The organism is Bacillus timonensis, assembly GCF_004799755.1.
Taxonomy (GTDB): Bacteria; Bacillota; Bacilli; order Bacillales; family Bacillaceae_L; genus Ferdinandcohnia; species Ferdinandcohnia timonensis_A.
In genome coordinates this window covers 1-50,075 of the sequence record NZ_SLUB01000031.1, presented here as the reverse complement: position 1 = coordinate 50,075, position 50,075 = coordinate 1, and the positions used below count along the sequence as shown (strand labels likewise).

The 50,075-nt window shown below is 38.5% G+C and carries 46 protein-coding genes, 1 rRNA gene and 3 pseudogenes; 46 read left to right on the top strand and 4 right to left on the bottom strand.

Translation table 11 applies throughout. The features are described 5' to 3' along the window. Positions 1-106, top strand: a 5S ribosomal RNA gene (gene rrf / locus E1I69_RS15705); the annotation flags it as partial. 753 nt (positions 107-859) lie between these two features. Here rrf and E1I69_RS15700 read toward each other — a convergent pair. Together E1I69_RS15700 and E1I69_RS15695 are read right to left on the bottom strand one after the other, a co-directional pair. Beyond that, positions 860-1,690 carry a hypothetical protein gene (locus tag E1I69_RS15700; RefSeq protein WP_136380512.1) on the bottom strand — a complete coding sequence of 277 codons (831 nt, stop codon included), beginning with the start codon at positions 1,688-1,690 and terminating at the stop codon, positions 860-862. 77 nt (positions 1,691-1,767) lie between these two features. After that, positions 1,768-2,139, bottom strand: coding sequence for a rhodanese-like domain-containing protein (locus E1I69_RS15695; RefSeq protein ID WP_136380511.1), 372 nt, complete (start codon positions 2,137-2,139; stop codon positions 1,768-1,770). 154 nt (positions 2,140-2,293) lie between these two features. Here E1I69_RS15695 and E1I69_RS15690 point away from each other — a divergent pair, with 154 nt between their 5' ends. The 7 genes and pseudogenes from E1I69_RS15690 to E1I69_RS15665 all read left to right on the top strand — a co-directional run bounded on the left by E1I69_RS15690 (position 2,294) and on the right by E1I69_RS15665 (position 8,713). Further along, on the top strand, positions 2,294-3,130 hold the full coding sequence (locus E1I69_RS15690) for a lipoate--protein ligase family protein (RefSeq protein WP_136380510.1): 837 nt from the start codon (positions 2,294-2,296) through the stop codon (positions 3,128-3,130). Positions 3,131-3,471: 341 nt separating this feature from the next. Further along, a pseudogene (locus tag E1I69_RS15685) lies at positions 3,472-4,260 on the top strand (ribonucleotide reductase N-terminal alpha domain-containing protein); the annotation flags it as partial. A 425-nt stretch (positions 4,261-4,685) separates the two neighbouring features. Then, positions 4,686-5,922: pseudogene (locus tag E1I69_RS15680) on the top strand (vitamin B12-dependent ribonucleotide reductase); the annotation flags it as partial. A gap of 648 nt (positions 5,923-6,570) precedes the next feature. Beyond that, entirely contained in the window at positions 6,571-6,849 is a 279-nt protein-coding gene (locus E1I69_RS25015; protein WP_242634613.1) for a hypothetical protein, read from the top strand. Continuing rightward, a complete protein-coding gene (locus E1I69_RS25520) occupies positions 6,837-6,959 on the top strand; it encodes an HNH endonuclease (RefSeq protein WP_431731888.1) in 123 nt (40 codons plus the stop codon). Before E1I69_RS25015 ends, E1I69_RS25520 begins: the two co-directional genes overlap by 13 nt. Positions 6,960-7,051: 92 nt before the next feature. Then, positions 7,052-7,663: pseudogene (locus tag E1I69_RS15670) on the top strand (vitamin B12-dependent ribonucleotide reductase); the annotation flags it as partial. A gap of 165 nt (positions 7,664-7,828) precedes the next feature. Then, complete coding sequence (locus tag E1I69_RS15665; RefSeq protein ID WP_136380506.1) at positions 7,829-8,713, top strand: patatin-like phospholipase family protein; 885 nt, start codon at positions 7,829-7,831, stop codon at positions 8,711-8,713. Positions 8,714-8,769: 56 nt separating this feature from the next. On the opposite strand, the gene E1I69_RS15660 is transcribed toward E1I69_RS15665, so the two are convergent. Then, on the bottom strand, positions 8,770-9,177 hold the full coding sequence (locus E1I69_RS15660) for an SA1362 family protein (protein WP_136380505.1): 408 nt from the start codon (positions 9,175-9,177) through the stop codon (positions 8,770-8,772). Between the two features lie 299 nt (positions 9,178-9,476). Between E1I69_RS15660 and E1I69_RS15655 the strand changes: the two genes are divergently transcribed. The 27 genes from E1I69_RS15655 to E1I69_RS15525 all read left to right on the top strand — a co-directional run bounded on the left by E1I69_RS15655 (position 9,477) and on the right by E1I69_RS15525 (position 33,704). Next, positions 9,477-9,998, top strand: coding sequence for a YqhR family membrane protein (locus E1I69_RS15655; RefSeq protein WP_136380504.1), 522 nt, complete (start codon positions 9,477-9,479; stop codon positions 9,996-9,998). A gap of 93 nt (positions 9,999-10,091) precedes the next feature. Beyond that, positions 10,092-11,153 carry a M24 family metallopeptidase gene (locus E1I69_RS15650; RefSeq protein ID WP_136380503.1) on the top strand — a complete coding sequence of 354 codons (1,062 nt, stop codon included), beginning with the start codon at positions 10,092-10,094 and terminating at the stop codon, positions 11,151-11,153. A gap of 40 nt (positions 11,154-11,193) precedes the next feature. Next, positions 11,194-11,751, top strand: a complete 558-nt coding sequence (gene efp / locus E1I69_RS15645) for an elongation factor P (protein ID WP_136380502.1) — start codon at positions 11,194-11,196, stop codon at positions 11,749-11,751. An 832-nt stretch (positions 11,752-12,583) separates the two neighbouring features. Then, positions 12,584-12,865: a YqhV family protein gene (locus E1I69_RS15640; RefSeq protein WP_116352528.1), complete on the top strand. Its 282-nt coding sequence runs from the start codon at positions 12,584-12,586 to the stop codon at positions 12,863-12,865. Positions 12,866-12,941: 76 nt separating this feature from the next. Next, positions 12,942-13,865: a stage III sporulation protein AA gene (spoIIIAA, locus tag E1I69_RS15635; protein WP_136380501.1), complete on the top strand. Its 924-nt coding sequence runs from the start codon at positions 12,942-12,944 to the stop codon at positions 13,863-13,865. After that, positions 13,866-14,381, top strand: a complete 516-nt coding sequence (spoIIIAB, locus tag E1I69_RS15630; protein WP_136380500.1) for a stage III sporulation protein SpoIIIAB — start codon at positions 13,866-13,868, stop codon at positions 14,379-14,381. Positions 14,382-14,396: 15 nt separating this feature from the next. Then, positions 14,397-14,603, top strand: coding sequence for a stage III sporulation protein AC (spoIIIAC, locus tag E1I69_RS15625; protein ID WP_136380499.1), 207 nt, complete (start codon positions 14,397-14,399; stop codon positions 14,601-14,603). Positions 14,604-14,616: 13 nt separating this feature from the next. Then, positions 14,617-15,006 (top strand): stage III sporulation protein AD, encoded by a 390-nt coding sequence (spoIIIAD, locus tag E1I69_RS15620; RefSeq protein ID WP_083849220.1) that lies wholly within the window; start codon positions 14,617-14,619, stop codon positions 15,004-15,006. A gap of 25 nt (positions 15,007-15,031) precedes the next feature. After that, the gene (spoIIIAE, locus tag E1I69_RS15615; RefSeq protein WP_136380498.1) at positions 15,032-16,228 is read left to right on the top strand and encodes a stage III sporulation protein AE; all 1,197 of its coding nucleotides are present in this window, start codon (positions 15,032-15,034) and stop codon (positions 16,226-16,228) included. A gap of 25 nt (positions 16,229-16,253) precedes the next feature. Next, positions 16,254-16,904 (top strand): stage III sporulation protein AF, encoded by a 651-nt coding sequence (gene spoIIIAF, locus E1I69_RS15610; protein WP_242634614.1) that lies wholly within the window; start codon positions 16,254-16,256, stop codon positions 16,902-16,904. Continuing rightward, positions 16,905-17,576, top strand: coding sequence for a stage III sporulation protein AG (gene spoIIIAG / locus E1I69_RS15605; RefSeq protein WP_136380497.1), 672 nt, complete (start codon positions 16,905-16,907; stop codon positions 17,574-17,576). Position 17,577: 1 nt separating this feature from the next. Further along, the gene (locus E1I69_RS15600) at positions 17,578-18,174 is read left to right on the top strand and encodes a SpoIIIAH-like family protein (RefSeq protein WP_136380496.1); all 597 of its coding nucleotides are present in this window, start codon (positions 17,578-17,580) and stop codon (positions 18,172-18,174) included. A gap of 244 nt (positions 18,175-18,418) precedes the next feature. Further along, positions 18,419-18,925 (top strand): acetyl-CoA carboxylase biotin carboxyl carrier protein, encoded by a 507-nt coding sequence (gene accB / locus E1I69_RS15595; RefSeq protein ID WP_136380495.1) that lies wholly within the window; start codon positions 18,419-18,421, stop codon positions 18,923-18,925. Between the two features lie 93 nt (positions 18,926-19,018). After that, a complete protein-coding gene (accC, locus tag E1I69_RS15590) occupies positions 19,019-20,368 on the top strand; it encodes an acetyl-CoA carboxylase biotin carboxylase subunit (protein ID WP_136380494.1) in 1,350 nt (449 codons plus the stop codon). Between the two features lie 26 nt (positions 20,369-20,394). Beyond that, positions 20,395-20,805 (top strand): Asp23/Gls24 family envelope stress response protein, encoded by a 411-nt coding sequence (locus E1I69_RS15585; protein WP_116352519.1) that lies wholly within the window; start codon positions 20,395-20,397, stop codon positions 20,803-20,805. 326 nt (positions 20,806-21,131) lie between these two features. Then, positions 21,132-21,524, top strand: coding sequence for a transcription antitermination factor NusB (gene nusB / locus E1I69_RS15580; RefSeq protein WP_136380493.1), 393 nt, complete (start codon positions 21,132-21,134; stop codon positions 21,522-21,524). 67 nt (positions 21,525-21,591) lie between these two features. Further along, complete coding sequence (gene folD, locus E1I69_RS15575; RefSeq protein ID WP_136380492.1) at positions 21,592-22,458, top strand: bifunctional methylenetetrahydrofolate dehydrogenase/methenyltetrahydrofolate cyclohydrolase FolD; 867 nt, start codon at positions 21,592-21,594, stop codon at positions 22,456-22,458. Positions 22,459-22,470: 12 nt separating this feature from the next. After that, the gene (gene xseA / locus E1I69_RS15570; protein WP_136380491.1) at positions 22,471-23,817 is read left to right on the top strand and encodes an exodeoxyribonuclease VII large subunit; all 1,347 of its coding nucleotides are present in this window, start codon (positions 22,471-22,473) and stop codon (positions 23,815-23,817) included. Next, positions 23,818-24,051: an exodeoxyribonuclease VII small subunit gene (locus E1I69_RS15565; protein ID WP_116352515.1), complete on the top strand. Its 234-nt coding sequence runs from the start codon at positions 23,818-23,820 to the stop codon at positions 24,049-24,051. A gap of 2 nt (positions 24,052-24,053) precedes the next feature. After that, on the top strand, positions 24,054-24,947 hold the full coding sequence (locus tag E1I69_RS15560) for a polyprenyl synthetase family protein (protein WP_136380490.1): 894 nt from the start codon (positions 24,054-24,056) through the stop codon (positions 24,945-24,947). A 55-nt stretch (positions 24,948-25,002) separates the two neighbouring features. Continuing rightward, on the top strand, positions 25,003-26,892 hold the full coding sequence (gene dxs, locus E1I69_RS15555) for a 1-deoxy-D-xylulose-5-phosphate synthase (protein ID WP_136380489.1): 1,890 nt from the start codon (positions 25,003-25,005) through the stop codon (positions 26,890-26,892). Positions 26,893-26,894: 2 nt separating this feature from the next. Beyond that, entirely contained in the window at positions 26,895-27,725 is an 831-nt protein-coding gene (locus tag E1I69_RS15550; RefSeq protein WP_136380488.1) for a TlyA family RNA methyltransferase, read from the top strand. A gap of 165 nt (positions 27,726-27,890) precedes the next feature. Beyond that, positions 27,891-28,340, top strand: coding sequence for a transcriptional regulator AhrC/ArgR (gene ahrC / locus E1I69_RS15545; RefSeq protein ID WP_116352511.1), 450 nt, complete (start codon positions 27,891-27,893; stop codon positions 28,338-28,340). A 30-nt stretch (positions 28,341-28,370) separates the two neighbouring features. After that, positions 28,371-30,080 carry a DNA repair protein RecN gene (gene recN, locus E1I69_RS15540; RefSeq protein WP_136380487.1) on the top strand — a complete coding sequence of 570 codons (1,710 nt, stop codon included), beginning with the start codon at positions 28,371-28,373 and terminating at the stop codon, positions 30,078-30,080. A gap of 390 nt (positions 30,081-30,470) precedes the next feature. Next, positions 30,471-31,760, top strand: coding sequence for a SpoIVB peptidase (gene spoIVB, locus E1I69_RS15535; protein WP_136380486.1), 1,290 nt, complete (start codon positions 30,471-30,473; stop codon positions 31,758-31,760). 275 nt (positions 31,761-32,035) lie between these two features. Beyond that, the gene (gene spo0A, locus E1I69_RS15530; RefSeq protein ID WP_136380485.1) at positions 32,036-32,830 is read left to right on the top strand and encodes a sporulation transcription factor Spo0A; all 795 of its coding nucleotides are present in this window, start codon (positions 32,036-32,038) and stop codon (positions 32,828-32,830) included. A gap of 145 nt (positions 32,831-32,975) precedes the next feature. Beyond that, the gene (locus E1I69_RS15525) at positions 32,976-33,704 is read left to right on the top strand and encodes a glycerophosphodiester phosphodiesterase (protein WP_136380484.1); all 729 of its coding nucleotides are present in this window, start codon (positions 32,976-32,978) and stop codon (positions 33,702-33,704) included. A gap of 28 nt (positions 33,705-33,732) precedes the next feature. Here E1I69_RS15525 and E1I69_RS15520 read toward each other — a convergent pair whose 3' ends face one another. After that, positions 33,733-33,996, bottom strand: a complete 264-nt coding sequence (locus tag E1I69_RS15520; RefSeq protein WP_136380483.1) for a DUF2627 domain-containing protein — start codon at positions 33,994-33,996, stop codon at positions 33,733-33,735. Positions 33,997-34,170: 174 nt separating this feature from the next. On the opposite strand from E1I69_RS15520, the gene E1I69_RS15515 reads away from it, so the two are divergent. The 11 genes from E1I69_RS15515 (at position 34,171) to meaB (ending at position 49,833) form a co-directional block, all read left to right on the top strand. Next, positions 34,171-35,892 carry a sigma-54 interaction domain-containing protein gene (locus tag E1I69_RS15515; protein WP_136380482.1) on the top strand — a complete coding sequence of 574 codons (1,722 nt, stop codon included), beginning with the start codon at positions 34,171-34,173 and terminating at the stop codon, positions 35,890-35,892. 160 nt (positions 35,893-36,052) lie between these two features. Next, positions 36,053-36,958 carry a phosphate butyryltransferase gene (gene yqiS / locus E1I69_RS15510; protein WP_136380481.1) on the top strand — a complete coding sequence of 302 codons (906 nt, stop codon included), beginning with the start codon at positions 36,053-36,055 and terminating at the stop codon, positions 36,956-36,958. A gap of 35 nt (positions 36,959-36,993) precedes the next feature. After that, positions 36,994-38,091, top strand: a complete 1,098-nt coding sequence (gene bcd, locus E1I69_RS15505) for a branched-chain amino acid dehydrogenase (protein WP_136380480.1) — start codon at positions 36,994-36,996, stop codon at positions 38,089-38,091. A 118-nt stretch (positions 38,092-38,209) separates the two neighbouring features. Next, on the top strand, positions 38,210-39,319 hold the full coding sequence (gene buk / locus E1I69_RS15500; RefSeq protein WP_136380479.1) for a butyrate kinase: 1,110 nt from the start codon (positions 38,210-38,212) through the stop codon (positions 39,317-39,319). 17 nt (positions 39,320-39,336) lie between these two features. Continuing rightward, the gene (gene lpdA / locus E1I69_RS15495) at positions 39,337-40,758 is read left to right on the top strand and encodes a dihydrolipoyl dehydrogenase (protein WP_136380478.1); all 1,422 of its coding nucleotides are present in this window, start codon (positions 39,337-39,339) and stop codon (positions 40,756-40,758) included. A gap of 79 nt (positions 40,759-40,837) precedes the next feature. Beyond that, positions 40,838-41,833: a thiamine pyrophosphate-dependent dehydrogenase E1 component subunit alpha gene (locus E1I69_RS15490; RefSeq protein WP_136380477.1), complete on the top strand. Its 996-nt coding sequence runs from the start codon at positions 40,838-40,840 to the stop codon at positions 41,831-41,833. A 12-nt stretch (positions 41,834-41,845) separates the two neighbouring features. Further along, positions 41,846-42,829, top strand: coding sequence for an alpha-ketoacid dehydrogenase subunit beta (locus tag E1I69_RS15485; protein ID WP_136380476.1), 984 nt, complete (start codon positions 41,846-41,848; stop codon positions 42,827-42,829). Positions 42,830-42,858: 29 nt separating this feature from the next. Then, entirely contained in the window at positions 42,859-44,142 is a 1,284-nt protein-coding gene (locus E1I69_RS15480; RefSeq protein WP_136380475.1) for a dihydrolipoamide acetyltransferase family protein, read from the top strand. A gap of 493 nt (positions 44,143-44,635) precedes the next feature. Next, positions 44,636-46,537 carry a methylmalonyl-CoA mutase family protein gene (locus E1I69_RS15475; protein ID WP_136380474.1) on the top strand — a complete coding sequence of 634 codons (1,902 nt, stop codon included), beginning with the start codon at positions 44,636-44,638 and terminating at the stop codon, positions 46,535-46,537. A gap of 1 nt (position 46,538) precedes the next feature. Beyond that, the gene (gene scpA, locus E1I69_RS15470) at positions 46,539-48,737 is read left to right on the top strand and encodes a methylmalonyl-CoA mutase (RefSeq protein WP_136380473.1); all 2,199 of its coding nucleotides are present in this window, start codon (positions 46,539-46,541) and stop codon (positions 48,735-48,737) included. Next, complete coding sequence (meaB, locus tag E1I69_RS15465; RefSeq protein WP_136380472.1) at positions 48,730-49,833, top strand: methylmalonyl Co-A mutase-associated GTPase MeaB; 1,104 nt, start codon at positions 48,730-48,732, stop codon at positions 49,831-49,833. Before scpA ends, meaB begins: the two co-directional genes overlap by 8 nt. Positions 49,834-50,075 lie beyond the last annotated feature (242 nt).

Sequence of the window (50,075 nt, the reverse complement as noted above, 5' to 3'; positions counted from 1 at the left end):
ATAGCGAAGAGGTCACACCCGTTCCCATACCGAACACGGAAGTTAAGCTCTTCAGCGCCGATGGTAGTTGGGACTTTGTCCCTGTGAGAGTAGGACGTCGCTAGGCACACTAAAGATCAGCCAATATGGTTGGTCTTTTTTTCTATTGTTTTTTGAATGGAATTGTTAGGGGAGTGTAGCTTGCTGAATGTAATGTAAAGTGTGAATTCATTCCCGTTTTGAGATTAAGTTTAAATATAAGGTAACGCTAGACATTACAAAAGCTTTTTAAGATTGTCATTTTCAATAACGGCAAAAATAAGGTAATGATGACCAAGCAAACGTCTTAAAGAGACTCTAAATTATAAAAGATTAGGAAACGCTGATTCAGCAAACGCCATAAGAGGTTAGCATTTGTAAAAAATTAGGAAACGCTGATTAAGCAAACGCCATAAAGAGTTTAGCGTTTGTAAAAAATTAGGAGGCGCTGTTCCAGTAAACGCCATTAAGAGGTTAGAATTTGTAAAAAATTAGGAAACACTGTTCCAGCAAACGCTATAAAGAGGTTCGTGTTTGTAAAAAATTAGGAAATGCTGAACCAGCAAACACCATAAAGAGGTTCGCAATTGTAAAAAATTAGGGGAATCCGATACAGCAAAGATCATAAGAGGTTCACAATTGTAAAAAATTAGGTAATGCCAAACCCACAAACCCTATCATCGGTATATCATCCAATCGAAAAACAATAAATGGTATATCGCAAACAGCGTAAACGGTATATCACTAGAACTCAAAACAATAAATAGAATAACTCTCCATTTGATAGATTACCCCAACTAAATTTCTTCCGGATCTATCCATTCATTTAATGCTTCTTTCCTTAATCAACAATTAGCATAGCCCCAAGTAATGGTAAAAGAAGGGCTACAATCCATAGTGGTAGGAAAAGCTTTCTTGATTTTATTACTTTCTTTGAAGGAAGAATGAATGTATAGATGCTTTTATGTAAACAATTCATCACTGCAAAAATCAGTATGGTCCCGATAAAACTATATAGGAGTGAAACAACATAGTATTCCATTTTTGTGTCAGGAAATGGAATCTCCTTAATTAAAAATCTAAAAATGAGTGAAACCAACGCAATCAAAAATAAGGTTCCGAAGTTTTTTATAAATAGTTTTGGTGACCTTGCAATTGCGTTTCTTACAGTGGTGTCTTCTAGAACAATGATGTATGGGGTTAGGGAGTAAAATAATACAATTAAAATTCCTAAAAGGGCTAACGGCCAAAAAACAGTTGAAAAAGTTAAGAGTATTCCGCTGATGCAGAACTCAATTATCGAAAACCTCACCATTCTATCAAAATAATAAGGGGCTATTTTTAAGATGGAATATGTATTATCAGGTCCTACTAAAAAGCATTTCATGGAGCCGAGGTAGGTGCTGAGCGCATAGCTTTTTAATAGTAGAATGACAATGATGGCTATGCTGGTAAGCAACCAATTTGCTATTAGTCCTTGAAAAGGAAATATAACATCATCTAAAAAGGGGATTCCAAAGGGTGCTGCGTAGCTATTGCTAAAATATAATATACTGAAGCCAGCATATGAAGCTATTGTTCCTATGAATGTTAGAAATACGTTTACGATAAGCGGAATGATGATTAGTCTAGGATGGTAGATGGTATGGTAAAGTCCTTTTGAAATGTTCAAAGTATCACCTCAGTCTATTCTTGCTATATTTTATCATAAACCACACATGAAAAAACCTATTCCCAATATGGAATAGGTTACTTTTTCTTTATTTTACCTGACCACTTTTTAAAACCACCTTGCAGCTGGTAAAGTTCTTTATAGCCTTTTCTACGAAGTAATTGTGCTGCACGGCCACTACGGACAGTGTTTTGGCAGTATAAGTAGACTGGTTTATCAGGTCTGATTTCAGTTAAGCGCATTTTCATTTGTGATAATGGTATATTACGTGCACCTAGAATATGACCTCCGTCAAATTCGTTTGGTTCACGGACATCGATTAGTTGTGCTTTACGATATCCTTCACGAAATTTTTCTTCATTTAAAACAGTAACTATTTTTCTTTGGTAGAAGAATGTGATAACCCCATATGCGATGATTGCACCTAAAACAATTAAAAGTATTTCCAAAATCAATCTACTCCTTTTTCTATCTCTCTTTTCTATTATATTCGTGTGTTTAAAAAGAATCAAAGGAATTCTCTGGAGGTTTTGATTTTGAAAAACAATTTTTGTTCTGATAGACTAAGGAATGGCAAACAATTTTGAACAAAGAGGGTTTCGTATGGAAAAAGAGGTATGGAGATTTATTGATTCTGGCAACTGTTCGCCAGAGTTTAATATGGCTTTAGATGAAGCATTACTTGATTGGAACAGTGAAGGAAAGATTCCACCGACAATTCGTTTTTATGGTTGGAATCCAGCGACACTTTCAATTGGCTATTTTCAAAAAGTAGAAAGAGAAATTGATTTAGATGCTGTGAAAAAATATGGTTTAGGCTTTGTTCGTCGTCCGACAGGCGGAAGAGGAGTTTTACACGATCAGGAGCTTACTTATAGTGTGATTGTGTCAGAGGAACATCCTGAAATGCCTAAAACGGTAACAGAAGCGTACCGCGTTATATCTGAAGGCGTTTTGCAAGGCTTTCGCAAATTAGGCCTTGATGCATATTTTGCTGTTCCAAAGACGGCTGAAGAGCGTGAAGGATTAAAAAACCCACGTTCTGCAGTGTGCTTTGATGCACCTTCTTGGTACGAGCTTGTTGTTGAAGGAAGGAAAGTTGCCGGTAGTTCACAAACAAGACAAAAGGGTGTTATTCTTCAACATGGATCGATCCTACTAGATATAGATGAGGATAAATTATTCGATCTATTTAAATATCCAAGTGAGCGTGTCAAAGAAAGGATGCAGCGCAATTTTAAAAATAAAGCAGTTGCTATAAATGCATTAAGGGAGATTCCAGTTACGATTGAAGAGGCAAAGAAAGCTTTTAAGGAAGGGTTTGAGGAAGGCCTGAATGTAGTGCTTGAGCCATATCAATTGACAAATGAAGAATTGAACTACGTAAATGAAATTGCGGAAAGACGATACAAAACAGATGAATGGAATTTTAAACGATAAACGACTTTTTTTAGTCGTATTTTACTAGGGCAAAACTTGAAATCTTTGGTATATCTGAGTTTCGTCTATATAGGTAAAAAGCAACCGACAAAATTCTTCAAAATAGACGAAAAAATTTAGTTTACCTAGTTTTTCCTCTGTTTTTCTTTATATTTTATACTATTTTCAGTTTGACAAAATAGATTTTCTTTATATGAAAATCAATATGTAGTGGTGTCGAAAATTATTTTAACACTATATATTGATTTTTGTGTTGTTTTTCATATGGATATATGATACTTTAATTTTATCACAATAAAACAATCACAATTGAATTAATAGATTTAAAGGGAGATGTGGGAATGACTGTTGTGCTAGAAAAAATGAATATTAATGTTGAAAGGTTGAACCAGGACATACGCCTTTTTCCTCAAGTCCATCCAATTACAGAGGACATGAAGATTACGCATAAGGGCGTATCTAGGCTAGTAATGCTTGACCGGTATACATTTAAGGATACTGAGAAGCTTACTTTAGCAGAAGGTGACTTTGTTGTTCTAACGATCAAAGAGGATCCAAAGTTTCCTGCACGTGGTTTAGGTTTCATCGTTGACATCGATTGGGAGAAGAAGACAGCCCAGGTACTGGTAGAAGAAGAGTATCGTGGTGTGTTGGATAACCCTGAGGAAGTCGAGACAGGAATTGTGAATCGCTCACTAGATGTTATTGAAAAGCCACTTGAAATTTTCTATGAGCAAATCGCAAAAAGAAATGCCACTGGTCTAGCTTCTGTGGAGAAAACGGAAGAAAAGCGTAAGGAATGGTTTAAAAAGTTTTATCAAGAACTTGTAAGCCTAAACTTCATTCCAGCTGGTCGAGTTCTTTACGGAGCAGGTGCGGATACGGATGTTACGTATTTTAACTGTTACGTAATGCCGTACGTTCAGGACTCTCGCGAAGGGATCTCTGAGCACCGCAAACAAGTCATGGAAATCATGAGTCGTGGTGGCGGTGTAGGAACAAATGGTTCTACATTACGCCCTCGTAACACACTAGCACGCGGTGTAAATGGTAAGTCATCTGGTTCTGTTTCATGGTTAGATGACATTGCGAAATTAACACATCTTGTTGAGCAGGGTGGGTCACGTCGTTAACAGCTCGGCGACGTAATCTCGTGAATTGCTGGAACACCCTAAAGCTTTATCAGCTACAACGTGACTGGCAACAGTGAGCGTGAATGCTTGAAAATGATAAGGATGAAACAATGGGCAATCAGCAGCGAAGAGCCTTTGGAAACAAAGGTTAACGTTCAACGACTATTGAAACTTCCTAAAGTTTCCAATGTACTATCTAAAGTTAGGGGGATTACAATTGGAAGCAATGGAAGGAGTAAACCATATCGTTCGGCGACGTAAATATGGGGCGCGAGACAAAGAGGAATTAATCGAATTAATTGTAAAACTCCATGTGATGATTTAAAGCATAAAAGAGTTGCGTGATATTGGGCAACTATTATATAGACATGGTGATATAAAATTAATTCGAAAGTATGAAAAATTCTTATCTTTGATGATATAGTCTGACCTCATGTGAAAGCATGAGAGGATGGCAGAAATGACCATCCCCCTCAAAAGAGGAGTAACAAATCGGGAGCACAAATGATCATGTTACAATCTGATCACCCTGACATTATTGAATTCATCATCTCAAAAATGCAAAATCCAAGAATACTTCGCTATTTAATGGAAAATACAGAAGATGAAACGATTAAAAAATACGCTCAAGAAAAGCTAAAATTCACTCCATTTACAGAACAGGAAATTCAAATGTACCAGGGTATTGTAAACTATAAACAAATTCCTGGTTATGGTGGGTTTAGTGAGAAAATTATTAAAGATGCTGAGCAAAAATTAGTAACTGGCGGAACTTACAGTGTTCATAATCCTGAATTCCTAACAGGTGCAAATATTTCAGTGTGTATCACAAAAGATTTTATGCAAGCTGTTGAAGAAGACAGAATGTATGAACTCAAATTCCCAGATGTTGAAAGCTACAATGCAGAAGAAATGAAACACTATAATGAAGAATGGCACAAGGTTGGGGACGTACGTGAGTGGGAGAAACTCGGCCACAAAGTACGTGTATACCGTAAGATTAAAGCTAAAGAACTTTGGAACCTAATCAATATTTGTGCAACTTATGCAGCAGAACCAGGAATATTCTTCATCGATAATGCAAACGACATGACTAATGCACAAAGCTATGGTCAAAAAGTCGTTGCAACAAATCCATGTGGTGAGCAACCCCTCGCACCGTACAGTGTATGTAACCTTGCAGCGGTTAACTTAGCTGAAATGGTTGATAAAGAAACAAAAACTGTTAACTTTGAAAAGCTCAAGCAAACAGTTGAAGTAGGAGTAAGAATGCAGGATAACGTAATCGATGCAACTCCATACTTCTTAGAAGCGAATAAAACCCAAGCATTAGGTGAACGACGTGTTGGTCTTGGTGTTATGGGATTACACGATCTTCTTATCTATTGTGAGACAGAATACGGTTCAGAAGAAGGAAATAAGTTAGTTGATGAAGTGTTCGAAACAATCGCAACTACTGCTTATCGAGCATCAATTGAACTAGCAAAAGAAAAAGGAAGCTTCCCATTCTTAGAAGGAAATTCACCAGAGGATGGCAATCGTATCAGAGAAGCGCTCATAAATACTGGATACATGCAAAAAATGCCAGAAGATATTAAAGAAGGAATCAAAGAACACGGAATTCGTAACTCACACTTACTAACCGTTGCTCCTACGGGTAAACAACTTGCCCCCTATATTCGTAAGAATGTAGCGTAAACTTGGCTGTATGCGGGAAACTCTGAGAATCCTTTTGTACTCGTGCGCCAACACATTAAGAGTAAAAATCAAAAGGTGCAGACAATCCGCAGGGAAGGCGTGGCTGCCCCCTCAACGACTACATGCCGAGCAACCAGTGTCAATTACATCTTAGAGTCAAACAAATCTCTAAGAAGGTGTAGTAGATGTTTAAGAAATGTCTTAACTGTAACAAGGATATATATGTTAAGCCAAGCCAATTTGAAAGGAAAAAGTATTGTTCTAGAAAATGTAAAGGTGAATATCAATCTAAAAACCCAATCGCATTTAGCCATTTAAGTAAAAAGAAACTAATTCATTGTGACAATTGTGGAAATGAATTGCAAAGAAAGCCATCTAGTATCTTTGATAAAAATTATTGCAACAAAGAATGTAAATATGAACATCAAAGAAAAATAGGGTCCACAATTAATTAACATCTTGTTAATCAAGTGGAGAAAACTTGTATGGGATGTGGCAAAACTTATAATGTAATTAAATCAAGAGAAAACACTTCTAAGTTTTGTTCAATGAATTGTTTAGGTAAAGCGAATGGGGATAGAGGGAGAATCCAATATAGGAAACGAATTGTTGTTTTCTGTACAAATTGTGGAAAAAAGATTGAAAGAAAACCTTCAATTATTAAAAATTGGAACTTTTGTAATGAAAAATGTATGGCCGAATATTACGAAAGATCCAAGGCATTTTCTGGTTCAAATAGTGCCACTTGGCAGGGTGGCGATATCGATTATTATGGTCCAAACTGGAGAGCCCAACGTAGAAAGGCAAGAAAGAGAGACAATTTTACTTGTCAGGATTGTGGGAGAACAGAGTTACAACTTGGACACGAGCTTTCAATTCATCACATAATTCCATTTCGTGAATTCGATGGGGATTGGAAATCTGCTAACAAACTTTCAAATTTGGTAAGCTTATGTGAATATCCATGTCATCGAAAGAGACATAGTAAAAAGAATTAGCTGGTTGGTGATATAGTCTGACCCATATGGCGACATATGGAGTGGGTAATAATAGTCCCACCCTCTATTGAAAATAGAGAGTAACAAACGTGAGCACAGGAACAATGGTTGGCGTCTCAACAGGTTTAGAACCTTACTTCTCATTCTCCTATTTCAGAAGTGGACGCTTAGGTAAGTTTATTGAAGTAAAAGCAGATATTGTTCAAGAATATCTAGAGCAACACCCAGAAGCAGATCCAAACAACCTTCCAAAGTGGTTCGTTTCTGCAATGGAACTTTCACCAGAAGCGCATGCTGACGTACAATGTGTCATCCAGCGCTGGATTGACAGCTCCATCAGTAAAACTGTTAACGCACCGAAAGGCTATACAGTATCACAAGTAGAAGCTGTATACGAGCGCCTATACAAAGGCGGAGCAAAAGGTGGTACAGTTTACGTTGATGGAAGCCGCGACGCTCAAGTTCTTACATTAAAAGCTGAAGAGAATACTTTTGAAGATACAGAAGTGACAACTCAAGAAGAAGAAAAACCAAAAAGCCGTGTCGTACTCATGGATACAATCATTGACTTACGTCAAACAGATGTAACAATTGGTTCAGAAGTGGGTGACACTTGCCCAGTTTGTCGTCAAGGGACAGTCGAAGACCTTGGTGGATGTAACACATGCACAAACTGTGGTGCACAACTTAAATGTGGATTGTAATTCTAAACATGAAGAGGGAATCAAATCGATTCCTTCTTTTTTTATGCTCCAAAATATTCATTCGTACTAAATCCCTAGCATTGTGATTAAAAATGTATAAAGGCATTGCTTTAACATTTCAGCAGAACGCCCTTGCTTAAATAGTGGGGGATGGGGAGGGGTTCTATGTTAATCGATGGCGTTTTTTCGGGTGGGGGTATTAAAGGATTTGCGTTAATTGGCGCATACCAAGCAATCGAAGAAAGAGGATTAGCCTTTAAAAGAATGGCCGGAACTAGTGCAGGTTCCCTCATTGCCGCCTTAATCGCAGCGGGATACACAAGTAGTGAGATTATTGATCTTATGGAAGAATTAGACCTCGGTGACTTTTTAGATCAACGAAAAGCCCTTTTACCTACACCCTTAGCTAAATGGCTTCTTTTATATTGGCGGCTTGGCTTATATAAAGGCGATATGTTAGAGAAATGGATCTATCAAAAACTCCGCGCAAAGGGTGTTGTCACCTTTCAAAACCTCCCTCCTGGCCGTTTAAGGATTATTGCTTCCGACTTAACCAATGGGAGAATCATTGTGTTACCTGATGACTTAGAGCGCTATGGCATCCATCCAGCATCTTTTCCGGTAGCAAAAGCGGTTCGGATGAGCTGCAGCCTGCCTTACTTTTTTGAGCCAGTCCGGTTAAAAGATTATCAAGGTAATACAATCGTTGTGGATGGCGGGGTATTATCAAACTTTCCTATCTGGCTGTTTGATGAGGAAAAAATGCTGAAAAAACGACCTGTCCTCGGAATCAAGCTAAGTGGGAACAGCCAGCAGCAAAAACAAAATAAAATTCATAATGCCATCGATATGTTTGGAGCCCTTTTCGAAACCATGAAAAATGCCCATGATGCACGGTATATTTCACGTCGACATGAAAAGAATATCATTTTTATCCCGATTGAAAGCGGGTTGACGACAGAATTTGGACTAACGGATGAAAAAAAGCAAGAGCTTATTCAGCAAGGTAAAACCCGTGCCGAATCTTTTTTACGAACGTGGAGTTATTAACTGAATAAATAAAAGAAGAATCAAAAAAACTTTATTCAGTCTGTGCTGAATAAAGCCTAAAATAGTGCTCGGTTCTTCTTTTTTCCCTTTTTTCCTTCAATTACAGTTAGGTGGGTTGGGTTTGTTTTTCGCTTTTTATGAATAGGCGATACAGTCGATCGTTTTGTAGCGGCTGTCGTATGTTTCTTATTACCCATTCCCAACGTTTGGGACTTTCTCTGACTTCCAGATTTAAATCGCTTTCTTGATTGTTTAGCTGCGCGTAAATAAGCGGAATGTTCTTTTCCTCCCATTCGTCGACTAATCACAAATTTATATAGTAGATAGATTATTCCTATGAATAGGAAAATCATGCCTGCTTGCACGAGTAATGAACCTGGACGAGTGAAAAGAGTGTAGACAAATCCAAGTGCACCTAATCCTAGTAAAATCATTACGACTATATTTGATTTACGACGATTCATGAGATACACCTCCTGAAAACTATCCTTATATTGTATTAAAAATCAATAACGTTGTTGCTCGTATATTTCATTTAATGAATAGATATTTTTCAAAAAATAAGTACTTCTTCTATATATATTCTACAAGATATGCTAATAAACCTCTATGTTAACGACATCATTTATTAAGAAAATGTATAAATTATTCATAAACATTTACTATTGTACCCAGCAATTTCCATTGCTACACATTTTTCCATGAATTTTTTCAAATAGATAAAAAAGGTTATGGACATACTACCGAATGGAGGTGTTGACCTGTGGTAGATGCTGAAAAAAAGAATCCGGAACTTGAACAAAACAAACATGATGGTGAAATGTCTTTAATCGGTAAGGTTGTTGTTATAGGTTTGTTCGGAGGCATTTTTTGGAGTTTGCTGTCCTATTTTACGTATGTTTTTCATTTTACTGAACTGAGCCCTAATCTTATCCTAAAGCCATGGATCCTTGGTGATTGGAAAAATCATATGTTAGGTCAGTTTATTGGGATTTTGGTGATTGGTCTTATCTCAATCGGTGTAGCACTTTTATATTATGCTTTTCTAAAAAAATTTCAGTCCATGTGGGTCGGTGCCATATTTGGCATTGTCTTATGGCTTATTGTTTTTTATGTGTTTAATCCGATCTTTCCGGATATTAAAACCGTTGCAGAACTAGAGCGTAATACAGTTATTACTACTATATGCTTTTATATTCTATATGGTGTCTTTATTGGATACTCGATTTCATTTGAGGAAAATGAAATGAGGGGCGAAAGACACGCGGTCTCAACAAATGAGTAGGTGAATGAGGGGAAATTATGATAGAATGTTCTTGTTCGAACATTCTATTTTTAAGGGAGTTTTATGTATTAGAGTACTTAGGGGGAAAACTAGATGAGTAAATTAGAAAAATTGCGCGAAAGTTTTTCTGGCTTTGGAATCGATGGGTTAGTAGTTACGAATAGCTACAACAGACGTTACATAACAAATTTCACCGGTACAGCTGGAGTTGCACTCATTTCTGAAAATGCAGCCGTATTTATTACAGATTTTCGCTATGTCGAGCAAGCCAATGAACAAATAAAGGAATTTGAAATTGTTCAACATTCGGGTCCAATCATTGAAGAGGTTGCAAAACAAGCTGAAAAAATGGGAATCAAAAAGCTTGGATTTGAGCAAGAAGACCTTTCTTATGCGACATTTACAGCATACGACACAGAAGTGAAAGCTGAACTTGTCCCGGTTTCAGGTGCAATTGAAAAGTTACGCTTGATTAAGACAGAGTCAGAGATTAAGATATTAAAGGAAGCTGCGGAGATAGCTGACGCCGCCTTTACACATATCTTAGATGTCATTCGTCCTGGTCTTACAGAAATTGAAGTTTCCACTGAGTTAGAATTCTTTATGCGTAAGCAGGGAGCTACTTCATCTTCATTCGACACAATTGTTGCATCCGGTTATCGCTCTGCCTTACCACATGGCGTAGCAAGCGACAAAGTGATTGAGAAAGGTGATTTTGTCACTCTTGATTATGGTGCCTATTATAAAGGATATTGCTCAGATATCACACGTACCGTTGCTGTTGGGACTCCTAGCAATGAATTAAAAAACATATATGATGTAGTTTTAGAAGCTCAACTTCGTGGTATGGCAGGAATCAAGGCTGGCATTACAGGAAAAGAAGCTGATGCTCTAACCCGTGATTACATTGCAGAAAAAGGCTATGGTGAATTCTTTGGTCATTCTACTGGACACGGATTAGGTATGGAAGTTCATGAGCAACCAGGACTATCATTCAGATCGGAAAATGTACTTGAGCCTGGAATGATTGTAACCTGTGAACCAGGAATTTACATAGCAGGACTTGGTGGCGTGAGAATTGAAGATGATCTTGTTGTTAGAAAAGACGGCAACGAAACTCTTACGTTCTCTAAAAAGGAATTAATTATTCTATAGGCAAAAGTTTTGTCGGAATTGGATTAGGAGGAAATAGTATATGATTTCAGTTAACGATTTTCGTACAGGTTTAACAATTGAGGTAGACGGTGGAATCTGGAGAGTAATGGATTTCCAACACGTTAAGCCTGGTAAAGGAGCTGCGTTCGTACGTTCAAAGCTTCGTAACCTTCGTACAGGTGCAGTTCAAGAAAAAACATTCCGTGCTGGTGAAAAAGTAGCCAAAGCGCAAATCGAAAACCGCAGAATGCAGTATTTATATGCGAATGGTGATTCACATGTATTCATGGACAATGAATCCTATGAGCAAATCGAATTACCAGCATCTGCAATTGAGTATGAATTAAAGTTCTTGAAAGAAAATATGGAAGTTCACATTATGATGTTCCAAAGTGAAACACTTGGAGTCGAGCTCCCAAATACTGTTGAGCTTAAGGTTGTTGAAACAGAGCCTGGTATCAAAGGAGATACAGCTTCTGGCGGTTCTAAACCTGCAACTCTTGAAACAGGATTAATCGTACAAGTTCCTTTCTTCATTAATGAAGGCGATGTGCTAATCATCAACACAACTGAAGGATCTTACATTTCACGTGCGTAATCAATATTGAGGTTTTTTTAGGACTCACCATTTTTGGTGGGTTCTTTTTTTTGATTGCAAATACAAAAAGAGGTTTGTATATGGATAAAATTAGGGGAATCTAAACCCGTAAACACTAAAAAGAGTTTCGCAAATAGAAAAAAACAGGAGAATGCCGACCTGCAAACATAAGAAAGAGGTTCGTATATGGATAAATTTAGGAGAATACAAACCCGTAAACACTAAAAAGAGTTTCGCAAATAGAAAAAATCAGGAGAATGCCGACCTGCAAACATAAGAAAGAGGTTCGTAAATGGATAATATTAGGAGAATGCCGACCTGCAAACATAAGAAAGAGGTTCATAAATGGATAATATTAGGAGAATGCCGACCTGCAAACATAAGAAAGAGGTTCATAAATGGGTAATATTAGGAGAATGCCGACCTGCAAACATAAGAAAAAGGTTCATAAATGGATAAATTTAGGAAAATACAAACCTGCAAACATCAAAAAGAGGTTCGCAAATGGATAAATTTAGGAGAATACAAACCCGTAAACACTAAAAAGAGGTTCGTAAATGGATAAATTTAGGAGAATACAAACCCGTAAACACTAAAAAGAGGTCCGTGAATGGATAAAATTAGGCGAATTCAAACCCGCAACATCAAAAAGAGGTTCGTAAATGGAAAAACCTAGGAAACCACTAACCTGCAAACACCACAAATGCCAAAACCTAGTCCAAAGAAAACCCGCAAACATCATTACTCTCCCTCCCCCCATAAAATTTCCTCTTCTGAAAATCAGTGAACAAGCATAGGTTGTACAAAAGAAAATTATTGGGTGGGGACTTCAATGAAACGATTATTATCGGTGTTTGATTCAACGGTTTTAACAATGGCTGGACTGAGGATCATATCTGGATGCTTAGAAATCACGGCGGCCATTCTAATGCTAACTTTTAATGATGTGAAAAAAGCACTAGCCGTCAATGCGATGCTCGCAATTGTGGGGCCGCTTATTTTGATTGCAACAATGTCGATTGGACTTATCGGATTGGCTGATCAGTTGTCTTATTCAAAGCTTTTATTCATAGGGCTCGGAGTTGCATTTATTTTGTATGGAATCTTTCGCTAGAAATCACATGTGTAGGCATAATGTGTCCAAGCTAGCATACATTGAATTATGAGAGTTTAGATGAGGAGTTTACTATATGAAAGAGATCGTCGACGTTTTACCGAAATCAATTGCTAATCTACTAGCTAAGTATCCTCCAGCACGCAAAGAAAAAATGGAAGAAATCCGAATTAGGGTATCAAGACCTCTAGAAATTATTGAGAGTGGAATCCCGATTTTCCACAACTATATCGTGACAAGTGAAGATGCCATGCAGCTCCTTAACAAATTGGGGCAATACTCGATTTATACGCTTGAGGAAGAGCTGAAGCGTGGCTATGTGACAATTCAGGGTGGGCATCGTGTGGGACTAGCTGGAAAGGTCATTACAGAAAGTGGAATGGTGAAAGCCATTCGCGATGTTACCTCCTTCAATATTCGGGTTGCCAGACAAAAAATCGGTGTCGCTGAACCGCTTGCTCCATATCTCTATGACTCATATTGGAAAAATACGATCCTAATTGGTCCACCGCAAACTGGTAAAACAACATTATTAAGGGACCTTGCCCGGATGATTAGTACAGGTATTGAAACAAGACGGATTCCCGCAATGAAGGTGGGAATTGTGGATGAGCGTTCCGAGATTGCCGGATGTGTAAAAGGTGTTCCACAGGCGTCCCTAGGACCAAGGGTTGATGTTCTAGATGCCTGTCCGAAGGCAGAAGGCATGATGATGATGATTAGGTCGATGAGTCCTGATGTATTAATAGTGGACGAGATTGGTAGAGATGAAGACAGTCAGGCGATCATGGAGGCTGTAAATGCTGGTGTAAGTTTGATTGTTACAGCACATGGTCATCATATTTCAGACCTCCTGAAGCGTCCGTCTTTAGAAAAAATAATCAACGCAGGGGTAATCGAGAGGTTTGTAGAGCTATCACGCACAAAAGGGCCAGGTACTATTAAAGCCATTCTTGGTCCAACTGGCAAAGAACTTTTACCAAAAGTGAGCGTGACATAAATGATAAAAATGATTGGAGCTATTTTAATATTACTTGCAACAACATGGACTGGATTTGAGGCTGCGCGCAAGTTAAGTGAAAGACCGCGCCAGTTGAGGATGCTAAAAACAGCATTGCAATCACTTGAGGCTGAAATCATGTATGGACATGTCCCATTAATAGATGTGGCTACCCATCTTGCAAGACAAATTCCAAAGCCGGTTTCTTATTTTTTTGAGGGGTTTGCAAAACGGCTTCAAACGGGAGAGGTCAGTGTAAAGGTAGCTTGGGATGAGAGTCTGAAAGAGGTGTCCAAGTTGACAGCTTTTCACCAAGGAGAAATTGAGATTCTTCAGCAGTTTGGTGAGACGCTTGGACAGCATGACAGAACCTCACAACAAAAACACATTTTACTTGCTATTACCCATCTTGAACGAGAAGAAAGCGAAGCAAAAGACAGACAATTGCGTTATGAAAAAATGGTGAAAAGCCTGGGCTTTTTGTCAGGATTATTAGTAGTCATTTTATTGATTTAGGGGGAGAAGAAACGCATGGGAGTGGATGTGGATATTATTTTTCAAATAGCCGGTGTAGGAATTGTGGTTGCCTTTCTCCATACAATCCTAGATCAGATGGGTAAAAAAGAGTATGCCCAGTGGGTAACCTTGTTGGGCTTCATCTATATCCTTTTTATGGTTGCAACAATCGTAGAGGACCTCTTTAAAAAGATTAAAGCTGTATTTCTCTTTCAGGGGTAAGGAGGGGTGAGCCATTGAGATTATACAAATCGTTGGATTAGGTCTAATCGGGACCTTTCTGGCACTCATTGTAAAAGAACAAAAACCAACCTTTGCCTTTATGCTTGTTGTGTTTATTGGCTGTGTGATTTTTCTCTTTTTAGTGGGTGAAATTTCGGATATCATCCGGATGCTTGAAAAAGTAGCCATAAATGCAAATGTCAACACCGTTTATGTGGAAACCATTCTTAAGATCATTGGAATTGCCTATATCGCAGAGTTTGGAGCACAAATTACAAAGGATGCTGGTCAAGGATCCATTGCCTCAAAGATTGAACTCGGAGGAAAGATATTAATTTTAGCAATGGCGATACCAATTTTAACAGTTTTAATAGAAACAATTATTGGACTTATACCTAGTTAAATCTGGTTTCCAAGGGGGTGGTTGAGTGACCCGTAGTAAAATCTTTTCTTTCGTAGCATTATTGCTTTTCTTTTTCTCATTACCTCAATTTGTACAAGCATCACCCTCACAGCAAGAAATCATCGACAATCAAATTCAAAATCAGGTTGAGGAACAGTTAGAAACTCTCGGAATCGACGAAATAAAACAATTCTGGGATGAGATAGTAACGGACTATGGTGGATATTTACCTGAAAGCCAAAAGGGTAGTTTACTAGAATTCATCCGTGGCGAGAAGGAGCTCTCATTGAAGGAGTGGTTGCTTGGACTCGTCAAATTCGTATTCCATGAGTTAATAGCAAATGGAAAGCTTTTAAGTACACTGATCATGCTTACGATTTTTAGCATGTTTTTACAAACCCTTCAAAATTCATTTGAGAAAAGTGCAGTCAGCAAGGTGGCCTATGCGATTGTATATATGGTGTTAATCATTATCGCATTAAATAGCTTCCGGGTTGCAATCATGTATACCGAGGAAGCCATTCAATCGATGATTAATTTTATTTTAGCGCTTGTGCCATTGTTGCTAGCATTGGTCGCGTCATCTGGGGGAGTCGCTTCAGCAGCATTGTTCCACCCACTGATTTTATTTTTAATGAATACAAGTGGGCTTTTGATTCAATACATCGTTTTACCATTACTGTTTATGGCAGCGTTATTGAGCATCGTAAGTACTTTGAGTGAACAATACAAAGTAACGCAGCTTGCCCAGTTACTAAGAAATGCGAGTATCGGAATCATTGGTGTGTTCTTGACCATTTTTCTTGGGGTTATATCCGTACAGGGTACCACGACAGCCGTTGCTGATGGGATAACGATTCGGACGGCAAAATTTATTACCGGAAATTTTATACCTGTGATAGGGCGGATGTTCACAGATGCTACCGATACGGTTATAAGTGCTTCGGTCCTTTTAAAAAATACGGTTGGAATTTTTGGGGTCGTCATTCTTTTATTAATTGCTGTGTTTCCGGCAATTAAAGTGTTATCTTTAGCGATTATTTATAAATTGGCAGCAGCGCTCTTACAACCACTTGGCGGGGGACCTGTCATTGCTTGCTTAGATATCATCAGTAAAAGCGTTGTTTATATTTTTGCAGCATTAGCAATCGTGTCATTGATGTTTTTCCTAAGTATCACGGTGATTGTCGCAGCTGGAAACCTGACCTTAATGGTTAGATAGAAAAGCGGAATGTTTCTATTTGGAGGTGAGGACACTGAGTTTTATTGCTGAATGGATAACAAATATTATTTTATTTATCTTACTTGCTACCATTGTGGACATGCTTTTGCCAAGCTCGAGCATGCAAAAATACGTGAAAATGGTAACGGGGCTATTGTTAATCCTAATCATCCTTACTCCGCTGTTCTCACTCTTTAAAACTGATTTGGATCAAGCCTTGTTAAATATGAATCTAAAACCGGTTCAACCGGAAAAAAGTCTAGAAAATTTAATAGATTTGAAGAAAAAAGAAATACAAGCCTCACAACGTGCATATATTTTAGAAACGATGGCTGTCCAATTGAAAACTGAAGTAGAAGAGGAGTTGGTGCAAAACGAATATGATTTAACTGTTCAAAAAGTAAATGTATTCCTTTCGAGTGCAGTTGACGTTAAGGAAACTGTAACTTTGGATGACATTCAGTCAATCGAGGTGGTGTTATCAAAAGAGACTGCCGAGCCTGATGATGTCCCAGTTGTCAAACCAGTTGAGATTGATACCTCCAAACAGACTGAACCAGCGTATAAAAAAGTAGATCAAACCAACGTCAAAGCAATCACCAAATCATTATCTACTAGATGGGAAATTGACTCAGATAAAATCGTAGTCACTGTGGAAGGGGGGAAAGAGTCGTAGATGGATAAGAACAAAGGAATGTTGAATACAATCAAAGGGATGTTCTCCGGGTCTAAGGATGGACCACCAGATAAAAAGGGAAACAAAAAAAACCAATATTTCTTACTTTTATTAGCAGTTGGAATAGCCTTTATGTTAATTAGTAATCTATTTTCTGGTGACAAACCTACATCTTCAGTGATGCCAGCTTCATCATCAGAAGTAAGTGCAAAAGATGAGCCAGCGTTTGGACAGCAAAAGGATGACCTGACAATGGCAATTTCAAAATATGAGGATCGTTATGAAAACGAGCTCAAGGAGGCATTAGAAGCCATTGCTGGAGTAGAGGATGTGATAGTTTCGGTAAGCGTAGATGCTACTGAAACGAAAATACTTGAAAAGAACACCGTAACCCAAAGCCAAATCACCAGTGAGGAGGACAGGGATGGTGGAAAACGACAAGTAGAGGATATAACAAGCGATGAACAAGTTGTCATCATCCGGAGTGGTGATTCAGAAACACCGATTGTCTTGAAAATTGAAAAGCCTGATATTCGAAGTGTTCTAATCGTCGCTAAAGGTGTTGAGAATGCAAAAATAAAACAAATGGTAGTAGAGGCAGTAACAAAAGGATTTGATGTTCCAAATCATAAAGTAGCTGTTGTACCAAGGAAAACGAAGGGGGATTCATAAAATGTTATTAAAAAAGCAAACGGTATGGTTATTAACAATGTTAAGTCTAGTTGTGGTGTTGTCAGTCTATTATATTACAACTCCTGAAAACAACAATAATAACGTAGCAGTGGAGCAGGACGAGCAAAAGGACAATGAAAAAGATAATGTAGAAACGTCTACTGAAAATAAAGACGGTGCGAGTGTTACTGTTGAAGAGGATGAAGATGGCAATGTCATTTCATCTGTTGCAAGTGATGATATGTTTGCCGCGTTACGTTTAGAAATTGACGAATATCGCAGTAAAGTTAGAAGTAACCTAGAGGATCAAACGGCTTCAACAGAACTTACAGCGGATCAAAAGCTAAAAGCGTATGATGAATTAAAGAAGCTTGATGATATCGAAACAAAGGAAAAGATTATTGAAATGCTAATCAAAGGAAATAATTACGAAGATGCTCTAGTTCGCGTAGAGGGTGACAAAATTAAGATTACAGTTAAAGCAAAGGAAAGCTCTAAAAAGGCAGCAAATGATATTTTACGACTTGTACGCAGTGAGTTAGGTGACCTTCAAAATCTTGCTGTACAATTCGAAGTAACGGGTGAAAAAGAAAAATAATCGTTAACGAAAGCGCGGTATAAATGCCGTGCTTTTTATTTTTTTATAAAAAAATGAAATTTGGGGAAGGTTTTGATATGATTTGTTTACAGATGATAACGTTTTCGATAAAAAATCTCTGTAATATATTGAAAAGCACCTTTTAAGTATCGTATCATATTAGTATGTGGTACTAATACTAGCAATAAAATGCTGACCTACATTTGAAAATATATTTTTATTTAATCACAAGGAGTGTAACCGAATGTTAAAAATCCAAGAGCTACGTGAGCTTATTAAGTTAGTTGATCATTCAAATATTGATGAGTTTACATTTGAGAGCGAAGGCTCAAAAATTAAAATGAAAAAAAATAAAGAAACAACTGTTCAAACAGTAGTTGAAAACAAGGCACAAGCACAACCAGTTGCGCCCGTTGTGACTGAAGTACCTCAGGTTGCAGTACAACCTGCACAACAACAAACAGAGCAAGCAGCAACTGTTGCAACTTCACCAGCACCAGCAGCAGATGAAAATTTACATAAAATCGTATCTCCGATGGTTGGTACATTCTATGCTTCTCCATCACCAGACGCTGATGCTTATGTTAAAAAAGGTGATAAAGTAAAAGAAGATTCAGTTGTTTGTATCGTTGAAGCCATGAAGCTATTTAACGAAATTGAAGCTGAAGTGAATGGAGAAATCGTTGAAATTTTAGTTGAGAATGGTCAGCTTGTGGAGTATGGCCAACCATTATTCCTAGTAAAAGCATAAAGTCTTGTTCAAAAAGGAGGTAGCAAAAGACTAATCTGTTATATTTGATTCGACCAACTTTTTGAACATCATATTAAGTAAGGAGCTTACCCTATGTTAAAAAAGATATTAATAGCAAATCGTGGAGAAATTGCAGTTCGTATTATTCGGGCTTGTAAAGAACTTGGAATTGAAACGGTAGCCGTTTTTTCGGAGGCAGACCGGGAATCACTCCATGTTCAATTAGCAGATGAGGCTTATTGTATTGGTCCTAAATCTTCAAAAGATAGCTATTTAAATTTTACAAATATCATTAGTGTTGCAAAGCTGACAGAGAGTGAAGGAATTCATCCTGGATATGGCTTTTTAGCAGAAAATGCTGATTTCGCAGAGCTATGTCGTGAAGTAAACCTCACTTTCATCGGTCCAAGTCCTGAAGCAATTAACAAGATGGGGACAAAGGATGTAGCTCGTGAAACGATGAGAGAAGCGGGAGTACCAATCGTGCCGGGTTCCCAAGGTATCATCAAAGATGCAGATGAAGCAATCGCACTTGCCAATGAAATGGGTTATCCAGTTATTATCAAAGCTACCGCTGGTGGCGGTGGTAAAGGGATCCGAGTGGCTAAGAATGAAGAGGAACTCGTTAAAGGAATTAACATTACTCAACAAGAAGCAGCAACTGCCTTTGGTAACCCTGGCGTATATATTGAAAAATATATTCAAGATTTCCGTCATGTAGAAATTCAAGTATTAGCCGATAACTATGGAAATGTGATACATTTAGGAGAGAGAGATTGCTCGATTCAACGACGTTTGCAAAAGCTTGTTGAAGAAACTCCATCACCTGCTCTAAATGAAACAACAAGACAAAAAATGGGTGAGGCGGCTGTTAAAGCGGCTAAAGCTGTTGATTATTCAGGTGCGGGAACAATTGAATTCATTTATGATCATATTAATGATCAATTTTATTTCATGGAAATGAATACGAGAATTCAAGTGGAGCATCCCGTAACTGAGATGGTAACGGGTGTAGACTTAATTAAAGAAATGATTCGCGTTGCATCTGGAGAAGAGCTTTCATTAACCCAAAGTGATGTAACCTTTAATGGTTGGGCAATTGAATGCCGAATCAATGCAGAGAATCCTGAGAAGAATTTCATGCCTTCTCCTGGAAAAATTGAAATGTATTTACCTCCTGGTGGTTTTGGGGTAAGAGTGGATTCTGCTGCATATCCTGGCTATTCAATACCTCCATATTATGATTCAATGATTGCGAAGCTCATTACATATGGGGCAACAAGAGAAGAAGCGATTGCAAGAATGAAGCGCGCTCTCAGTGAATTCGTTATTGAAGGTGTACACACGACAATCCCATTCCATTTTAAGCTTATGAATCATGAAAAATTTATAGGTGGGGACTTCAATACAAAATTTCTTGAATTATACGAGGTTATGAAGTAGTAAACTAATGTAGGAGGTGCTTGCTGATGGCAGCGGAAACGAATATTTTAGAAATGGATCAAGGTAGTAACAGCCTTGGTAAGGTAGAGATTGCACCAGAGGTAATCGAAGTGATTGCTGGTATCGCTTCTTCAGAGGTTGAAGGGGTAGCACAAATGAGAGGTAATTTTGCTTCTGGAGTGGTTGAAAAGCTAGGAAAGAAAAATCACGGAAAAGGTGTCAAAGTCGAATTAACAGAAACAGGTATTATTGTTGATGTATTCTGTGTCATGAACTTTGGCGTTTCGATTCCAAATGTGGCTCGTCAAATTCAAGACAATGTACGACAAGCTTTATTAAATATGACAGCTTTAGATGCAAATGAGGTAAATATCCACGTTGTAGGTGTCTTATTTGAATCTCAAAAGCAGGAAGCATTAATTGAAGAAGAAATGTAAGGGGAAAATTGTCTGATGGCAAACGCTATCAGGCATTTTTTGTGTTCTAGGAAATTATAAAATTTATTGTTGTGGACTCATCTTAATGAGTGTATCCAAGTCCAGCTTCAGCGCCTAGCCCCTCGAGGTCATAAGCCAATCTGTCAAGAAGGATAAAAGGCATCGTTCTAGCCAGCTTTTCTTATGCTTGTCGGGGCTAATCAAGGCGCTTGCGCTTTAAATTTTTTTCAACATTAGGGTTGGTTTTTATTTTGAAATTATTTTATGATATTATCATGTTATTAGAATGTAAATATAAGCTTTACTATACATAAAGGAGAAATATAATGAAAAGACGTACAGCACGACAAAAGGCTTTACAATCGTTATTTCAGATTGATGTAAGTGGAAGTGAGCCAAAGGAAGCGATTGAAAGTGTACTGGAAGAAGAGTCTTTAGATCCTTTCTTGGAACAACTTGTTCATGGAGTTGTCGAACATAAGGAAGAAATTGATGACTTATTACGAGGGCATCTTGAAAAATGGAATCTCGAAAGACTTGCAAATGTAGACCGCTCGATTTTACGTATTGCTGTCTTTGAAATGAAATACGTGGAGGAAATCCCTATAAAGGTTAGTATTGATGAGGCAATTGAGCTTGCTAAAGAATTTGGGGATGATAGCTCTAGTCGTTTCGTCAATGCCATTTTATCGAAAATAAAAGACTCATTAGTTAAGTAACCCTAACTTTTTAAAAATAGAATTGATTCCATAAAAAATTAAAATGTAAAAAAGGGAGAGTTGAAAATTGGCAGCAGAGATTATAAGTGGGAAAGAATTAGCGCAAACAAAACGTAATGAAATCGCATTAGAAGTTCAGAAATTATCTCAGGAAGGAATCGTTCCAGGCTTAGCCGTGCTCTTGGTGGGTAATGACCCTGCCTCAAGATCTTATGTAAAAGGGAAAGACAAAGCATGTAAGGAAACGGGTATCCACTCCTTAATGCTTGAATATCCGGAAACAATTACAGAAGAATTTTTACTTGGGGAAATTGATCGCTTGAATCAAGATCCATCTATCCATGGAATTCTTGTTCAATTACCATTGCCAAATTCAATTAATGAAACAGCTGTTATCGAAAGCATCTCACCTGAAAAAGATGTTGATGGTTTCCATCCCATTAATATTGGTCGAATGATGACGGGACAAGATGCTTTTCTTCCATGTACCCCGTTTGGAATCATTGAAATGGTGAAATCCAAGCAAATTTCAATTGAGGGCAAACATGTGGTTGTGGTTGGGAGAAGTAATATTGTTGGAAAGCCTGTTGGTCAACTCTTCCTTAAAGAAAATGCTACTGTTACATATTGCCATTCGAGAACGGCCAATTTAAAAGAAATGACTCTTCAAGCGGATATCTTAGTTGCGGCTGTTGGTAAGGCGAATTTTCTTCCTGGTGATTATATTAAGGAAGGTGCAGTTGTAATCGATGTTGGCGTAAACCGTCTTGAATCAACCGGGAAGCTTGTGGGTGACGTTGTGTTTGAAGAGGCGAAGGAAAAAGCAAGCTATATTACACCGGTACCTGGTGGGGTTGGCCCAATGACCATTACAATGCTTCTGCATAATACCGTTCAATCTGCAAAGAACTTTGCCCTTCTTTCAAGGAAGTAGGGATTAGGTAGAATGGATCAGAATCGTTATTTAACTGTAACAGCTCTAACCAAGTATATTAAGCGAAAGTTTGATGCTGACCCTCACCTCCAGGATATTTGGGTGAAGGGAGAAATCTCAAATTTTAAAGCGCATAGTCGTGGGCATATGTATTTTACGATTAAGGATGGACAAGCACGAATTCAAACAGTTATGTTTGCTGGGTATAACCGTGATTTGAAGTTTACTCCAGAAAATGGGATGAAAGTATTACTTCGCGGCGAGGTAACAGTTTTTGAATCGAACGGAAATTATCAGCTCTATGTAAAAGAAATGCAGCCAGATGGTATCGGGAACTTATACTTAGCCTATGAGGAAATGAAAAAGCGACTTGAGGCAGAAGGGCTTTTTTCGCAAAAGTATAAAAAGCCAATCCCTAAAATCCCGCATTATATTGGGATTGTTACATCCCCAACAGGGGCTGCAATCCGAGATATAATCACAACGATTAGACGTCGATTTCCAATTGCAAAGGTTATTGTTTTTCCTGCCTTAGTTCAAGGGGTAAATGCAGGACCTTCTGTAGTACAAGCTATTCAAAAAGCGAATGATTTTGGGCATATTGATGTTCTTATTGTTGGACGTGGTGGTGGTTCGATCGAAGAGCTTTGGGCCTTTAATGAGGAAATTGTAGCACGAGCGATTTTTCAGTCAAAGGTTCCGGTTATTTCAGCAGTAGGACATGAGACAGATATTACGATTGCAGATTTTGTCGCAGATTTACGTGCTCCTACACCAACAGGGGCTGCGGAGTTGGCTGTTCCACACATGGCCGAGCTATCAGAACGTTTATTAGTAAGACATACACGTTTATTGCGTGCTATGAAGGAAAAACTGGTGAATGATTCAAAACGATTAGATAGATTGAAAAAGTCATATGCTTTTCGTTTTCCAAAGAATCTTTATGAACAAAAAGAGCAGCAACTTGACCGCTTAGTAGAAAGTTTAGAAAGAGCAGCAGTTATGACTATCTCTCGTAAGCAAGAAGCATTTCAAAAGGTAAAGCTTAGGCTGCAACATAACCATCCAAGTGAAAAGCTTATTCAAGCTAGACAAAAACAAGATCATAATACGAAAATGCTTGTAAAAGAATTTAAACAAATTCTAAAACAAAAGGAATATGCTTTCTCATCAAAAGTAGCTAAGCTTGAAGCATTAAGCCCATTAAAAATTATGGATCGTGGTTATAGTCTCGTATATGATCAAGAACAACATTTAGTGAAAAGTGTAAAGCAAGTCGAAGCGGGGAATGTAGTCAAGGTAAAACTTACGGACGGTACCTTTGACTGTGAAGTAATTGAAATAGAGGAGAGACAATAAATGAGTGAAGAGAAGGTATTAACCTTTGAGGAAGCAATGGAGCAACTTGAACAAATTGTTGAGCGACTTGAAGAAGGGGATGTCCCTTTAGAAAAAGCAATCACTTATTTCCAGGATGGAATGAAGCTTTCAAAGCTTTGTCATGACAAGCTTCAGCATGTTGAAAAGCAAATGGAGCAAATCTTGCGTGAAGATGGCGAACTTGAGCCTTTTACGATTCAGGAGGAAGAATAATAGTGGGACGAACTGAGGTAGAGCAATTTTTAAACAATCAAAAAAAAAATATTGAAGAACAGCTCCCAACGTATATTTCACAATTATCAGCTCCGAATATTATCAAGGATGCTATGCACTATTCCCTTGAAGCAGGTGGGAAACGAATTCGCCCATTATTGCTAGTAGGCACGCTTCATTCCTTTGGAAAAGATGAGAGTATCGGATTACCGACTGCGTGTGCAATTGAGATGATTCATACGTATTCACTTATACATGATGATTTACCGAGTATGGATGATGATGATCTTCGCCGAGGAAAACCTACCAATCATAAAGTGTTTGGGGAGGCGGTTGCAATCTTAGCAGGGGACGCCTTATTGACGTATAGTTTTCAGATCGTTTCTGAATCCTTGGGAGACCAAATATCCCCTGAGAAAAAGTTATTGCTCGTGACTGAGTTAGCCAAGGCATCAGGACCTGAAGGAATGGTAGGAGGACAGGTTGCTGATATGGAAGGTGAAGGAGCAGTCTTGAATCTTGATGAACTTGAATACATTCATCACCATAAAACTGGAAAATTATTAGCATACAGTGTTATTGCAGGAGCGATTCTTGCAGATGCTACTAGTGAACAGCTAGAGAAGCTTACACAATTTGCGCATCATTTAGGCTTAGCCTTTCAAATCCGTGATGATATTTTAGATATTGAGGGCACTGAAGTAGTGCTTGGGAAACCGGTCGGCAGTGATACTGGTAATCATAAAAATACATATCCTGCTTTATTATCGCTTGAGGGTGCAAAGGAAAAATTAACCTTTCATATAGATGAAGCAAAACGGTTTTTATATAGTGTTGATATGAAACATGATATACTAGACTATATGTGTAATCTAATCGCATCTAGAGATCATTAATATACTTTATCAAAGTATATGACTGCTGAATAGTAAATGAAAGTGAGTGAAACCTTTGGATCTTCTAAGTATTAAAGACCCTAAGTTCCTTAAAAATATGTCAATAGCTGAATTGGATAAATTAAGTCAGGAAATCCGTCAATTTTTAATAGAGAAACTATCAAAGACTGGTGGTCATATTGGCCCTAACCTTGGTGTGGTTGAATTAACAATTGCCTTACATAGGGAGTTTAACAGTCCTAAGGATAAATTGATTTGGGATGTTGGTCACCAGTCTTATGTTCATAAAATTTTGACCGGACGGGCTTGTGAATTTGACACATTACGTCAATATAAAGGGCTATGTGGGTTTCCGAAGCGTATTGAAAGTGACCATGACGTTTGGGAAACTGGACATAGCTCAACAAGTCTTTCCGCAGCTATGGGAATGGCGGTTGCCCGAGATGTAAAAGGAACAAAGGAATTTGTCATCCCCATCATTGGCGATGGTGCTTTAACTGGTGGTATGGCATTGGAAGCGTTAAATCATATCGGACACGAAAAGAAAGACATGATTGTAATTCTAAATGACAATGAAATGTCAATTGCTCCAAACGTTGGTGCTCTTCACTCTGTCCTTGCACGATTGCGTACTGCAGGTAAATATAATTGGGTAAAAGATGAGCTAGAGCTTTTACTCAAGAGAATTCCAGCTGTAGGTGGAAAGCTTGCAGCAACAGCTGAACGTGTAAAAGACAGTCTTAAATATCTTCTTGTATCAGGAGTCTTTTTCGAAGAACTAGGATTTACCTACTTAGGTCCGATTGATGGGCATAATTTTGAGGATTTATTTGAAACCCTTGAATATGCAAAGAAAACAAAGGGACCAGTATTAGTTCATGTCATTACGAAAAAAGGAAAAGGTTACACTCCTGCTGAAACTGACAAAATTGGTACTTGGCACGGTACAGGACCTTATAAAATTGAAACAGGTGATTTTGTAAAGCCGGAAAGTGCACCACCAGCATGGAGTGCAGTCATTAGTGAGACCGTTCGGAAGCTTGCGAAAGATGATAAGCGAATTGTCGCGATTACACCTGCAATGCCTGTAGGTTCTAAGCTTGAAAAATTTGCGAAGGAATTTCCAGAGCGTATGTATGATGTAGGCATTGCGGAACAGCATGCAACTACAATGGCTGCTGGTCTTGCTACACAAGGTATGAAGCCGTTTCTTGCGATATATTCGACCTTTTTACAAAGGGCATATGACCAGGTTGTGCACGATGTGTGCCGTCAAAATCTGAATGTATTCATTGGAATCGATCGTTCTGGTTTAGTAGGAGCAGATGGAGAAACACATCAAGGTGTATTCGATATTGCTTTTTTAAGACATATTCCTAATATGGTTATTATGATGCCAAAGGACGAGAATGAAGGTCAACATATGGTGAATACGGCCATTCATTATGATGACGGTCCGATTGCCTTAAGATATGCAAGAGGCAATGGTCTTGGAGTTGAAATGGATGAAGTTCTTAAGCTTATTCCAATCGGTTCTTGGGAGATTCTAAAGCCTGGCACGGATGCCGTAATCCTAACGTTTGGGACAACCATATCGATGGCTCTTGAGGCTGCAGAGTTACTCGAAAAAGAAGATATTTCAGTTAGAGTCGTAAATGCTCGCTTTATAAAACCACTTGATAATGATATGATGCATCAAATTTTAGGTTCAAATCTTCCTGTATTAACCATTGAGGAATCTGTGTTGATGGGTGGATTTGGAAGTGCAGTTCTTGAATTTGCAAATGATCATGATTATCAGAATGCCAAGATCGATCGCATGGGTATTCCGGATCAATTTATTGAGCATGGAAGCGTGAATGAACTACTTCGTGAAATTGGAATGACAACCGAGAATGTGGTTGAACGTGTTCAAAAGCTCGTACCTAAGAAGAAAAGAGTGTAGGCATGGGTACAAAAAAAGAAAGACTTGATGTTTTATTAGTTGAACGTGGCTTAATCGAAACAAGAGAAAAAGCGAAACGTACGATCATGGCTGGTCTCGTTTATTCTAATGAAGAACGATTGGATAAGCCAGGAGAGAAAGTAGAAATTGATATACCTCTCACTATTAAGGGAAATGTTATTCCCTATGTTAGTAGAGGTGGATTGAAGCTTGAGAAAGCGATAAAAGATTTTGATTTAAACATTAAAGATAAAATCATGATTGATGTTGGTTCCTCCACTGGTGGCTTTACCGATTGTGCCCTTCAAAATGGCGTCAAAAAATCATATGCTCTTGACGTGGGGTATAACCAGTTAGCATGGAAGCTTCGCCAGGATGAACGTGTCGTCGTCATGGAACGGACTAATTTTAGGTATGTTACACCGGCTGACCTTCAAAGTGGTTTACCGGAGTTTGCTACAATTGATGTCTCATTTATCTCGTTAAGGTTGATTTTACCTGTTTTAAAAACACTTCTCGTCCCAAACAGTGATGTTGTAGCTCTAGTAAAACCACAATTTGAAGCGGGAAAAGAGCAGGTCGGTAAGAAGGGAATTGTTCGTGATCCGAAAACCCATGAGGCGGTACTTACGCATATTATTGAATTTTCCTTAAAGGAAGGGTATGATTGCATCAATTTATCATACTCACCAATAACAGGCGGAGAAGGAAATATCGAATTTTTACTACATTTACGTTGGAATGGACCTACTGATGTTGGTGAAAATAGACTGCCTATGACCGAACAAGAGGTAGTTGAAAAAGCACATGCTAACTTAAAGAATGATAAATGATAATCGAAGGGGGATAGCCACTGTGCTGTCCTTTTTCTTTCTGAAAAATTATTCGTTCATCCATAGTGTTAACCTGAAAATTGTTAAAAAAAATGTACAATTTTGTCAGAATCGGCTAACATAGGAGGTAATAAATCACGTTTGCGAAAGTGAGAGGAATTCTTTATGAATAAGGGGCAAAGACATATTAAAATTCGTGAAATCATCACGAGCCATGATATAGAAACACAAGATGAGATTGTGGATATTTTGAAAAGTGAGGGCTACAACATTACCCAGGCGACTGTATCCCGTGATATTAAAGAACTTCATTTAGTAAAGGTGCCAATGATTGATGGTCGATATAAATACAGTTTACCTGCAGACCAACGATTTAATCCGCTTCAAAAACTTAAACGTTCATTAATGGATGCTTTCGTAAAAATCGACTCAGCAGGGCATATGCTTGTGATGAAAACTCTACCAGGGAATGCCAATGCGATTGGTGCTTTAATTGATCATTTAGATTGGGAAGAAATTTTAGGTACAATATGTGGAGATGATACCATTTTAATTATTTGCAAAACCCCAGAGCAAACCGAAACGGTTTCAAATCGATTCCTAGACATGCTATGACGCAGGGGAGTGGAAGAGGAGGTGTAGGAATTGTTAGCAGAATTATCAATTAAAAATTTCGCCATTATTGAATCTCTTTCAATTTCATTGGAAAAAGGTTTAACTGTCCTGACTGGTGAAACAGGCGCCGGTAAATCCATCATCATTGATGCTATTCATTTATTGGTTGGTGGAAGAGGCTCCGTTGAATTTGTACGATATGGGGAAGAACGTGCAGAAATCGAAGGTCTCTTCTTAATCGAAGATGACAATCACCCTTGTTATGCAAAAGCTACAGAATTTGGTATTGAAATTAGCGAGGGAATGGTTGTTTTGCGAAGAGATATTTCGAAATCAGGAAAAAGTGTCTGTAGAATTAATGGAAAACTCGTGACCATCTCTATTCTTCGAGAATTTGGCAGAACCTTAATCGATATTCATGGACAGCATGAACATCAGGATTTGATGAATCAGGAGCAACATATCTATATGCTTGACCAATACGGTGGAGATATCATTAAACAAGCATTACAGGAATACCTAGCCATATATAAAAATTTTTTAAATGTGAAGCAACGCTTAAAAAGCTTTAATGAAAATGAACAAGAGTTAGCCCATCGTCTTGATTTAATCCAATTTCAATTAAATGAGATTGGAAAAGCCGATCTGAAGCCTAATGAGGATGTGGAATTAACAGAAGAAAGAATTAAGATTTCAAATTACGAAAAGATTTTTAAAGCTCTTCAAAATAGCTATAACGCTCTATATGGAGACCAGAAAGGGCTTGATTGGGTGGGGCTAGCCATGAATCATGCCGAAGTTGTAATGGATATTGATAAAGAATTAAAGAGCATTCATGAGACAATCTCCAATAGCTTTTATCTATTAGAGGAAATTTCTTTTAAAATACGCGACCAACTAGATGAATTAGAGTTTGATCCAGAAAGACTGGATTTTATCGAAGGTCGTTTGAATGAAATTTCACAGTTAAAGCGGAAATATGGACAATCTGTCGAGGAAATTCTCGAATATGCCGCGAAGATTGAAGATGAAATCGACACCATTCAAAATCGTGAGCAACATATTGGTAAGCTAAAAGAAGAGCTCGAGTCCATTTTAGAAGATGTAAAGATTGAGTCCGAAAATGTTTCACAACTGCGGAAAAAGCTGGCAAAAGAGCTTGTTGAAAAAATAGCACAGGAATTAAAAGACCTTTATATGGAAAAAGCAAAATTTGATATTAAATTTTTTGAGGATTCACCTATTAAATTCACTCCAAATGGGAAAGATGATATAGAATTTTATATTTCAACAAATCCTGGTGAACCACTAAAACCTTTGGCGAAAATTGCCTCCGGCGGAGAACTTTCAAGGATAATGTTAGCGATTAAGAGTATATTTTCAAAACATCAAGGTGTTACCTCAATCATATTTGATGAAGTAGATACCGGTGTTAGTGGGCGTGTTGCTCAAGCAATTGCGGAAAAAATTTATGGGATTTCTGTAAACTCTCAGGTGCTTTGTATTTCCCACCTTCCACAGGTTGCGGCAATGGCCGATACCCATTTATTTATTACAAAGGAAACCGTTCAGGGAAGAACTACTACCTCTGTTACTTCACTAGATGAAACAGATAAAATTAAGGAAATTAGCCGTATGATTTCTGGGGTCGAAATCACAGATTTAACAAAAGAGCACTCAAAAGAATTGTTAAGTCTTGCAAAAGAAAGCAAACTTGCACGCCAAATGGTAAATCACTAAATGAAGCTATATCACGATATATGTGAACAATAATTGGCTTTATGCAAAGTTAAGAGCGTTTTTTATTTGTAATGCTATCCAAATTGGGTAGCTTTTTTAATCTCATAGTGGTTATAAATGTTGCCCTGAAAGGTCAAATTATAGAATGTAGCCATAACTTTTTTCAGTCGGGTTTCCAACCCTGTTTGAATAAAAGTTAAGCCTCCGGCGGATGCCACGATTTTTCAAAGAGAATTTTTCGAGATGTAAGATCAAAAACTAACAACGCCACTTCCTGTGGCAACGTCTTTGTGACCCACCTTGGGGCCAAAAAAATCGGGCGGCAAATACGCCAAGACGCATTTGATTCATGTTATGGCATGGGATAGGAGCGAGGAGAGTGAAGAGTAAATGAAAATAGATAAAATTAGATATATAATTGGTACATTTCTCCTTGTTTCAATAATGGCATTGGGGTTTTCCAAGCCGCTTAAAGAATATATAGAAATTCCAAAACACCTTACACTATTTGAAGGCCAAGATTTCACAGTTCAATCCACATTACCAGTCACTACAACGATTCAAGATTCCATTTATGCCATTTCAACTGCTGCCGATGATCAACAGATCTCTGTTGCTGCAAAAGAAAGCGGTGAAGGCGAGATGATGGTTGAGTTAGCAGGTATTCCTGTCAAAAAAGTTAATGTCAATGTTTTATCTGACTTTAAAGTTATACCTGGCGGACAATCAATAGGGGTAAAACTGAATACACTGGGTGTGTTGGTTGTTGGTCACCATCAAATTGATACAGAAGATGGAAAAAAGTCCCCGGGTGAAATTGCAGGAGTTCAGGTGGGTGACATCATTAAAGAAATTAACGGCAAGAAAATTGAAAAAATGAGTGATGTTGGACCATTTGTTCAAGAATCTGGTAAGACAGGTGAACCATTAAACCTAGTAATTGTCCGAGACAACGAGGATATCAAGACCGAGCTTATGCCATTAAAAGATAAAAATGATGAGGCATATCGAATCGGATTATATATTCGTGATTCTGCAGCTGGTATAGGAACGATGACTTTTTACCATCCTGAAACGAAAAAATATGGAGCATTAGGCCATGTTATTTCAGATATGGATACAAAAGAGCCAATCGTCGTATCTGATGGACAAATTGTAAGATCAACGGTTACCTCCATTGAAAAGGGAAGTAATGGTGATCCAGGTGAAAAGCTAGCACGTTTTTCAGCAGATAAGGAAATCATCGGGAACATTACACGCAACAGTCCATTTGGTATATTCGGTGAATTACACAAACAAGTGAATAACGGCATTATGGATAAGCCGCTGCCAATTGCACTTTCACATCAGGTAAAGACGGGACCTGCCAAAATTTTAACTGTCGTCGAAAATGATAAGGTTGAGGAATTTGACATAGAAATTGTAAGTGCTGTTCCTCAAAAAATTCCTGCTACAAAAGGTATGGTTGTAAAAATAACGGATAAACGCCTTTTAGATAAAACAGGCGGTATCGTTCAAGGCATGAGCGGTAGTCCTATTATTCAAGATGGTAAATTAATTGGTGCAGTTACACATGTATTTGTAAATGACCCAACAAGCGGATATGGTGTTCATATTGAATGGATGCTAAGTGAAGCGGGTATTGATATTTATAAGAAGGAACATAAAAAAGCGAGCTAATAGCTCGCTTTTATTTTTTGGCTATCGCCAAATGTAAATGGAGATTATATAATGAAATCAAAATAAAGATTTTTCGACAAAACCTAAATTTCATTTATAATTTATGGCGTATTTAGTCGAATATTTAAGTATAATGGAGAATAAATTATTTTTCAATAAATTTTTCCTATTTTTTTAAAAAAATAAAGGAATTCTTATTGCATTGTCGAATTCTTTCTTTAGAATAAGAGTATATAGACAAATTTTTGCGGATTTTAGCTTGAGGAGGAAACAGAGTGAAAAAAATAACAGTTTGTGTGGTTGATGATAACAGGGAACTCGTTAATTTACTTGATGAATATTTATCTAGCCAAGATGATATCGAAATCTTAGGTGTTGCCTATAATGGTCAAGATTGCCTTAATATGCTTCAAGATAAACAGCCTGATGTACTCGTTTTAGATATTATTATGCCTCACCTAGATGGCTTAGCAGTATTAGAAAAACTACGTGATTTTAATTTTGAAAAACAGCCTAATGTTATTATGTTAACAGCTTTTGGTCAAGAAGATGTGACGAAAAAGGCTGTCGATTTAGGTGCAGCTTACTTTATTCTAAAGCCTTTTGACATGGAAAACCTTGCGAGTCGAATCCGTCAAGTTAGCGGAAAGTCTGCTCCGATCATTAAACGTAATCCATCTAACTCGCTTGTTCGTTCACAGCAAGAAAATAGTCCGAAAAACTTAGATGCAAGCATTACAAGTATTATTCACGAAATTGGGGTTCCTGCGCATATTAAAGGATATTTATATTTAAGAGAAGCAATCTCAATGGTATACAATGATATCGAATTATTAGGATCAATCACAAAAGTGCTTTACCCAGATATTGCAAAGAAATTTAATACTACTGCAAGCCGCGTTGAGCGTGCCATTCGTCATGCCATTGAAGTAGCATGGAGCCGTGGAAATATAGACTCTATTTCTAATCTTTTCGGTTATACAGTGAGTATGTCTAAAGCAAAACCCACAAATAGTGAATTTATCGCAATGGTAGCTGATAAGCTTCGTCTGGAACACAAAGCTTCATGAGAGGGTAAGAAATAAATAAATTCGAACTTATTATTAGACTTGTAATCAAAAAACACCGCTTTCATCCTGAAAGGCGGTGTTTTTATAATCCATTTAAGGAAATTACTCTATAATGGAAGTATACCAAAAAAAGGAGATTATCGAGATGAGAACGAAAGTTTTTGGGCATAGAGGTTCGGCCGGAACACACCCGGAAAATACAATGATTGCGTTTAAAGAAGCGGCAAAAGTCGGTGCTGATGGAATTGAATTAGACATCCAAATGACCAAGGATGGCGCTATAGTTGTCATCCATGATGAAACGGTCAACCGAACAACAAATGGAGAAAATAAGGGCTGGATCAAGGATTATACTTTAAGCCAAATCAAAAAAATGGATGTAAGCTATAAATTTAAGGATAAGTACGGAATCTGCGAGATACCAACCCTTGAAGAAGTATTCAATTGGGCAAAAACAAACCAACTGCTCATCAACATTGAATTTAAGACTGGATTAGTTTCTTATAAGGGCATAGAAGAGAAAACACTGAAGATGATTTATGACTACGGAATGGAAGATCGAATTGTGTTATCTAGCTTTAATCATTATAGCTTAGTAAAGTGTAGACGGATATCGAGAACAATTGATTTGGCTATTTTATATATGGAGGGTCTTTACGAGCCTTGGAAATATGCAAAGCGCCTTCATACAAACGGAATTCATCCGTACTATCAAACGATTAATCAAGAAGTAATCGTAGAATCCAAGCGAAATGGTATTGCAGTTCGTCCGTTTACTGTAAATGATGAAAAGAAAATGAAACAATTTATTGAATTTGGATGTTCTGCAATCATTACAGATTTTCCAAAAAAGGCGAAAGCTTTGGTTAAATAAACATAAAATCCTGCTAAATTTAGCAGGATTATTTATTTTGCTCTCCAATTGGGGAGCTTTCTTTTTGAAATTTTTCTTGTACTTTATTTCGTTTGCGGTCACGGTAAAGTATGAATCCGCCGATAAAGGATAAGCCTGCTAGGAAGAAAATAAGACCGATAATAAATTGTAGCATTAAGGATGGAATCGGGCTATGTAAAACACCAAAAAACATATCCCTCATGAATTTAATTCCTACTCCTGCAATAATGCCTGGTATTAGCAGTACGATTAGAGCCAGTATTCGTTGCATAGTATATAGTCCTTTCACAAAATGACTTCTATATTAAATGTAAGCTATTCATAAAATTTGTCAAGATGAAGGTTTAAGGTTATTATAAATGTGTGCATAATTTTGCAAAAGGTATAAGAAGAGTATGTAAAATATTGCAAAACTCTGACCGTTGATTAGGGGGTGGCTGTGGTTATGGAGAAGGTTATGGTAGATTTGATTTTAGATTCAACCCATGATGGAATGATTGTCATTGATATTAATAGCCAAGTCATCTTACTAAACAATAGCGCATCAAAGATGATTGGTATTTCGAAGAAGGATGCAATTGGAAAGCATATTTACGAATGCATTCCTGACAGCCGATTGCCAGAGATTCTTTCAACAAGGGCTATTGAAATTAACCAAGAATTTGTTCTGAAAAATGGACGTAAAATCATTACAACTCGAATACCAGTAGTGAATGAATCAGGAATGCTACTAGGTGCATTTGCCGTTTTTAAGGATATTACAGAAGTTGTTGATCTCGCTGAGGAAATTACAAATTTAAAAGAGATTCAAACAATGCTTGAAGCTATCATTCAATCCTCTGATGAAGCTATAACCGTTGTGGATGAGAATGGGAATGGAATTTTAATAAATCGTGCATACACCAGAATTACGGGACTTGAGAAGGATCAAGTCATAGGGAAACCAGCAAATGCGGATATTTCTGAAGGAGAAAGTATGCACATGCAGGTTTTAAAAACAAGAAGACCTGTAAGAGGTGCCCGTATGAAGGTAGGACCTCATGATAAAGATGTCATTGTAAATGTTGCGCCAGTCATTGTCGATGGCAAATTGAAGGGGAGTGTAGGAGTTATTCACGATGTGTCTGAGATTAGTCAACTCACATCAGAATTGAACCGGGCCAGGCACATCATTCGTTCCCTCGAAGCAAAATATACATTTGATGATATTATCGGTTCTTCAGAAGAAATGGAAATTGCAATTGAACAAGCAAAGCTAGGTGCGAAAACCCCGGCCACGGTATTGCTTAGGGGGGAGTCTGGAACGGGCAAGGAATTGTTTGCACATGCCATACATAATGAAAGTATACGCAAATACAACAAGTTTGTTCGTGTTAATTGTGCTGCAATCTCAGAATCACTATTGGAAAGCGAACTTTTTGGATATGAAGAAGGTGCTTTTTCAGGAGCGAAGCGTGGTGGGAAACGTGGCATATTTGAAGAAGCGAACAATGGCAGTATTTTCTTAGATGAAATTGGCGAATTATCATTAAATACTCAAGCGAAATTATTAAGGGTTTTGCAGGAAAGAGAAATCAGGCGCGTAGGGGGCACAAAATCAATACCCATTGACGTAAGAATCATCGCTGCAACAAATGTAAATTTAGAAAAAAGGATTGGAAATGGAACATTCCGCGAGGATCTCTACTATCGAATAAACAAAATACCGATTCATATTCCATCACTAAGGATGAGAAAACAGGATATAAAACAACTCGCAGAACATTTGCTAGTTAAAATAAATCAGGATTACGGGCGGACGGTTGAAGGACTTACTGAAGAAGCGATTCATTATTTATATGGTTATGATTGGCCTGGTAATGTTAGGGAGCTTGAAAACGTGTTAGGACGAGCCGTAATCTTTATGAATTATCAGGAAAGACTAATTGATATAAAGCATATCCAACCACTACAAAACCTGAAGGAAAAAGCCCATGTTAGGCAATCATTACCTGAAACTGACATTAAAGATGTCCCTCTTTCAGACTTAGTGGAGAAATACGAAGCAAAAGTTATTTCAGATGTATTGACTTTAAATGGTGGTAATAAAACAGCTGCTGCCAAGTCGTTAGGGATTTCGCTTCGTAGTCTTTATTATAAGTTGGAAAAATATAATATTGCAAATTAAAGCACGCAATTTATTGCAAAATATGCAAGATATTGCATAGAGTATTTTGCGAAATAGGGCGCTCGTGAAGCGCTTTCATAACATTTTGCGTTGGCACGATTATTGCATTATATAAAAATGAAAAACGACAGGACTATGATTGAAAAGAAGGTGAAAACAAATGAAACTGACTAATCTCATCAAAAAAGCTACAGGACGTTCTCATGTTACCGTTGCCGTTGCGGCTGCTGAGGATGAAGAAGTACTTGAAGCGATTGTCGAAGCTGTAAATCACAGGCTTGCCCGTTTTTTATTGTTTGGTAATCAAGAAAAAATTGTTCAAATCCTTTCTGAAAAAGGGGGAAATATTCAAGATTCAAAAGTACTAGATATTGTACATTCACCAACAAAAGAAGAAGCAGCAAAAGCTGCTGTAAAAGCGGTTCATACAGGAGCTGCCGATGTATTAATGAAAGGGAATATCCCAACATCGACTATTCTCAAAGCCGTTTTGCATAAAGAATATGGACTGCGGACAGGGAATGTTTTGTCACATGTTGCAGTTTTTGAAGTACCTGATTATGACCGATTTATAATCGTAACTGATGCAGCTATGAACATCGCTCCGGGGCTGCAGGAAAAAGTTCAAATTTTAAATAATGCAGTTAAGATATCAAACTCAATTGGGATTAACACTCCAAAAGTAGCACCGATTGCGGCTGTTGAAGTGGTGAATCCAGCAATGCAGGCAACTGTAGATGCAGCTGTTTTAACCCAAATGAACCATCGTGGTCAAATTCAAAACTGTATTGTTGATGGACCACTAGCGCTTGATAATGCAATTTCGATTCACGCGGCTGAGCACAAAGGTGTAACGAGTGCAGTGGCTGGACAGGCTGATATTTTGCTTGTTCCAACAATTGAAGTTGGAAATGCATTATATAAATCAATGATTTATTTTGCAAAAGCAGAAGTAGGGGCCGTTATCGCGGGTGCTTCTGCACCAATTGTATTAACTTCTAGGGCTGATTCTGCAAAAAGCAAATTATATTCATTAGCGTTAGCAGTTTGCGCTGCTAATAATTAATCAACTAATCATCATTCTTTGGAGGTACTAACAAAATGGAAATTTTTTCTTATATGGAAAAATATGATTATGAGCAATTAGTATTTTGTCAGGATAAACAATCTGGTTTAAAGGCGATTATTGCGATACATGATACAACATTAGGACCTGCACTTGGTGGTACCCGTATGTGGACATACGCTTCAGAGGAAGCAGCAATTGAAGATGCATTAAGACTTGCAAAAGGGATGACCTATAAAAATGCTGCTGCTGGACTTAATCTTGGCGGAGGCAAAACCGTTATTATTGGTGATCCTCGTAAGGATAAGAACGAAGAAATGTTCCGTGCTTTTGGTCGCTATATCCAAGGACTAAATGGTCGTTATATTACAGCGGAAGATGTAGGTACTACAGTAGCGGATATGGATATTATTCACGAAGAAACCGATTTTGTAACAGGAATATCACCTGCGTTTGGATCTTCTGGAAACCCTTCTCCAGTGACAGCATTTGGTGTATACCGAGGAATGAAAGCTGCAGCCAAAGAAGCATTTGGTTCTGACTCACTTGAAGGTAAGACAGTAGCTGTTCAAGGTGTTGGAAATGTAGCATACACACTTTGTAAGTACCTTCATGAAGAAGGAGCAAGCTTAATTGTAACAGACATTAATAAAGAAGCTGCTATGCGTGCTGTAAGGGATTTCGGAGCAAAAGCAGTGGAACCTGACGAAATTTATAGTGTGGATTGTGACATTTATGCACCATGCGCACTAGGCGCAACAGTAAATGATGAAACAATTCCACAAATAAAAGCGAAAGTGATTGCTGGCTCTGCAAATAATCAGCTAAAAGAACCTCGTCATGGTGATGTGATTCATGAATTAGGGATTGTTTACGCTCCAGATTATGTGATAAATGCAGGTGGAGTTATCAATGTTGCCGATGAATTATATGGATACAATCAAGAACGTGCCCTTAAGAAGGTTGAATCCCTGTACGACACAATTGAAAAAGTAATTGAAATCGCGAAAAGAGATGGAATTCCAACGTATCAGGCTGCCGATCGTTTAGCAGAAGAGCGCATCGAAAGAATGAGAAATTCAAGGAGCCAATTTCTACAAAATGGACACCACATTTTAAGTCGTAGAAAGTAAAAAAGACTTCTAGTGGGGGAAGGCAGATTAGGCTTTTCCTCCTTTTTCCGATTCATAGTTGCAATAGGAGATAGCAAAACAACCGTAGGACTGTATTTAAGTACTGGAGGTTTCAATCTTGCATGACAAAGAATATCGGATTCTCGTTATCAATCCAGGATCAACATCCACAAAAATCGGCGTCTATGATAATGAACGTTCTGTGTTTGAGAAGACAATTCGACATGATCGATCAGAATTAAATGCTTATGAGAATATTATCGATCAATATGAATTTCGAAAAACTACGATTCTTGAAACATTAGATAATGAAGGCATAAATATTTCAAAACTAAACGCAGTTTGCGGTAGGGGTGGATTATTAAAGCCAATACAAGGTGGAACATATAAAGTAAATGATGAGATGCTTCAAGATTTGAGAATTGGTTATGCAGGGCAACATGCATCAAATCTTGGAGGGATTTTAGCATATGAAATTGCATCTGGGTTAAATATTCCGCCATATATCGTCGATCCTGTTGTTGTTGACGAACTTGAACCTATTGCTAGAATATCAGGTTTTCATTTGATTGAAAGAAGAAGCATTTTTCATGCTTTAAATCAAAAGGCAGTAGCGAGAAGAGTTGCCAAGGACCTCGGCAAAACCTATGAAGAAATGAATTTAATCGTAACCCATATGGGCGGTGGAATTACTGTTGGTGTCCATAAACTAGGTAAAGTGGTGGACGTAAACAATGGATTACATGGTGACGGACCATTTAGCCCAGAACGAGCTGGGACAGTTCCTGCAGGTGATTTAATAGATCTTTGCTTTTCTGGACAGTACTTCCGTGAAGAAGTCATGAAAAAACTGGTTGGTCAAGGTGGTTTAGTTGGCTATCTTGGTACAAATGATGCAGTTGAGGTCGAAAGAATGATTGAAAGAGGAGATGAAAGAGCGAGACTAATCTACAAGGCAATGGCGTACCAAATCGCTAAAGAAATAGGAGCCGCCAGTGCAGTTCTTTCAGGGCGAGTTGATGCGATCATTTTAACGGGTGGATTAGCATATGGTGATGAGTTTATCTCCGAAATTTCCAACCATGTAAATTGGATAGCAGATGTCATCATCCAACCAGGAGAAAATGAATTACAGGCACTAGCAGAGGGTGCGTTACGTGTGCTCCGTGGGGAAGAGAAGGAAAAAGAATATCCTGGAAAACAACTACAGGCCCCTGTTTTAAAATAGGAAGGTGAATTCAGATTATGTCAAAGGAATATGATTTAGTGATTTTAGGTGGCGGTACCGGTGGGTATGTTGCTGCTATTCGTGCCTCACAGCTTGGACTGAAAGTCGCGGTTGTAGAAAAAGGAAAGCTTGGCGGTACCTGTTTGCATGCCGGCTGCATACCAAGTAAGGCTCTTTTAAGAAGTGCGGAAGTATATGCAACTACAAAAAGAAGTGAAGAATTCGGTGTCATTACAAAGAATGTTTCACTTGATTTTTCAAAAGTGCAGGATCGGAAAAATAAAATTACTGAACAACTGTATAAAGGTGTCCAGCATTTAATGAAGCAAGGAAAAATTGATGTGATTGAGGGCTATGGACGAATATTGGGTCCTTCTATCTTTTCACCAATCCCTGGAACCATTTCTGTTGAAATGAACAATGGTGAAGAGAATGAAATGCTCATTCCTAAAAACGTCATTATTGCAACAGGCTCTAGACCAAGGTCATTACCTGGGCTCGAAATAGATGGTGAATATGTGTTAACTTCTGATGAAGCTTTACAAATGGAAAGTCTTCCAAATTCAATCATCATCGTTGGGGGCGGTGTGATTGGAATCGAATGGGCATCAATGCTTCACGATTTTGGGGTTGAAGTCACAGTGCTTGAATATGCCGATCGCATTCTTCCAACGGAGGATCGTGAAATTTCAAAGGAAATGCAGCGTTTACTAAAGAAAAAAGGCGTAACAATTGTAACAGGTGCGAAAGTTTTACCGGAGACACTTGAAAAAGGAGAAGGGATTACGATAAAAGCTGAACATAAAAGTGAAGCCAAGTCCTTTTCTGCGGACAAAGTGCTTGTCTCAGTTGGCCGACAAGCGAATGTTGAAAATATTGGCCTAGAAAATACGGAGATTGTTATGGAAAAAGGATATATTACAACAAATGAATTTTTCCAAACAAAAGAATCCCATATTTATGCAATTGGCGATGTCATTGGCGGGTTACAACTTGCACATGTAGCATCCCATGAAGGAATTGTTGCTGTTGAGCATATCGCAGGTGAAAATCCTTCACCAATGGATTATTCACTCATTTCAAAATGTGTCTACAGCAATCCTGAGGTTGCAAGTGTTGGATTTACTGAAGAAGAAGCAAAAGAAAAAGGCTTTACTGTTAAAGTAGGTAAATTTTCATTTAGAGCAATCGGAAAAGCACTTGTTTTTGGTGAGTCTGATGGTTTTGTAAAATTGGTTGTTGACAGTTCTTCAGATGATTTATTAGGAGTTCATATGATTGGTCCACATGTAACAGATATGATATCAGAGGCTGGTCTAGCGAGAGTACTCGATGCAACTCCTTGGGAGATTGCCCACACAATCCATCCACATCCTACCTTATCTGAGGCAATTGGAGAGGCAGCTCTAGCGGTTGATGGAAAGGCAATACACGCATAAATTTTTCACACAACTAATATTTTTTAATATGGCTTGCTTGTCCAAATAGTTAATTATGATTTTTTAGGGAGGTATTTTCATGACCGAAAATCGTCATCAAGCATTGGGTTTAAGTGACGAAGCAGTTCTTGAAATGTATGAAACCATGCTGTTAGCAAGAAAAATAGATGAAAGAATGTGGTTATTAAACCGCGCCGGAAAAATTCCGTTTGTTATTTCCTGCCAAGGGCAAGAAGCAGCCCAAGTAGGCGCAGCCTTTGCACTTGATCGTGAAAAAGACTATGTATTGCCGTATTACCGCGATATGGGAGTGGTTCTGACATTCGGTATGACAGCAAAGGAATTAATGCTATCTGGATTTGCAAAGGCTGAAGACCCGAATTCAGGTGGACGTCAAATGCCTGGGCACTTTGGGCAAAAGAAAAATCGGATTGTAACAGGTTCATCTCCTGTAACGACTCAGGTTCCACATGCTGTAGGTGTTGCGCTTGGCGGAAGAATGGAAGGAAAGGATCTTGTTACATTTGTGACGTTCGGAGAAGGTTCTTCGAATCAGGGAGATTTTCATGAAGGCGCGAATTTTGCAGCAGTTCATAAGCTACCTGTAATCTTCATGTGTGAGAATAACAAATACGCTATTTCTGTGCCTTATGATAAGCAGGTAGCCTGCGAAAAAATTTCCGACCGTGCCATTGGATATGGAATGCCAGGAGTAACGGTGGATGGAAATGACCCGCTTGAAGTCTATAAAGCAGTTAAGGAAGCAGCTGATAGAGGTCGTCGAGGGGAAGGACCGACCTTAGTTGAAACTGTTTCATATCGGTTAACGGCGCACTCTTCTGATGATGATGATCGTGCATATCGTGAGCAGGAAGAAGTGGCAGAAGCGAAAAAGAATGATCCAATTCTTTCTTTTGAAAATTATTTAAAGGAAATCGGTGTCTTGGATGATGAGAAGGCAAAGGAAATTGGAGAACGTATTGCAGGACTAGTTAATGAAGCTACCGATTATGCCGAAAATGCACCATATGCAGAGCCGGAATATGCTCTTAAACATGTATACGCGGAACAGTAAGGGGGAAATAGAATGCCTGTAATTTCATATATTGATGCTGTAACAATGGCAATTCGCGAAGAAATGGAACGAGATCCTAAAGTTTTTATTTTAGGTGAGGATGTAGGAAAAAAAGGCGGAGTATTTAAGGCGACAAATGGACTTTATGAACAATTTGGCGAACAACGCGTGATAGATACCCCTTTAGCTGAGTCGGCTATTGCAGGTGTTGGAATTGGTGCGGCCATGTATGGAATGCGACCTATTGCAGAAATGCAGTTTGCAGATTTTATTATGCCTGCTGTCAATCAGATTATCTCTGAAGCAGCAAAAATTCGATATCGTTCAAACAATGATTGGAATTGCCCAATCACAATTAGAGCTCCTTATGGTGGGGGTGTACATGGAGCACTTTACCACTCACAATCTGTAGAGGCGGTTTTTGCAAACCAACCGGGATTGAAAATTGTGATGCCTTCTACCCCTTATGACGTAAAAGGCTTGCTGAAGGCTGCTATCCGTGATGAAGATCCGGTGTTATTCTTTGAACATAAACGTGCTTATCGCTTAATCAAGGGTGAAGTACCTGAAGATGATTATGTATTACCAATTGGTAAGGCAGATGTGAAGCGTGAGGGAGACGATATTACGGTTATTACGTACGGCTTATGTGTTCATTTTGCATTACAGGCTGCAGAGCGTCTGGCGAAAGATGGCATTCAAACTCATATCCTTGACTTACGTACAGTATATCCGCTAGATAAAGAAGCAATCATTGAAGCAGCTTCAAAAACGGGTAAAGTATTATTGGTAACGGAAGACAACAAAGAAGGAAGCATTATGGGTGAAGTTGCTGCCATCATTGCCGAAAATTGCTTATTCGATTTAGATGCCCCAATTAAGCGACTTGCTGGTCCAGATGTACCTGCAATGCCATATGCACCAACGATGGAAAAATACTTTATGGTAAATCCGGATAAAGTAGAGAAAGCAATGAGAGAGCTAGCGGAATTCTAATTTGCTGCTATACAGAGGAGGTTTTATGAGTGGCAACTGAAAAAATAACAATGCCCCAGCTTGGTGAGAGTGTTACAGAGGGAACGATTAGTAAATGGCTTGTAGCTGTTGGGGATACCGTAAACAAATATGATCCTTTAGCTGAAGTAATGACAGATAAAGTAAATGCAGAGGTACCTTCCTCTTTTTCAGGAACTATTACAGAGCTTATTGCGGAAGAAGGAGAAACACTGGCGGTAGGTGAGGTGATCTGTGTCATTGAAACGGTTGGTGGTGGTACTGAACAATCGGCACCTCAAGAAACTGTCAAAGAAGAAACTCCCGAAAAGGCTGTAAATGTCACTGCAGAGCCAAACGATACTACGAAAAAATTACGATATTCACCTGCTGTTCTCAAGCTTTCGCAGGAACATAATATTGATCTTACGCAAGTGCAAGGGACAGGTGCAGGTGGGAGAATTACCCGTAAGGACCTTCAAAAATTAATCGAATCTGGACAGATTCCAACTGCTGGACAGAAAGTTGATAAAGTGGCAACTCAAGCTAGTAATCAGCAGGTTCCAAGTGTTCAAACTACAAAACCAACTCCGGCACCAACAGTACCTGTAACAGCCGGTGATGTTGAAATACCTGTAACAGGTGTTCGAAAGGCAATTGCATCGAACATGCTTCGTAGCAAACATGAGATTCCTCATGCATGGACAATGGTGGAAGTAGATGCAACGAATATGGTTCAATTCAGAAATTCAATGAAGAATGATTTTAAACAAAAGGAAGGTTTCAATCTTACATTCTTTGCATTTTTCGTTAAAGCTGTCGCTCAAGCGCTTAAGGAGTTCCCACAAATCAATTCAATGTGGGCAGGAGATAAAATTATCCAGAAGAAGGATATTAATATTTCAATAGCGGTTGCTACAGATGATGCCCTATTTGTACCAGTCATTAAGAATGCGGATGAGAAATCAATTAAAGGAATTGCAAGAGACATCACCGAACTGGCAGCCAAAGTACGGGCTGGAAAACTTTCTGCAGATGATATGCAAGGTGGTACGTTCACAGTAAATAATACGGGTTCATTTGGCTCTGTTCAGTCAATGGGGATTATCAATTATCCGCAGGCAGCGATTTTACAGGTGGAATCCATCGTGCAACGACCCGTTATCATCGATGGCATGATTGCGGTCCGTCACATGGTGAATCTCTGTATGTCTCTTGACCATCGTGTGTTGGATGGTCTTGTTTGCGGACGCTTCCTAGCACGAGTAAAAGAAATTATCGAGAATACCTCTAAAGAAAATACATCAATTTACTAAGACATTGCCTATGCAGTGTCTTTTTTTTATGGGAAGAAAGAGGTACACGCTAGAACGGGAAAAGAAGAGAGTATATAGCGTAAGAGTGTTCTAGAGGTGCACGCAAGGCCGAAAAAGAAGGAGCATGTAGCGCAAAAGTGTTCTAGAGGTACACGCTAGGATTAAATAAGTAGGAGCATGTAGCGCAAGAGTGTTCTAGAGGTGCACGCTATGCCGAAAAAAGAAGGGAGTATGTCCCGCAAGAGTGTTCTAGAGGTACACGCTAGGATTAAATAAGTAGGAGCATGTAGCGCAAGAGTGTTCTAGAGGTACACGCCAGGACGAAATAAGAAGAGAGCATGTAGCGCAAGACGAATCTAAAGGTACACGCTACCGCGAAATATAAAGGAACATGCCCCACGACCTTTTTTAATCTTCCATCTATTCATTGCGACAACCCAACATATATACTAAAATTAAATGTGAAAACGATTTCGAAAGAGGGGGTAGCCTTGTGACGAAACAATCGAAAGAATTCCAGAATATTACCTTTCCGTCCATAGATTACGAGACATGGAAACAAGAAGCTGAAGAATCATTAAAGGGAAAACCCATTGAAAAATTACATAAACAAACCTATGAAAAAATTACACTTAAACCGATTTATACGATGAAAGATGTTCAGGAAATACCGTTTCTACACGATATGCCTGGTGAAGGCTCTAGAGTGCGTGGCTCAAAATCTACAGGTTATTTGAATCAATCATGGCATGTTAGTCAGGAAATGGACTTAAAAACACCTGAGGAGTTTAACACTGTAATAAAAGACGCCCTTCAAAACGGTCAAACGATGATCCATTTTACGTTGCAACCACAAAATTGCCAGGGTGAGGGATTAGCATTACATACAGAAGAAGATATCGGGAAGGCATTCAACGGAATTTCACTGGCTAATACACCTGTCCTAATTGATGCTCAAACCGATTTGTTAGCCTTTTTATCACTTATCAACTCATACGCAAAAACAGATGCTCTAACTGGAACAATCGGTATGGACCCACTTGCGATATTAGTGGAAAAGGGGCAGTTATCTATGGAACCAGAAGCTGCCTATGACCAATTAGCAGAATCCGTAAAATGGGTGATGGAAAACCAACCAAAGCTAAGAACGATTCTTGTAAAAGGTGAACCATATCATAATGGTGGGGCAAATGCAGTACAAGAACTTGCTTTTACAATGGGCACTGCCATTGAATATATGAGCGAATTACTAGATAGAGGGCTTACTGTTGATCAAATTGCCTCACGAATGACATTTTCTTTTTCAATTGGTTCCAATGTTTATATGGAAATCGCCAAATTAAGAGCTGCCAAAATTCTTTGGACGACCATCATTGAAGCGTATGGAGGAAAAGCAGATTCTTGTAAAATGTATATCCATGCAAGAACATCTGCATTTACGAAAACGATTTATGACCCATATGTTAATATGCTGCGCTCGACAATAGAAGCTTTTTCTGCAATTGTAGGCGGAATTGATAGTCTTCATGTTTCATCATTTGATGAACCAATCAAAGCCACAGATTCATTTTCAAGAAGGATTGCTAGAAATACACAATCAATTCTTCGCGAAGAATCCTTCCTAAATAAGGTGATTGATCCTGCGGGCGGTTCTTGGTATGTGGAATCTTTGACAAATGAACTGGCAGAAAAAGCATGGGAGTTGTTAAACGATATTGAATCACAAGGTGGAATGCTTAAAACGTTGAAAACAGGTAATGTCCAAAAAAGCATTTCGTCTGTTTTACAAGAAAGACAAAAAAAGGTGAACCATCGAATAGAAAAAATAGTCGGTACGAATATGTATACGAATATCCAGGAACAGCCAGTACCATACACCAATACAAAAAACACCTATGAAAGTAATGACGCGGCTATTTCAATTAAACGAATTTTACCGGTAAGAATTTCAGAAAGCTTTGAACAACTTCGACAAGCATCTGAGCAGTATCTTCAAACTTCTGGTGAGCGACCTAAAGTGGGTTTAATTAATTTAGGCCCTATCCCAGAACATAAACCTAGAGCAGATTTTATTACAGGATTCTTTGAAGCAGGTGGTTTCCAGGTCGTGAAAAACGAAGAAGGATACGTAACGGCAGGAGATGCGATTGAAGGCGCAAAAACAATGAATCTAACAACCTATATTATTTGTGGGAAAGATGACGCGTACAAAGAAATGGTCACTGAAATATGTGATGAATTTGAAAAAACGACCCCGGATATTCGCTTGTTTATAGCAGGTAAACAAGAAAATGAAGAATTCTATCGAAACGTAGGAATAAACGACTTTATCCATATTGGTACGGATTGTTTTGCGTTTTTACATCATTTACAACAAGAAATGGGGGTGCATTAACATGGCTAAAAGACTTGATCTTTCCAAAATAAAGTTAAAAAAATCTAATACATCGTCCTCTCCAGAAAAATGGCGTAAAAAAGTAGAAGAAGAGATTACGCACTCAATTGAAGATTTGTTATTTGAAACGAACGAACAGATTGCTGTAAAACCTTTATATACAGAGAAAGACATGGAGGGGATGACACATTTAGATTACATGCCTGGTATTCCTCCGTTTTTACGTGGACCATATCCAACGATGTATGTAAACCGTCCTTGGACTGTTCGACAATATGCCGGTTTTTCCACTGCAGAGGAGAGTAATGCTTTTTATCGGCGTAACCTTGCCATGGGGCAAAAGGGTCTATCCGTTGCGTTTGATTTAGCTACCCACCGTGGCTATGATTCGGATCATCCTCGTGTTGTTGGTGATGTCGGGAAGGCTGGGGTTGCGATTGATTCAATCCTAGATATGAAAACATTATTTAATGGAATTCCACTTGATCAAATGAGTGTTTCGATGACGATGAATGGTGCTGTCCTTCCGATAATGGCGTTTTATATTGTAACGGCAGAGGAGCAGGGTGTCTCTCCTGAAAAACTGTCTGGAACGATTCAAAATGATATTTTAAAAGAGTATATGGTGAGAAATACATATATTTATCCACCAGAAACCTCTATGCGAATTATTTCAGATATTTTTGAGTACACGTCAAAAAACATGCCAAAGTTCAATAGCATAAGTATTTCTGGGTATCATATGCAGGAAGCAGGTGCACCTGCGGATCTTGAATTAGCCTATACATTAGCTGACGGTTTGGAATATGTTCGGACGGGTATTGCGAAGGGGATTGACATTGATTCCTTTGCTCCTAGATTATCCTTTTTCTGGGCAATCGGTATGAACTATTTTATGGAGGTAGCGAAGCTAAGGGCAGCTCGACTCATTTGGGCCCAAATGATGAAAGCCTTCAATCCTAAAAATCCAAAATCACTGGCGTTAAGAGCACATTCACAGACTTCAGGTTGGAGCTTGACAGAGCAGGATCCATTCAATAATGTGACAAGAACATGTATTGAGGCATTGGCAGCGGCATCGGGTCATACTCAGTCCTTGCATACGAATGCACTGGATGAAGCGATTGCGCTTCCGACTGATTTTTCTGCTCGAATTGCACGAAATACACAGCTTTATTTACAGGATGAAACAGGTATTTGTAATGTGATCGATCCGTGGGGTGGATCATATTATGTAGAGTCACTAACGAAGGAGCTCATGGAGCGGGCTTGGAAGCATATCGAGGAAATCGAGGCACTTGGTGGAATGACCAACGCAATTGAAACGGGTCTTCCGAAAATGAGAATCGAAGAAGCGGCAGCGAGACGTCAGGCAAGAATTGATTCTGGTAAAGAAACGATTATCGGTGTCAATAAATTTCGTTTACAAAAAGAAGATCCAATCGATATTTTAGACATTGACAATACAGCTGTTCGACTCAAACAACTTGAAAGACTCCGTGAATTAAAGGCTACACGTGATGATGGAGAAGTGGAAAAGGCGTTGGCTGCCATTACGAATGCGGTTGAAACAGGTAATGAAAATCTGTTGGAACTAGCGGTTAATGCCGCAAGAGTTCGTGCAACACTCGGTGAGATTTCAAATGCAGTTGAAAAAGCTTCTGAACGCCACAAAGCTGTCATTCGTTCAATTAGTGGAATTTATAGCTCAGAATATTCAAATGAGGAAGAAATCATGAATGTGAAGAAGATGACAGACGAGTTTTTGGAAAATGAAGGAAGACGCCCGAGAATCTTAATTGCAAAAATGGGGCAGGATGGACATGACCGAGGAGCAAAGGTCATAGCCACTGCTTTTGCAGACCTTGGCTTTGATGTTGACATTGGACCATTATTTCAAACACCAGAAGAAACAGCTCTTCAAGCTGTAGAAAATGATGTACATGTCGTTGGAATGAGTTCACTAGCGGCGGGTCATAAAACATTACTTCCACAGTTAATTGAAGAGTTGAGGAAATTGGGGCGAGAAGATATCCTTGTAATTGTTGGCGGAGTCATCCCTGCACAAGATTATGATTACTTAAAAGAGCAAGGTGCTGCGGCTATTTTTGGACCGGGTACAGTAATTCCAGTGGCTGCACAAAAAGTAATCGAAGAAATTTATCTTCGCCTCGGATATGAGGAAGAAGGCGATGACTGATAATAAAAAGAAACCTGAATGGGTTCCCGAAAATGCCTCTAATGGTTTTACAACTGAAATTGTGAAGGGGATAGACCAAAATGACGCTTCTGGAAGTGCACGTAAATTTGTTAAGAAGAAGGGGCGAACAACAGAAGAGTATGCACAGGGTATACGAAATGGCAATCGTACTATTCTTGCCCAAGCCATTACTCTTGTTGAGAGCAACGCAAAACGTCATGAAGAACAGGCACAAGCTGTCATCAATGAAATTCTTCCATACACCGGAAACTCGATACGGATAGGTATCACGGGAGTACCGGGTGCAGGAAAAAGTACATTTATAGAGAGTTTTGGTTCTTATTTATGTGAACAAGGACATCGCGTTGCAGTTTTAGCTGTTGATCCAAGCAGTAGTGTAACAGGTGGCAGTATACTAGGCGATAAAACCAGAATGGAGACCCTTGCGAGGAATAAAAATGCTTTTATACGACCATCACCTTCGGGGGGAACCCTTGGTGGGGTTAATCGTAAAACGAGGGAAACGATTTTACTTTGTGAGGCCGCTGGGTTTGATGTAATACTTGTTGAAACGATTGGTGTTGGCCAAAGTGAAGTTGTGGTACGCAGTATGGTGGATTTTTTCCTGCTTCTTGTGTTAACTGGTGCAGGTGACGAATTACAAGGTATGAAAAAAGGAGTAATGGAGCTTGCGGATGCCATATTGATCAATAAAGCGGATGGAGATAATCGACAGAGGGCAAAAATTGCTCGCGCTGAATATAATCGAATACTCCACTATCTTCAGCCGGCAACGAAAGGATGGTCTTCCAAGGCCTACACAGCTTCCGCACTTTATCATGAAGGAATGGAAGAAATGTGGAAAATAATTCTGCGATTTGTTGATACGACGAAAGAATCTGGTGCATTCACAGAGCGAAGGAACGCTCAAACAAAAGATTGGATTCATGCCATGATAAAGGATTACCTTGAAACAAGCTTTTTTAGCCACCCATCCATAAAAACAAAGCTCCCAACACTTGAAAATAAGGTCGTACAGGGAGAGTTGAATGTTACAACGGCTGTGAAGGAATTAATTAATCTATTTGAAGCATAAAAAAAGAAGGAGTGCATTCGCTCTCCTTCCATCTAGGGAGTTTAGGGGTATGATCTAGATGTATTACTAGAATACCCGAATATTTATTTTTTAAACGTTCATTTGAGTTCCTTAGATTTGAAAAAACATGTTGTAAATTGATATTATAAAAAATAGGAAGATATTTTTCACTAGAAGGAGTGTTCAAAATGGAAATAGATTTCAATTTGTTTATGAATGATATCTGTCTCTTATACACATCT

What these genes read in the sequence shown, in the direction of transcription:
- E1I69_RS15525 (WP_136380484.1), top strand. Translation starts at nt 32,976, where the DNA reads ATGAGAACGAAAGTTTTTGGGCATAGAGGTTCGGCCGGAACACACCCG.
- E1I69_RS15550 (WP_136380488.1), top strand. Translation starts at nt 26,895, where the DNA reads ATGGGTACAAAAAAAGAAAGACTTGATGTTTTATTAGTTGAACGTGGC.
- efp (WP_136380502.1), top strand. Translation starts at nt 11,194, where the DNA reads ATGATTTCAGTTAACGATTTTCGTACAGGTTTAACAATTGAGGTAGAC.
- spoIIIAG (WP_136380497.1), top strand. Translation starts at nt 16,905, where the DNA reads ATGGATAAGAACAAAGGAATGTTGAATACAATCAAAGGGATGTTCTCC.
- spoIIIAA (WP_136380501.1), top strand. Translation starts at nt 12,942, where the DNA reads ATGAAAGAGATCGTCGACGTTTTACCGAAATCAATTGCTAATCTACTA.
- xseA (WP_136380491.1), top strand. Translation starts at nt 22,471, where the DNA reads ATGGATCAGAATCGTTATTTAACTGTAACAGCTCTAACCAAGTATATT.
- E1I69_RS15640 (WP_116352528.1), top strand. Translation starts at nt 12,584, where the DNA reads ATGAAACGATTATTATCGGTGTTTGATTCAACGGTTTTAACAATGGCT.
- lpdA (WP_136380478.1), top strand. Translation starts at nt 39,337, where the DNA reads ATGTCAAAGGAATATGATTTAGTGATTTTAGGTGGCGGTACCGGTGGG.
- E1I69_RS15660 (WP_136380505.1), bottom strand. Translation starts at nt 9,177, where the DNA reads ATGAATCGTCGTAAATCAAATATAGTCGTAATGATTTTACTAGGATTA.
- E1I69_RS15585 (WP_116352519.1), top strand. Translation starts at nt 20,395, where the DNA reads ATGGCAGCGGAAACGAATATTTTAGAAATGGATCAAGGTAGTAACAGC.
- E1I69_RS15490 (WP_136380477.1), top strand. Translation starts at nt 40,838, where the DNA reads ATGACCGAAAATCGTCATCAAGCATTGGGTTTAAGTGACGAAGCAGTT.
- E1I69_RS15565 (WP_116352515.1), top strand. Translation starts at nt 23,818, where the DNA reads ATGAGTGAAGAGAAGGTATTAACCTTTGAGGAAGCAATGGAGCAACTT.
- spoIIIAB (WP_136380500.1), top strand. Translation starts at nt 13,866, where the DNA reads ATGATAAAAATGATTGGAGCTATTTTAATATTACTTGCAACAACATGG.
- E1I69_RS15515 (WP_136380482.1), top strand. Translation starts at nt 34,171, where the DNA reads ATGGAGAAGGTTATGGTAGATTTGATTTTAGATTCAACCCATGATGGA.
- spoIIIAC (WP_136380499.1), top strand. Translation starts at nt 14,397, where the DNA reads ATGGGAGTGGATGTGGATATTATTTTTCAAATAGCCGGTGTAGGAATT.
- spoIVB (WP_136380486.1), top strand. Translation starts at nt 30,471, where the DNA reads ATGAAAATAGATAAAATTAGATATATAATTGGTACATTTCTCCTTGTT.
- scpA (WP_136380473.1), top strand. Translation starts at nt 46,539, where the DNA reads ATGGCTAAAAGACTTGATCTTTCCAAAATAAAGTTAAAAAAATCTAAT.
- meaB (WP_136380472.1), top strand. Translation starts at nt 48,730, where the DNA reads ATGACTGATAATAAAAAGAAACCTGAATGGGTTCCCGAAAATGCCTCT.
- E1I69_RS15520 (WP_136380483.1), bottom strand. Translation starts at nt 33,996, where the DNA reads ATGCAACGAATACTGGCTCTAATCGTACTGCTAATACCAGGCATTATT.
- E1I69_RS15650 (WP_136380503.1), top strand. Translation starts at nt 10,092, where the DNA reads ATGAGTAAATTAGAAAAATTGCGCGAAAGTTTTTCTGGCTTTGGAATC.
- nusB (WP_136380493.1), top strand. Translation starts at nt 21,132, where the DNA reads ATGAAAAGACGTACAGCACGACAAAAGGCTTTACAATCGTTATTTCAG.
- E1I69_RS15485 (WP_136380476.1), top strand. Translation starts at nt 41,846, where the DNA reads ATGCCTGTAATTTCATATATTGATGCTGTAACAATGGCAATTCGCGAA.
- bcd (WP_136380480.1), top strand. Translation starts at nt 36,994, where the DNA reads ATGGAAATTTTTTCTTATATGGAAAAATATGATTATGAGCAATTAGTA.
- E1I69_RS15665 (WP_136380506.1), top strand. Translation starts at nt 7,829, where the DNA reads ATGTTAATCGATGGCGTTTTTTCGGGTGGGGGTATTAAAGGATTTGCG.
- accC (WP_136380494.1), top strand. Translation starts at nt 19,019, where the DNA reads ATGTTAAAAAAGATATTAATAGCAAATCGTGGAGAAATTGCAGTTCGT.
- accB (WP_136380495.1), top strand. Translation starts at nt 18,419, where the DNA reads ATGTTAAAAATCCAAGAGCTACGTGAGCTTATTAAGTTAGTTGATCAT.
- yqiS (WP_136380481.1), top strand. Translation starts at nt 36,053, where the DNA reads ATGAAACTGACTAATCTCATCAAAAAAGCTACAGGACGTTCTCATGTT.
- E1I69_RS15690 (WP_136380510.1), top strand. Translation starts at nt 2,294, where the DNA reads ATGGAAAAAGAGGTATGGAGATTTATTGATTCTGGCAACTGTTCGCCA.
- E1I69_RS15600 (WP_136380496.1), top strand. Translation starts at nt 17,578, where the DNA reads ATGTTATTAAAAAAGCAAACGGTATGGTTATTAACAATGTTAAGTCTA.
- ahrC (WP_116352511.1), top strand. Translation starts at nt 27,891, where the DNA reads ATGAATAAGGGGCAAAGACATATTAAAATTCGTGAAATCATCACGAGC.